The 54170-nt window shown below is 64.2% G+C and carries 59 protein-coding genes, 2 tRNA genes and 1 other RNA gene (1 of these 62 running past the window's edge); 35 read left to right on the top strand and 27 right to left on the bottom strand.

Annotation, left to right across the window (positions count from 1 at the left end; translation table 11 throughout):
• Positions 1-9: 9 nt before the first annotated feature.
• Both P1L41_RS14090 and artA read left to right on the top strand, forming a co-directional pair.
• Complete coding sequence (locus tag P1L41_RS14090) at positions 10-2721, top strand: DUF7827 domain-containing protein (protein ID WP_276296363.1); 2712 nt, start codon at positions 10-12, stop codon at positions 2719-2721.
• A gap of 150 nt (positions 2722-2871) precedes the next feature.
• On the top strand, positions 2872-3876 hold the full coding sequence (gene artA / locus P1L41_RS14085) for an archaeosortase A (protein ID WP_276296362.1): 1005 nt from the start codon (positions 2872-2874) through the stop codon (positions 3874-3876).
• On the opposite strand, the gene dph5 is transcribed toward artA, so the two are convergent.
• Entirely contained in the window at positions 3873-4646 is a 774-nt protein-coding gene (gene dph5 / locus P1L41_RS14080) for a diphthine synthase (RefSeq protein WP_276296361.1), read from the bottom strand. The two genes, artA and dph5, sit on opposite strands and share 4 nt — an antisense overlap.
• Before the next feature lie 75 nt (positions 4647-4721).
• Between dph5 and P1L41_RS14075 the strand changes: the two genes are divergently transcribed.
• Positions 4722-5702, top strand: coding sequence for a class I SAM-dependent methyltransferase (locus tag P1L41_RS14075; protein ID WP_276296360.1), 981 nt, complete (start codon positions 4722-4724; stop codon positions 5700-5702).
• Between the two features lie 124 nt (positions 5703-5826).
• Positions 5827-5901 (top strand) — tRNA-Thr (locus tag P1L41_RS14070).
• A 100-nt stretch (positions 5902-6001) separates the two neighbouring features.
• Here the strand turns inward: P1L41_RS14070 and P1L41_RS14065 are convergent.
• From P1L41_RS14065 to P1L41_RS14055, 3 genes are all read right to left on the bottom strand, one after another.
• A complete protein-coding gene (locus tag P1L41_RS14065) occupies positions 6002-6334 on the bottom strand; it encodes a DUF7344 domain-containing protein (protein ID WP_276296359.1) in 333 nt (110 codons plus the stop codon).
• Positions 6335-6447: 113 nt separating this feature from the next.
• A complete protein-coding gene (locus P1L41_RS14060; RefSeq protein ID WP_276296358.1) occupies positions 6448-6690 on the bottom strand; it encodes a DUF7385 family protein in 243 nt (80 codons plus the stop codon).
• 30 nt (positions 6691-6720) lie between these two features.
• Complete coding sequence (locus P1L41_RS14055) at positions 6721-7584, bottom strand: cytochrome c oxidase subunit 3 (protein ID WP_276296357.1); 864 nt, start codon at positions 7582-7584, stop codon at positions 6721-6723.
• Positions 7585-7676: 92 nt separating this feature from the next.
• Here P1L41_RS14055 and P1L41_RS14050 point away from each other — a divergent pair, with 92 nt between their 5' ends.
• Together P1L41_RS14050 and P1L41_RS14045 are read left to right on the top strand one after the other, a co-directional pair.
• A complete protein-coding gene (locus P1L41_RS14050; RefSeq protein WP_276296356.1) occupies positions 7677-9056 on the top strand; it encodes a hypothetical protein in 1380 nt (459 codons plus the stop codon).
• A complete protein-coding gene (locus P1L41_RS14045) occupies positions 9053-9352 on the top strand; it encodes a C2H2-type zinc finger protein (protein ID WP_276296355.1) in 300 nt (99 codons plus the stop codon). The genes P1L41_RS14050 and P1L41_RS14045 overlap by 4 nt, the downstream gene beginning before the upstream one ends.
• An 18-nt stretch (positions 9353-9370) precedes the next feature.
• Here the strand turns inward: P1L41_RS14045 and P1L41_RS14040 are convergent, their stop codons facing one another.
• Positions 9371-10753 (bottom strand): PKD domain-containing protein, encoded by a 1383-nt coding sequence (locus P1L41_RS14040; protein ID WP_276296354.1) that lies wholly within the window; start codon positions 10751-10753, stop codon positions 9371-9373.
• Positions 10754-10883: 130 nt separating this feature from the next.
• Between P1L41_RS14040 and P1L41_RS14035 the strand changes: the two genes are divergently transcribed.
• Positions 10884-11168, top strand: coding sequence for a DNA-directed RNA polymerase subunit L (locus P1L41_RS14035; RefSeq protein ID WP_276296353.1), 285 nt, complete (start codon positions 10884-10886; stop codon positions 11166-11168).
• A 24-nt stretch (positions 11169-11192) separates the two neighbouring features.
• On the opposite strand, the gene P1L41_RS14030 is transcribed toward P1L41_RS14035, so the two are convergent.
• On the bottom strand, positions 11193-12041 hold the full coding sequence (locus P1L41_RS14030; protein ID WP_276296352.1) for a hypothetical protein: 849 nt from the start codon (positions 12039-12041) through the stop codon (positions 11193-11195).
• 129 nt (positions 12042-12170) lie between these two features.
• Here P1L41_RS14030 and P1L41_RS14025 point away from each other — a divergent pair, with 129 nt between their 5' ends.
• Positions 12171-12494 (top strand): DUF7344 domain-containing protein, encoded by a 324-nt coding sequence (locus P1L41_RS14025; protein ID WP_276296351.1) that lies wholly within the window; start codon positions 12171-12173, stop codon positions 12492-12494.
• Between the two features lie 52 nt (positions 12495-12546).
• Here the strand turns inward: P1L41_RS14025 and hisF are convergent, their stop codons facing one another.
• Positions 12547-13362 (bottom strand): imidazole glycerol phosphate synthase subunit HisF, encoded by an 816-nt coding sequence (hisF, locus tag P1L41_RS14020; RefSeq protein WP_276296350.1) that lies wholly within the window; start codon positions 13360-13362, stop codon positions 12547-12549.
• Between the two features lie 398 nt (positions 13363-13760).
• On the opposite strand from hisF, the gene P1L41_RS14015 reads away from it, so the two are divergent.
• Positions 13761-14366 (top strand): DUF7344 domain-containing protein, encoded by a 606-nt coding sequence (locus P1L41_RS14015; protein WP_276296349.1) that lies wholly within the window; start codon positions 13761-13763, stop codon positions 14364-14366.
• 73 nt (positions 14367-14439) lie between these two features.
• Positions 14440-14640 (top strand): DUF7550 family protein, encoded by a 201-nt coding sequence (locus P1L41_RS14010; protein WP_276296348.1) that lies wholly within the window; start codon positions 14440-14442, stop codon positions 14638-14640.
• A gap of 124 nt (positions 14641-14764) precedes the next feature.
• Here P1L41_RS14010 and purL read toward each other — a convergent pair whose 3' ends face one another.
• Positions 14765-16927 carry a phosphoribosylformylglycinamidine synthase subunit PurL gene (gene purL, locus P1L41_RS14005; RefSeq protein WP_276296347.1) on the bottom strand — a complete coding sequence of 721 codons (2163 nt, stop codon included), beginning with the start codon at positions 16925-16927 and terminating at the stop codon, positions 14765-14767.
• 181 nt (positions 16928-17108) lie between these two features.
• Here purL and P1L41_RS14000 point away from each other — a divergent pair, with 181 nt between their 5' ends.
• Positions 17109-17741: a DUF7344 domain-containing protein gene (locus P1L41_RS14000; protein WP_276296346.1), complete on the top strand. Its 633-nt coding sequence runs from the start codon at positions 17109-17111 to the stop codon at positions 17739-17741.
• On the opposite strand, the gene P1L41_RS13995 is transcribed toward P1L41_RS14000, so the two are convergent.
• From P1L41_RS13995 to P1L41_RS13975, 5 genes are all read right to left on the bottom strand, one after another.
• Positions 17725-17979, bottom strand: a complete 255-nt coding sequence (locus tag P1L41_RS13995) for a HalOD1 output domain-containing protein (RefSeq protein ID WP_276296345.1) — start codon at positions 17977-17979, stop codon at positions 17725-17727. The two genes, P1L41_RS14000 and P1L41_RS13995, sit on opposite strands and share 17 nt — an antisense overlap.
• 205 nt (positions 17980-18184) lie before the next feature.
• Positions 18185-18466 (bottom strand): glutamyl-tRNA reductase, encoded by a 282-nt coding sequence (locus P1L41_RS13990; protein WP_276296344.1) that lies wholly within the window; start codon positions 18464-18466, stop codon positions 18185-18187.
• 97 nt (positions 18467-18563) lie between these two features.
• Positions 18564-18857 carry a DUF7521 family protein gene (locus tag P1L41_RS13985; RefSeq protein WP_276296343.1) on the bottom strand — a complete coding sequence of 98 codons (294 nt, stop codon included), beginning with the start codon at positions 18855-18857 and terminating at the stop codon, positions 18564-18566.
• Positions 18858-18928: 71 nt separating this feature from the next.
• A complete protein-coding gene (locus tag P1L41_RS13980; RefSeq protein WP_276296342.1) occupies positions 18929-19231 on the bottom strand; it encodes a DUF7521 family protein in 303 nt (100 codons plus the stop codon).
• Positions 19228-19605 (bottom strand): helix-turn-helix domain-containing protein, encoded by a 378-nt coding sequence (locus P1L41_RS13975; protein ID WP_276296341.1) that lies wholly within the window; start codon positions 19603-19605, stop codon positions 19228-19230. The genes P1L41_RS13980 and P1L41_RS13975 overlap by 4 nt, the downstream gene beginning before the upstream one ends.
• Before the next feature lie 166 nt (positions 19606-19771).
• Between P1L41_RS13975 and P1L41_RS13970 the strand changes: the two genes are divergently transcribed.
• From P1L41_RS13970 to P1L41_RS13945, 6 genes are all read left to right on the top strand, one after another.
• Positions 19772-20341, top strand: a complete 570-nt coding sequence (locus P1L41_RS13970) for a hypothetical protein (RefSeq protein ID WP_276296340.1) — start codon at positions 19772-19774, stop codon at positions 20339-20341.
• Between the two features lie 64 nt (positions 20342-20405).
• Entirely contained in the window at positions 20406-20720 is a 315-nt protein-coding gene (locus tag P1L41_RS13965) for an Htur_1727 family rSAM-partnered candidate RiPP (protein WP_276296339.1), read from the top strand.
• Positions 20717-21940 carry a TIGR04347 family pseudo-SAM/SPASM protein gene (locus P1L41_RS13960; RefSeq protein ID WP_276296338.1) on the top strand — a complete coding sequence of 408 codons (1224 nt, stop codon included), beginning with the start codon at positions 20717-20719 and terminating at the stop codon, positions 21938-21940. Before P1L41_RS13965 ends, P1L41_RS13960 begins: the two co-directional genes overlap by 4 nt.
• A gap of 101 nt (positions 21941-22041) precedes the next feature.
• Positions 22042-23955, top strand: coding sequence for a PAS domain-containing sensor histidine kinase (locus tag P1L41_RS13955; protein ID WP_276296337.1), 1914 nt, complete (start codon positions 22042-22044; stop codon positions 23953-23955).
• A gap of 75 nt (positions 23956-24030) precedes the next feature.
• Positions 24031-24717, top strand: coding sequence for a PHP domain-containing protein (locus tag P1L41_RS13950; RefSeq protein WP_276296336.1), 687 nt, complete (start codon positions 24031-24033; stop codon positions 24715-24717).
• The gene (locus P1L41_RS13945) at positions 24717-25844 is read left to right on the top strand and encodes an asparagine synthase C-terminal domain-containing protein (RefSeq protein ID WP_276296335.1); all 1128 of its coding nucleotides are present in this window, start codon (positions 24717-24719) and stop codon (positions 25842-25844) included. Before P1L41_RS13950 ends, P1L41_RS13945 begins: the two co-directional genes overlap by 1 nt.
• Position 25845: 1 nt before the next feature.
• Here the strand turns inward: P1L41_RS13945 and P1L41_RS13940 are convergent, their stop codons facing one another.
• Both P1L41_RS13940 and P1L41_RS13935 read right to left on the bottom strand, forming a co-directional pair.
• Positions 25846-26322, bottom strand: coding sequence for an NUDIX hydrolase (locus tag P1L41_RS13940; RefSeq protein ID WP_276296334.1), 477 nt, complete (start codon positions 26320-26322; stop codon positions 25846-25848).
• 42 nt (positions 26323-26364) lie between these two features.
• The gene (locus tag P1L41_RS13935) at positions 26365-27336 is read right to left on the bottom strand and encodes a transcription initiation factor IIB (protein WP_276296333.1); all 972 of its coding nucleotides are present in this window, start codon (positions 27334-27336) and stop codon (positions 26365-26367) included.
• A gap of 224 nt (positions 27337-27560) precedes the next feature.
• Between P1L41_RS13935 and gatC the strand changes: the two genes are divergently transcribed.
• From gatC to P1L41_RS13920, 3 genes are read left to right on the top strand one after another with little or no spacing between them, the layout of a single operon-like run.
• Positions 27561-27839, top strand: coding sequence for an Asp-tRNA(Asn)/Glu-tRNA(Gln) amidotransferase subunit GatC (gene gatC / locus P1L41_RS13930; protein WP_276296332.1), 279 nt, complete (start codon positions 27561-27563; stop codon positions 27837-27839).
• A 1-nt stretch (position 27840) separates the two neighbouring features.
• Entirely contained in the window at positions 27841-29118 is a 1278-nt protein-coding gene (gene gatA, locus P1L41_RS13925) for an Asp-tRNA(Asn)/Glu-tRNA(Gln) amidotransferase subunit GatA (RefSeq protein WP_276296331.1), read from the top strand.
• A 47-nt stretch (positions 29119-29165) separates the two neighbouring features.
• Positions 29166-29357, top strand: coding sequence for a hypothetical protein (locus tag P1L41_RS13920; RefSeq protein ID WP_276296330.1), 192 nt, complete (start codon positions 29166-29168; stop codon positions 29355-29357).
• Between the two features lie 9 nt (positions 29358-29366).
• Here P1L41_RS13920 and P1L41_RS13915 read toward each other — a convergent pair whose 3' ends face one another.
• Positions 29367-33170, bottom strand: a complete 3804-nt coding sequence (locus P1L41_RS13915) for a PAS domain S-box protein (RefSeq protein WP_276296329.1) — start codon at positions 33168-33170, stop codon at positions 29367-29369.
• A 227-nt stretch (positions 33171-33397) separates the two neighbouring features.
• Between P1L41_RS13915 and P1L41_RS13910 the strand changes: the two genes are divergently transcribed.
• Complete coding sequence (locus P1L41_RS13910) at positions 33398-33721, top strand: DUF7344 domain-containing protein (protein ID WP_276296328.1); 324 nt, start codon at positions 33398-33400, stop codon at positions 33719-33721.
• Between the two features lie 62 nt (positions 33722-33783).
• On the opposite strand, the gene P1L41_RS13905 is transcribed toward P1L41_RS13910, so the two are convergent.
• Entirely contained in the window at positions 33784-34902 is a 1119-nt protein-coding gene (locus P1L41_RS13905) for a glycosyltransferase family 4 protein (protein ID WP_276296327.1), read from the bottom strand.
• A gap of 102 nt (positions 34903-35004) precedes the next feature.
• On the opposite strand from P1L41_RS13905, the gene P1L41_RS13900 reads away from it, so the two are divergent.
• Positions 35005-36327 (top strand): MFS transporter, encoded by a 1323-nt coding sequence (locus P1L41_RS13900; protein WP_276296326.1) that lies wholly within the window; start codon positions 35005-35007, stop codon positions 36325-36327.
• 167 nt (positions 36328-36494) lie between these two features.
• Here the strand turns inward: P1L41_RS13900 and P1L41_RS13895 are convergent, their stop codons facing one another.
• The gene (locus P1L41_RS13895) at positions 36495-37544 is read right to left on the bottom strand and encodes a glycosyltransferase family 4 protein (RefSeq protein WP_276298466.1); all 1050 of its coding nucleotides are present in this window, start codon (positions 37542-37544) and stop codon (positions 36495-36497) included.
• An 85-nt stretch (positions 37545-37629) separates the two neighbouring features.
• Here P1L41_RS13895 and P1L41_RS13890 point away from each other — a divergent pair, with 85 nt between their 5' ends.
• Genes P1L41_RS13890 through P1L41_RS13880 form a run of 3 tightly spaced genes read left to right on the top strand, consistent with a single transcriptional unit; the run spans position 37630 to position 39096 of the window.
• Positions 37630-37917 (top strand): ribonuclease P protein component 4, encoded by a 288-nt coding sequence (locus tag P1L41_RS13890; protein WP_276296325.1) that lies wholly within the window; start codon positions 37630-37632, stop codon positions 37915-37917.
• A gap of 52 nt (positions 37918-37969) precedes the next feature.
• A complete protein-coding gene (locus P1L41_RS13885) occupies positions 37970-38218 on the top strand; it encodes a YhbY family RNA-binding protein (protein ID WP_276296324.1) in 249 nt (82 codons plus the stop codon).
• Positions 38218-39096: a mechanosensitive ion channel family protein gene (locus tag P1L41_RS13880; protein ID WP_276298465.1), complete on the top strand. Its 879-nt coding sequence runs from the start codon at positions 38218-38220 to the stop codon at positions 39094-39096. Before P1L41_RS13885 ends, P1L41_RS13880 begins: the two co-directional genes overlap by 1 nt.
• Positions 39097-39448: 352 nt before the next feature.
• Here P1L41_RS13880 and ffs read toward each other — a convergent pair.
• Both ffs and P1L41_RS13870 read right to left on the bottom strand, forming a co-directional pair.
• Positions 39449-39761: signal recognition particle sRNA (gene ffs / locus P1L41_RS13875), an RNA gene on the bottom strand.
• Between the two features lie 63 nt (positions 39762-39824).
• Positions 39825-40238 (bottom strand): DUF7548 family protein, encoded by a 414-nt coding sequence (locus P1L41_RS13870; protein WP_276296323.1) that lies wholly within the window; start codon positions 40236-40238, stop codon positions 39825-39827.
• A gap of 79 nt (positions 40239-40317) precedes the next feature.
• Between P1L41_RS13870 and P1L41_RS13865 the strand changes: the two genes are divergently transcribed.
• Positions 40318-40602: a DUF5798 family protein gene (locus tag P1L41_RS13865; RefSeq protein ID WP_276296322.1), complete on the top strand. Its 285-nt coding sequence runs from the start codon at positions 40318-40320 to the stop codon at positions 40600-40602.
• An 89-nt stretch (positions 40603-40691) separates the two neighbouring features.
• Positions 40692-40766, top strand: a tRNA-Arg gene (locus P1L41_RS13860).
• Between the two features lie 343 nt (positions 40767-41109).
• On the opposite strand, the gene P1L41_RS13855 is transcribed toward P1L41_RS13860, so the two are convergent.
• Complete coding sequence (locus tag P1L41_RS13855; protein WP_276296321.1) at positions 41110-41475, bottom strand: hypothetical protein; 366 nt, start codon at positions 41473-41475, stop codon at positions 41110-41112.
• 123 nt (positions 41476-41598) lie between these two features.
• On the opposite strand from P1L41_RS13855, the gene P1L41_RS13850 reads away from it, so the two are divergent.
• Entirely contained in the window at positions 41599-42057 is a 459-nt protein-coding gene (locus P1L41_RS13850) for a DUF5518 domain-containing protein (RefSeq protein ID WP_276296320.1), read from the top strand.
• 121 nt (positions 42058-42178) lie between these two features.
• On the opposite strand, the gene P1L41_RS13845 is transcribed toward P1L41_RS13850, so the two are convergent.
• The 5 genes from P1L41_RS13845 to P1L41_RS13825 form a co-directional block, all read right to left on the bottom strand.
• The gene (locus P1L41_RS13845; RefSeq protein ID WP_276296319.1) at positions 42179-43789 is read right to left on the bottom strand and encodes a hypothetical protein; all 1611 of its coding nucleotides are present in this window, start codon (positions 43787-43789) and stop codon (positions 42179-42181) included.
• Complete coding sequence (locus tag P1L41_RS13840) at positions 43786-44562, bottom strand: ABC transporter ATP-binding protein (RefSeq protein ID WP_276296318.1); 777 nt, start codon at positions 44560-44562, stop codon at positions 43786-43788. The genes P1L41_RS13845 and P1L41_RS13840 overlap by 4 nt, the downstream gene beginning before the upstream one ends.
• A gap of 92 nt (positions 44563-44654) precedes the next feature.
• Complete coding sequence (locus P1L41_RS13835) at positions 44655-45083, bottom strand: DUF8108 domain-containing protein (protein ID WP_276296317.1); 429 nt, start codon at positions 45081-45083, stop codon at positions 44655-44657.
• 26 nt (positions 45084-45109) lie between these two features.
• Complete coding sequence (locus P1L41_RS13830; protein ID WP_276296316.1) at positions 45110-46036, bottom strand: prohibitin family protein; 927 nt, start codon at positions 46034-46036, stop codon at positions 45110-45112.
• A gap of 218 nt (positions 46037-46254) precedes the next feature.
• Entirely contained in the window at positions 46255-46758 is a 504-nt protein-coding gene (locus P1L41_RS13825) for a DUF3592 domain-containing protein (RefSeq protein ID WP_276296315.1), read from the bottom strand.
• 366 nt (positions 46759-47124) lie between these two features.
• Between P1L41_RS13825 and P1L41_RS13820 the strand changes: the two genes are divergently transcribed.
• Entirely contained in the window at positions 47125-47631 is a 507-nt protein-coding gene (locus P1L41_RS13820; protein WP_276296314.1) for a hypothetical protein, read from the top strand.
• Between the two features lie 1147 nt (positions 47632-48778).
• Here P1L41_RS13820 and P1L41_RS13815 read toward each other — a convergent pair.
• Entirely contained in the window at positions 48779-49006 is a 228-nt protein-coding gene (locus tag P1L41_RS13815) for a hypothetical protein (protein WP_276296313.1), read from the bottom strand.
• A 429-nt stretch (positions 49007-49435) separates the two neighbouring features.
• Between P1L41_RS13815 and P1L41_RS18740 the strand changes: the two genes are divergently transcribed.
• The 6 genes from P1L41_RS18740 to P1L41_RS13790 form a co-directional block, all read left to right on the top strand.
• The gene (locus P1L41_RS18740) at positions 49436-49735 is read left to right on the top strand and encodes a DUF8011 family protein (protein ID WP_465260857.1); all 300 of its coding nucleotides are present in this window, start codon (positions 49436-49438) and stop codon (positions 49733-49735) included.
• Positions 49736-50109: 374 nt separating this feature from the next.
• The gene (locus P1L41_RS13810) at positions 50110-50772 is read left to right on the top strand and encodes an SdpI family protein (protein WP_276296312.1); all 663 of its coding nucleotides are present in this window, start codon (positions 50110-50112) and stop codon (positions 50770-50772) included.
• A 171-nt stretch (positions 50773-50943) separates the two neighbouring features.
• Complete coding sequence (locus P1L41_RS13805) at positions 50944-51351, top strand: hypothetical protein (RefSeq protein ID WP_276296311.1); 408 nt, start codon at positions 50944-50946, stop codon at positions 51349-51351.
• Between the two features lie 53 nt (positions 51352-51404).
• Complete coding sequence (locus P1L41_RS13800) at positions 51405-52508, top strand: CPBP family intramembrane glutamic endopeptidase (protein ID WP_276296310.1); 1104 nt, start codon at positions 51405-51407, stop codon at positions 52506-52508.
• 155 nt (positions 52509-52663) lie between these two features.
• Positions 52664-53407, top strand: coding sequence for a hypothetical protein (locus tag P1L41_RS13795; protein WP_276296309.1), 744 nt, complete (start codon positions 52664-52666; stop codon positions 53405-53407).
• A gap of 127 nt (positions 53408-53534) precedes the next feature.
• A protein-coding gene (locus P1L41_RS13790; protein ID WP_276296308.1) for a DUF7847 domain-containing protein crosses the window boundary here: on the top strand, positions 53535-54170 show its 5' portion. Its footprint extends 162 nt past the window's final position; 636 of the gene's 798 nt are visible here — the first part of the coding sequence; it begins with the start codon at positions 53535-53537; its stop codon lies off the right edge, out of view.

The raw sequence follows: 54170 nt of genomic DNA, 5'->3' as shown, positions 1-54170 counted from the left end.
CAACAAACTATGACAGATACAAACGAAAAACTTCGCAGCCTGTTCCTGGCCGCGCTCATGGTGTTCTCGGTGTTCGCCATGACGACCGGCTTCGCGGGCAGTGCTGCGGCTGTTTCAAACCTGGACGCTGGGACGTTCTACAGCGGCCAGGACGTGCAGTTCGACGTGTCGAATGATGGAAATAACTACCAAGTCCGTACCGTTGACGACAGCGGCGACACCGACCAGGTCGGGTCGCTCCGACGGACGATTGACCCCAACGATGGTGATATCGACGGCACCCTCGAGTTCACGCTTGATGGCCGCCTCACTGAAGGTGACTTCGTCATCGTGAATGCGCAGTCTGGTGCTGTTGTCGACCTAACCAACGGAGACGAGAGAGTCCTTGACTCCGATGAGGGTCTCGTCGCATCTGAAACGTTCGAGGTCATTCCGCAAGACCTGACCGCCGAGTTCGACGACCCCGATGTCGGAACCTCGGGTGACTCGGCCACCGTTGACTACGAGATTGCGTCCGACGTCCGGAACGGCTACGCGGTCAACATCTCGGCTGAGGGCCTCGACCGTGAGGAGCTTCTCGACATCCTGAATGACGATGAGCGTAATGCCGAGCTCCCGGAAAACGCGGAAATCGTCTCGTCCGACAACCCTGAAGACATCGTTGACGCCAACGGTGACAACTTCTTCGACGACACCGAGAAGGTCCAGATCAAGCAAGCAGAAGGTGACTACGTGCTGGACTTCGAGGACATCACCGAGGGTAACTACACCTTCGACGTCGAAGTGACCGACACTGACGCGAACGCGTCGGACACGATTGAGGTCGTCGACACTGGTGACGCAAGTGCCTCCTTCCAGGAAGGCGTCGTCACAGAGAACCGCGGTGACGTGGCGAACATCACCGTCGAGCTCGCCAACACCGACGAAGCCACTATTCAGATCGGTGACTACGAGGACGACAACTACTACATCACCGCCGAAGTGGAAGACGACGACGACGACGGTGAAGTCTCTGTTCTGTTCAACAGCTACAAGGCTGGAACCACGTCTGCGTCAGAGGTCCTGAGTGTTGCTGGTGACGACAAAATCAACAGCTACGAGCAGGGTGGTTCATTCACCGCTGAAGGAGACGATACTGGCTCTGACATCCTCGAAGCGACTGACTACGACATGCTCGTTGTCGAGGGAACCGGCGTCACGCTCCCCGATGATGATGATCTCATCACCGAAGAGAACGAACTTGACACCGACTCACAGATCATCACCGATGAAGACGACGTCGGCACGCTCTCGCTCGAAGAGGCGTCGCTAGAGGGCGTCCAACTCTGGACTGCTCCGCAGGAGAAGTTCAGTGACATCGAGGATCTCGACGACGACGAGGCCGCACCCGTCTACGAACTGGTCAAGGATGGGAACGTCACCCAGACCGACGAAGTTGCAATCAACGACGTCAACGACGTCGTGATCGTCCAGGTCCAGGCATCGGGTCTCGAAGGTCTGCTCACCACTAACGGTGACATCAGTACGGCTGCCTACGGTCTTGCATCCGAACAGGTTGACGACGACGATAACAGCGGTGTGTTCTCGCTCACGTTCGAGAACGCTGACCCCGGCGCCAACCAGGATTCCCCTCAGCAGGACATTGACCAGCTCACCAACTACAAGGTCATCTACGACGAGGCCAACGATACGCACTTCGTCGCGGTTGACAGCAGTGACTTCGAAAGTGAGCTTGGTGCAGAGGATGAAGACGAGTACATCGCGAACTTCACCGTCTACAACAATGGCTACGGCGACGGCTACTCCGGCGACGCTGCCGACGCTGGCCTTACCGGTCCCAGTGACCTCTATGACGAAGACGACGGCAGTGTGAACGCCACTGACAGCGTCCAGTTCCTCGACGCCGACGCGACGCTGAACGACGACGAGGATATCACTGTCCGCGCCGCTGCTGGCCAGACCATCTCCGGTACGACCAACGTCGCGCCCGGGAGCGAAGTGACTGTCCGGCTCCGCAGCAGCGAGAGCAGCAGTCCGTTCCTGCTCCAGCCGAGCGCGATCGTCGGTCCGAACGGGACGTTCACCGCGACGGCTGACCTCAGCGAACGCAGCCCCGGTGCTAACTTCACGGCGCAGACCCGTGTCGGTAGCGCCGAAATCGGTGACGAATACGACGGTCAGATCCTCGGTGCCGCGACGGCATCCGTCAGCATCTCCGACCAGGACTCCGACGGCACGACGGTCGTCGTCGACAGCGCGCAGCTGTCCGACGGCGGCTTCATCGCCATCCACGAGGGCTCGGCCACCGGTGACGTCATCGGTGCCTCCGACTACCTCGAGGCTGGCAGCCACTCGGACATCGAAGTCACGCTCGACACCCCGCAGGACGGGGACTTCACCGCAGTCGCCATGCCGCACATGGACACTGACGGTGACGAGACCTACGACTTCCCGGACAACGATGGTCCGTACACGGACAACGGTACCGCTGTGACGGACAGCGCGTCCGTGACCGTCGCCCAGGAAGAGACGGAGACTGAGACGGAGACCGAGGCTCCTGAGACGGAGACCGAGACGGAGACCGAGACGGCAACCGAAATGCCCGACACTCCGACCGAGGAAGAGACCACCACTGGTGACAGCGGGCCTGGCTTCACGGCCGTTCTCGCTCTCATCGCACTGGTCGCCGCGGCACTCCTCGCAGTCCGCCGTAACAACTAACCGGAGCAGTTCCGGTCCCTGAACTTCCGCTTTTCTTTCGCGCTACGTCCGATAGCGACAGCGCCGACTCTCGCCGTCGGCTGTGCGGTTTCGATACACACGCAGGCGTAACGACAAAGCATATACGACGGATTTCCCAATCTCACAGTCATGACAGCGACAGTCCTGCAGTCGACGGTCGAACTGGGCGGACTGTCGTTCGACCCGCTGGTCCTCTCCGAACCGCTGATGTGGCTGGTGCTGGCGGCGTTCATCGGTAGCAGCGTCCTCGCGTACTCGAACGAAACGTGGGCGCGGCGCGTCGCCGTCGCCGGCTGGGGCCTGTTCGCGCTGTTCTGGCTCGTCCTGATTCCACACTTCGTGTTCACACAGAAGAGCCTCGTCGAGGGGCTCGGCAGCGTCGCCGCGGTACCGCTGTCGGCGTACACGGCCTACCTGCTGTGGAACGGCCGGGACTCGCTGTTCGTCCTCACTCGGGCCGTCGGGTTGATGGGCATCATCTACGTGCCGGCGGTGACCGTCGACCCTATCAGACAGTGGCTGGTCGAACTCGTCACCGACCAGACGGCGTTCCTGCTGGGCCTGGTCGGCGTCGACCCGCTGGTCGTCGACGGCCTGACCCACGACGGCATCCGTATCGCGACGAAGAAGTACCCTTACGAGAGCACCTTCTGGTTCGAGCACGAGGAGGGGCCAATCACGTACAACATCCTGCTCGCGTGTACGGGGCTGGGGAGCATCGCCATCTTCGCCGGCGGCATCCTCGCAGTCAAGGCGCCCTGGGGGCGGAAACTCAAAGCGCTCGTCGTTACCTCGGCGGTCATCTACGTCCTCAACCTGGTCCGGAACGTCTTCATCGCCGTCTCCTTCGGTCTCCAGCAGATGCAGTGGTTCGTCGACCCGATGATGACGCTGTTCGGCCTCACTGACCCGCGGATGGTGTCGTACTACATCGCCGACCGCATCCTCGCACAGGTCGGGTCGGTGGTCGTCCTCGTCGGTATCACCTGGCTCTTGGTCCGTGAGTTGCCCGAGATTACCGTCCTCGTCGAGGACCTGCTCTTCCTCGTGACCGGCACGGAGTACGACCTGGCGGGTGCGTTCGACAGGGCGGGAGACGCGGGCGAGCAGGCGGCGGCTGCGAGCGACGACTAAGGTTTGCCGGCGAGTGCGGTCAGCGCGTCGTCTTCGATGGGGTGGAGTGAGCCCGGAATCACGAGCATGTGAAGCGGGTCACCGAAGGACTGTTCGGCCAGTTCCTCTAACTTATCGGCGGCGACAGTGGGGTCCGGGCTTCCGGCCTGAGCGACGACGACGCCCAGCGTCTCGGGGAACTCGACTGCGAGCAGGCCGGCCGCGTGGTCGGCGGTCATGTACGTCTCGTCGCCGTCGTCCCAGTGGGGGTCGTCGACCTTGATGTCGAGGTAGACCAGCGTGTGGAGGTCGCGAGCGCGGTTGTCCTCGATGGTGGCGACGACGCTGTCGGGGACGCCGTCGCCGCCGTGAGCGTCATTGAATGGAAGCGTCGTCGCCTTCCCGAAGCGGTAGTTCTGCAGGCCCGTCAGCGACCCGGCGGCGGTCTGCGCGGTCGTCCCGTGGACGACTCTGGTCTCGATGCCACGCTCTTCGGCCCGGAGCCGGAGGTCGGTGTGGGTCGTCGAGACCATCGTATCGCCGGCGGTCAGGAAGACGACGGCCGAGTCTTCGGCGGCCGACAGCACGGGCTCGGGGTCCTGTTCGACGCCGGCGCGGTCCCGGACCTCGACGGTCGTGTCGTGGAACGCTTCGAGCGTCTCCAAGTCGGTGCCGACCAGCCGGCTGGTGTAGAACTCCGCGAAGACCCGGTCGGCGCCGCGGATAGCGTCGCGGCCGGCGAGCGTGACCGAGCGTTCGTCGTACAGGCCGAGGCCGACGAATGTGAGCATATCCGCCGTCGGAGCGCGGCGGGGATAAGTGGCGCGAAGCGTCAGGCTTACCGCCGACGGTGGGGGAGGGGTGGTATGGGCGTTCCCTGCGTTCGTGTCCGGCGAGAGGACGGCGAGGCGACCCGGAAACGACTCGCCGAGGCGGATCTCGTCGACGACGGGTACGACATCACGGTCGAGGAGGGCTGGCTCTACGTCCCCGTCACCGACCCCACGCACGTTCCGGACGAGTACGCCGTCGTGGAGTTCGACGCGCCGGTTCGGGAGGGGCAGACCATGCCCGCGGACATCCTCGGGTTCGAGCCGAGCTACGAACGCATCGGTGCCCTCGTCATAATCGACGAGGATGACCCTCAGCGTGCCCGAGAGGTCGCCGAAGCCATCGTGACCTCGGACCTCCCGGTCGAGGGCGTCCTCAACCGTGCCTCGAAGATCAAAGGCGAACAGCGCGTTCGCGACTGGGTGGTCCTCGCGGGCGACACCACCGAAGTCGTCCACCGTGAGTACGGCTGTGCGTTCGCACTCGACCTCGCCGAGGTCTACTTCTCGCCCCGACTCGCGACAGAGCGCCACCGCGTCGTCGAGCAGGTGGACGCCGGCGAGCAGGCGTTCGACATGTTCGCCGGTGTCGGCCCGTTCGTCGTCCCGTTCGCGAAGCGCGGCGCGACGTGCGTGGGGACCGACATCAACGAGACGGCTATCGAGTATCTCCGGGCCAACGCCGAGCGAAACGGCGTCGCGGACCGGGTGACGGGCATCTGTGGCGACGTGCGCGAGGTGGCGGCCGACTACGAAGGCTGGGCCGATCGCATCGTGATGAATCTCCCGCACAGCGCCGACGAGTTCCTCGAGACGGCCGTTCTGCTCGCCGGCGAGGACTGTGTGCTCCACTACTACGACATCCAGTCCGACGACGCCCTGTTCGGGCCGGGCGAGCGAGCGATCCGCGCGGCGGCCGAACCCGACTACGAGGTGTCCGTCGAGGCGCGCCGGGCCGTCCGTTCGTACGCGCCCGGCGAACAGAACGTGGTCCTCGACGTTCGCCTCCGGCGCTGAATCGGCGTCGAAGGACGGTCTAACTGTCCTTGGACGGCGTGGGAACGCATCGCTCACGGCCCCTGATTCGCAATCCTTATTGCGGTTATGGCACACTGTTCGAGTGCTGAGAGACACGCCGCGTGCCGGTGTAGCTCAGACTGGCTAGAGCGAATCCTTCGTAAGGATTAGGCCGAGGGTTCAAATCCCTCCACCGGCTTCCTTCCCCCGTACGTATCCTCGCGAGTGACGGCTACGTCGTAGCGGCATTCGAAGCACGGAACGAGCGGCCCGATTCTGCTTGCCGCCGTCATGGAGGGTCACGAAAGCAACGACTCGACCGGGGTGAGCAGCTGTCGCTCGACTTCCCGGCCGAGGTCGGTCACCGCGACGCGGTCCTGGTCCTGGCTGTAGGTGATGAGGTCCGCGCCCTCCAGCCGGGGAACGTGCTGGTGGTACAGCTCGAGATACAGTTCGCGAACGGTCTCCGGGGGGATGTCGGTGAGGGACCTCCGGTGCTCTCGCTCGGCGATCTCATCGGCCAGGTCCGGGAGCGTCAGTTCCTGGTGGTCGGACAGCAAGGAGAGCGCAACTCGCCGCCGTTCGCAGGCGAGGGCAACGAAGATTTGGTCACGCCGCTGCGCATCTCGCATGTGTATCCGTATTACCGAACGGCTTCAAATATCGTTTCATTCTCTGTCGATAGTCGCCACTCGTCTGGGCCTCGAACCACGGCGAACGTGTCTCCGGGGACTTGACCGTGCGGTCAGTGTGTCAAGAGTAACAGTTCCGCGTCGGTCCGGACCAGACAGAACGGGGCGCCGGGGTCGCCGAAGGTGTTCGTCCGTTTCTCGCTGACGAAGAGGCGCTCGAACGCCTCGCCACAGGCGGGACAGGTGAACCCCTGGCGGTTCTCGAGGATCATCGTCCCACGGTCCTGTTTGCGTAGCTTCAGCCCGTGACGGTACTCGTGGACGTCGAACCCGTCGCTGACGTCTAACTGTTCCATGACTGTGGAATCGGAGGCGGCGACGTCCCTTCAGACCAGGTTCGCGCCCATGTAGAGGACGACGACCAGGAACACCCAGACGACGTCGACGAAGTGCCAGTACATCGAGGCCGTCGAGATGGACGTGTGGCGTTCAGGGGAGTACTGGCCGTAGTACGCCCGTGCAAAGACGATGCCGAGCAGGACGGCGCCCATCGTCACGTGGAGACCGTGGAGCCCGGTCAGGCCGTAGAACGCCGAACCGTAGATGCCCTCCGTGAGGGTGAACCCTTCGTGGACGATGAACTCGTAGTACTCGTACACCTGCCCGCCGATGAAGATGATACCCAGCAGGAGCGTCACGCCGAGCAGCTTGATGAAGCGGTCACGGTTCCCGTTCAGGAGCGCGTGGTGGCTGTAGTGCAGCGTCACCGAGCTGATGAGCAGGATGACGGTGTTGACGATGACGAGGCTGCCCCACACTTCGGGAACGGCGGCGTCGAGCCAGACGTCGGTGCCACGGACCATGAAGTAGTAGATGAACCCGGCGCCGAACGTCGCCACCTCCGTCCCGAGGAACAGGAGCATCGCGAACTTCAGCGTGCGCCCGGAGTGTTCGTTGGTCCCGCGCTCCCAGAAGTCGGAGACGAACGCGTGGTAGAGCCAGCCGTAGAGGCCGACGAGGAACAGCCCGACGCTCCCGACGACCGTGGCGGCACTGATAGTCGACCCGATGAGCGGTTCCTCGGCCAGCGAGAGGACGAACATCGCCGCGCCGACGTAGATACCCGATGCGCCGATGGCGGTGACGAAGGGCCACCAGCTCGCCTCGCCGAACCCCCGGGGCCAGTCTTCCGTCGCCGGAAGGTGGTGGTCCCCGTGGCCACCGTCCGTGCGTTCTTCTGTCGTGCTCATACCCGCTCCTTACGAGTCGATTACTAAAAGCCCATCCAATTCGCTCGCCGGATGTCGGAACATACAGGACCGCGAGGTCCCAACCCCCTCCGATGACAGTGCGCCGACGGTCGCTCGTCGCCACAGCCCTGTGTACGTTCGTCTGGCTGGCCGCCGCAGGGACCGCGAGCGCCCACGGTGGCAGCCTCGCCGGCGGCGGTCGCGAGACGCTGACGATTCCGACGTGGCTGTTCCTCTCGACGGGCGGGGCGGCCGTCGGGGCCTCGTTCCTGCTCGCGTCGTTCGTCACGGACCGTCAGTTCATCGAGCGCGTCCACGGGTGGGGAGTCCCGCTCGCCGCCGGCGGCGAACGCCCCGTCGTCTCGCTGGGTCGCGCTCTCGGTGTCGCCGGACTCGTCGCTGTCCTCGTGACGGGCTTTCTCGGCCCGACGAACGCCCGGACCAACCTCGCGATACTGCTGGTGTGGGTCGGGTGGTGGGCCGGGCTGGCGATGACGACCTACCTGCTTGGCAACAGCTGGGCCGTCCTCAATCCCTGGAAGACGCTCGCGGGGCTGTTGCCGTCGCTGGACCGGTCGTATCCCGACCGACTGGGTGCCTGGCCCGGCGTCGCCGGCCTGCTGGCGCTCGTCTGGCTGGAGGTTGTCAGTCCGCTGGCTGACGACCCTCGCTTGCTCGCGACGGTCGTCGTCGGTTACTCGGTCGTCACGCTCTCGGGCGCCGTCGTCTTCGGTCCCGGGACGTGGTTCGGACAGGTCGACCCGGTCGAGCGGGTGTTCCGATACTACGGGCGGTTCGCGCCCATCGGCCGGGACGACGACGGTTTCCGCCTGCGACTGCCGGGGATGGACCTCTCGACGCCCCGTCTCGTCGACGGCGCGGACGAGGTGGCGTTCGTCGTCGCCCTCCTGTGGGTCACCACGTACGACGGGCTGGTGACGACGCCGGCCTGGCGCGACCTGACGACGCCGCTCGTGGAAGCGGGGCTGCCGCCACACCTCCTGTATCCACTCGCGCTCCTTGCTGGGTTCGCGCTCTTCCTTGGCGTCTATCGCCTCGCGGTCCGGGCGAGCCGGCGGACCGCCGAGACGTACCTCGCGCCGTCGGTCCTGGCCCAGCGGTTCGCCCCGCCCCTGCTGGCCATCGCCGCCGGCTATCACTTCGCGCACTATCTGGGCTACTTCCTCGTCCTGGTCCCGTCGCTGGCCGTCGCGGTGGCGGACCCCCTCGGCTCGCCCGCGCTCGTCCCCGTGCTGGACCTACCGGGGTGGTTCGGCGGGGTGGCCCTGGCGGCGGTGGTCGTCGGGCACCTCGTCGCTATCTGGGTCGCCCACGCGGCGGCCTACGACCTCTTCCCCGCCCGGTTGCAGGCCGTCCGGTCGCAGTATCCCTTCATCGCCGTCATGGTGTTCTACACGATGACGAGTCTCTGGGTCGTCTCCCGTCCGGAGGTGCCACTGCCACACTTATGAGCGACCGCGAATCAGACGGCATCGACGCCGTCACGGCGGTCGAGGAGGCCTACGCCGTCCCCGAAGACGCACCGACCTACGAGTGTCCCTACTGCGGGCGACCGTTCGCCCGCGAGTCCTGGCTCGCGCTCCACCGCGGCCTGGATCACCCCGGCGACCTCGACGACGCGGAGGTCAAGGCGTTCCGCGAGGCCCACGCCGACGAGGAGGCGTCGCTGGGGACCTTCCGGCTGAAGGCGCTGGGCTCGCTCATCCTGCTGTACTTCGGGCTCTTGATGGTGTACGCGCTGGTCTAACTCTCGGCCGGGTAGCCGTCACCCGTCGAGTTTGTGGACGTACGCGGCCCCGGCCCCGTCCCCGTTCGGGTCCTCGTCACCGGTCGCACCGACCAGCGCTGTCGCTCCCTCGAGGGTGACCGCGACGCCGAATAGGTCATCTGCGTCCCCGTCCGGGGCGGTGAGCGTCGATTCGAGTTCCCAGCCGTCGGTGTGTCGCTCGAACCGAGCCACGTAGCCGGCCCCGTCGCCGGGCATCTCCCGGCCCTCGTGCTCGGCGTCGAAGTCCGGGCCGGCACCCCCACCGACGAGCACCGTGTCGCCGGCCACGGCGACCGCCTGGCCGAACTGGTCGCCCTCGATGCCGTCCGGGTACGTGAGTTTCGCGTCGAGTCCCCAGGTACCGTCAGCCCCGTCGAAAACGTACGCGGACCCGGCGTCCTCGCCGTTCGGGTCCTCGTCGAACGGCGCGCCCACGACCACACGCCGCCCGTCGAGGTCGAGGCTCCGACCGAACTTGTCCTGCGTGTCGCCGTCGTCGGGGACGAGCGTGGCCTGCTCGCTCCAGGTATCGTCGTCCGACACCTCGAAGACGTACACCGACCCACCCAGTCGCCCGTTGGGGTCATCGTCGAACGGCGCGCCGACGGCGACGACGGACCCGGACTGGGCCACCTCGGTGCCGAAGAGGTCGCCCTCGTCGCCGTCCGCCGGAGCGAGCGTGGCCCGCTGGGTCCAGGCGTCGTCCGCTCGTTCGAAGACGTAGGCTGCCCCTGCCTCCTCGCCGTTCTCGCTCGACGCCGCGGCCGCGCCGACGACAGCACGCGCATCGTCGAGCGCGACGGCACTGCCGAAGTTGGCTCGCCGCTGGTGGTCGTCGGGGACGAGCGTGGCCTGCTGGGTCCACTCACCGTCGCTCGTACGCTCGAAGACGTAGGCTGCACCCGCCCGCTTTCCGCCGTGGTCGCTGTCGTGAAAGGCACCGACAAGGCCGTAGTCACCGGCGATAGCGACGTCGTTTCCGAACCTGTCGTATTCGTCGCCATCCGAGAGGGTGAGCTTCGTCCCGACCGACCACTGCCCTCCCTCCCGTGCGCAGACGTAAGTGGCGCCTGACCAGCTGCCAGCGGCGGCTTCGTCGCGAATCGCACCCACGAGCGCGCTGTCTCCCGAGCAGGCGACGGCGTTTCCGAAGTTGTCGTTCTCGTCGCCGTCAGTGGGGACGAGTTTCCCGGGCGGCAGGTCGCCGGCGGCCGCCGTCGTCTCCGTGGCGGGTCTGTCCGTCGACGGAACCACCGTCTGCTTGGTGTTGCTCGGTCCGCCTGGGGCCGGGGACTCGCTCTCACACCCGGCGACGGACCCCGCGATACCCACGCCGAGGAGGTGGAGGACGTATCGGCGCGACCGTTCGGGGCTGTCCATACAGGCTTCGGTGCCGGTCCGGGCATCTGTCTTGGGATGGCTCACACCGCTGTTTGAGCGTCCGGGCCGGTTCGTCCGTGACGCGCTCGAAGCGACACGTTGATGGGTTCGAGGGCACGAATCCACCGGTATGGACCTTCGCGTCATCGATAAATCCGACACGGAACTCTCGCTCGAGATCGCCGGCGAGGACCACACGTTCATGAACGTCATCAAGGGCGCGCTCCTGGAGACAGACGGCGTGACGGCGGCGACCTACGACGTGAACCCCGAACAGTCCGGGGGGCAGACCGACCCAGTCCTGACCATCAAGACCGAGACGGACGTCGACGCGCTCGACGCCCTCGAGGACGGCACGGACCGCGTCATCTCGAAGGCCGACGCGTTCACTGACGCCTTCGAGTCGGCGGCCTGACCCCGGTTCTCCTTCTCTCCCCGCTCAGCAGAGCACGTGCGTGACGAACACGCGTCCGTCAGGGCCGACGTGGATATCGACGCCGACGTCGCCGGTTTCGGCGCCTCGATAGGGCGCGCCGCGCTCGACGTAGCTCTCGACCAGCGCCGTCGCGAGTGCCGACTCGTCGTCGAAGTCACCGACCGACTGCCCCGTTCGGTCGTAGGCCACCTCGTAGGCGACGACGCTCGGGCGTGAACAGGCCAGGCCGAATCCGTTCAGTGCCTCGCGGTCCGGCCCCTCACCGTCGCCGTAGCGAGCGTCGACGCGGGCCTTGTTGTAGTAGGCTGCGGCCTCGTCGACCGTCGCGTTCCGGGCGAGCGGGCTCCCGCCGGCGGCCCCCCGCAGCTCGTTCAACACGTCGACGTACGCGTCCTCTGTGGCGGCGAGGTCGAGGCCGCCGGCCGTGTCCGCGCTGCCGGGCGCGTCAGGAACCGCCGGCGGCGCTGTCGCGGCGTCGCCCCCGATACCCGGCAGCGAGACGAAGCCGAAGGTCGTGAGGACGATGAGCGCCAGCAGCGCCGCGACGGCGAGGTAGCCGACGACGTACTTCGCCTCGATGACGTCGCTCCACGACGTCCCTATCTCGTCGAGGGGGTCCGTCTCCGGCGGGCCGACCCGCCGCTCGAAATCCGACCCGCCACACCGCTTGCACGGCGGCCGGTTGCGCATGTGCTCGCGGCCGCAGTCCTGACAGACCCACACCGAACCGCCCGGGGCCACCTCGTCGTTCACCTGTTTGACCGCCCGCTCGTAGGTCCCGTGGCCGCAGTTGTCGCAGGGCGGGTCGTTCTCCTCGTGGGGTTTTCCGCACCACTCACACCGCCATTCCATCGAGTAACCCTTGGTGACCGAGCTACAAAGCCCTCGCGGAACCCGAAGCACCCGTGGCGTCTACAGAGTATATCCGAATGTGTGACTCTCACCAAAACTGATAAAAACGAAACTGTAGTTTATTACGATATGAGTAAGCGGACTGAGTGGCAACCGCTCTTACGCTGTCTCGAAGACCCGTTGCGACGACGCCTCCTGGTCGAATTGCTCGTAGAGGGCCAACAGACCGACGATATCGATATCCCGGAGGACATCGAGCTGGGAGGGCAGGACCGGGAGACGGCCCGGATCGAACTCGAACACGTTCACCTTCCGCTCCTGGACAAGCGGGGCTACATCGAGTGGGACCGCGACGCCGACCTCGTTACGGAGGGGCCGGCCTTCGACGAGATTCGACCACTGCTCGACCTCATCGAGTCCAACCGCGAAACCCTCCCGGACGGATGGCGGTAACGCGAACGGGACCGACCGCCTCTCTCGGCTGCTGGCGGCTCGCTACTGGCCCCTACAACCGGACAGGGATGCCCTTGCTGTCGAGGTACGCCTTCGTCTCGGCGATGGAGTACTCGCCGAAGTGGAAGATAGAGGCGGCGAGCCCAGCGTCTGCACCGGCCTCGACGAACACTTCCTCCATATCAGCCGGGCTCCCACATCCCGACGACGCGATTACGGGCGTCGAGACGGCGTCACAGACCGCCGTCATCAGCGGGATGTCGTAACCGTCCTTGGTGCCGTCGGCATCGATGGAGTTGACGAATATCTCGCCTGCCCCACGCTCTTCGGCCTCGATGGCCCAGGCAACGGCGTCGATGCCGGTGCCCTCGCGGCCCCCCTTCACTGTACACTCGAACCAGCACTGGTCCCCGTCGACCTCGACGTAGTGGTCGCCCTCGTCGTCGAAGCGGCGGCGGGCGTCGAGCGAGATGACGATGCATTGGCTCCCGAAGGCCGCCGCGCCCTCCTCGATGAGTTCCGGCCTGGCGATGGCCCCGGAGTTGATAGAGACCTTGTCCGCGCCGGCTCGGAGCGTCTCCTTGATGTCGTCCTTGGTCCGGATGCCGCCGCCGACGGTCAGCGGGATGAACACCTCGTCGGCGACCGCCGAGACCGTCTCGAGCATCGTCTCGCGCCCCTCCGCTGAGGCGGTGATGTCGAGGAAGACGAACTCGTCGGCCCCCGACTCGTTGTAGGCCTTGGCCATCTCGACCGGGTCGCCGGTGTACTCCAGGTCCTCGAAGTTGACCCCGGTGTACACCGCCGCCTCCCCGTTCTCGTCGACGTCGACGTCGATACAGGGGATGATTCTCTTGGTCAGCGTCATTGGATACCCGTGGGTTCGCCACAGGGCCGTTTGACGGTTTCGACTGGTGCAAAGGTCCGTCTGTACCGACACAGGCCGTTCCGACGACTCGAACAGGGGTTCGTGCCGATTCAGCCGCGTGAGCGTTGTGTGGCCCCGAACCCGGTTCCAGTAACCCCTACTTTCCGAACTATGCCCGCGACGTTTCACGCGCCCGGGCGAGACGTGGTGCCGTCTATGACCATTCATTCCGTTTATATATATGCTAAAACATGTGTTGCCGGGACGGACCACCCGGTCGCAGTCCATCGAATACGCCTGAATAAGCCGAGCGATACGCCCGACGGCCGGCGTGAACGGGAGCGGACTATTCTCCCTGTTGAAGTACCGGTGTGACCTATCGTTTGCCGTGACCCTCCATGGGAAGTAATGACACGCTCAGCAAACCACGTAGCCTGCAGGAGTCTCCCGTCGTCGAGACGGACGCGCGGCCGACCGCAGTGTTCGACGTCGGCGCGTCAGAACTCCCGACCGATGCCGTCTTCACACTCCTGAAAAACGAGCGACGACGGCGGGTCCTCGAACATCTCGACCAGGTCGGCGGTCCAGTCGCCCTCGGGACGCTCGCCGAGGAGATCGCCGCCCAGGAGAACGGGTCGACGGCGACCTCGGTCGGGTCTACAGAGCGAAAACGGGTCTACGTCGCGCTCTACCAGTGTCACCTGCCGAAGCTGGCCGATGCCGGCGTCGTCGAGTACGACCGCCGCGGCGGTCGGGTCGAGTTGACCGACGCCGCGCAGGACGTCCTCGTGATGGCTCGACGCCGGCCGAATCCGGCCCGCCCCTGGCACAGGTACTACGGCGGCGTCGGGAGCGGGGCGGCGTTCCTGTTCGTCGCGAACTACCTCGATCTCCTGCCGGTCCAGCTGGCGGCAAACGTCTTCAGCGCGGCCGTCGTCGCCGCCCTGCTCGTCCTCTCGACGGTCCACGGAATCGCCTCGCGGCGCCGGTCGACTGACGAGTGACCGCCCGCCACGATGCCTCCTTCCGACACGCGAATCCGACAGTTACTCGTACCCAGTAGTGAAATCCCTGGATATGGCCGACGACCACGACGACCATCACGAGGAGTCACGCCCGGACTACGACCCCGAGAACGTCGACCTGCCCGAGCGGGCGCCGCCGCTGCGCTCTACGGCGCCACAGAGCGACTTCACGATGTCGCAGGTGTTCACCGGCGCCGGCGTCGCGCTCCTCGGCCTGGTCATCACCTTCGGCATCGCGTTCGCGGTGGTCTGACGGGACGATACGCCCGTCTCATCGGTAGTCGAGCAACGTCCGATTCCCTTCTGACCGCCGCGTCCAGTTCGCCCGGTGTATAGCTCTCAGCAGCCAGCCGTGCCTGTGTGTCGACAGCGGGCGTTCAGGCCAGCTCGTCGTCGATGGTGGCACGGAGGTCGGCGATCTCGCCGGCGTGGTACTGCATGGTCTCGTCGTTGACGGTGATCTCGAGGTGGTTCGAACCGTCGGCCTCGCCCAGGACCGTCACGGGCGCGACCCCGTCGAACGCCTCCTCGATCGCCGACGGGTCCGCCGTCTCGAAGACGACGCGACCGGGCTGTTCGCCGAAGAGGAGACGCTTCCGGGTCCCCCGCTCGACCGTCTCGATTTCAATCGCTGCGCCGGCGTCCTCGTGAACCATCTCCGCAAGGGTGACCGCCAGGCCCCCGTGGCTCACGTCGTGCGAGGCGAGCACGTGGTCGGCGTCGGCCACTTCGGCGACGGTGTTGACGAACCCCTTCGGGTCGGCGTGCAGGTCGGGATACGCGTCTGTACCGCCGAAGAGGGCGCAGTACTCCGACCCGCCCAGTTTCGGGTCGGCGTCGCCGTCGAGCGCGTGGTCGCCGACCACGACGAGCGTGCCCTCGCCGGACAGCGACATCGGTGGGGCCTCGTACCCCTCCTTGACGCCGACCATCGCGAGCGTCGGCGTCGGCGGAATCGGGCCGGCCTGCGAGTCGTTGTACAGCGAGACGTTGCCGCCGACGACGGGGACGTCTAGGTCGGCACACATGTCCGCCAGGCCGTCGACGATGCCCTTGAATCCGCCGTAGACGTCCGGTTTCTCGGGGTTGCCGCCGTTCAGACAGTCGACGGCGGCGTGGGGCGTCGCGCCTTTCGCGGCGACGTTGGTGGCGTTCTCCAGGGCGACGGCGCGAGCGCCGTCGTAGGGTGCCGCTTCGGTCCAGTTGGGGTCGGCGCCCGCGGAGAAGGCCAGGCCCGTGCCGGCCTCACGGATGGCCAGCAGGGCGGCGTCGTCGCCCGGCAGAACGCTCGTGCGGACCTGGACCTCGTGGTCGTACTGGCGGTAGACCCACCGTTTCGAGGCCGTGTTCGGGCTGGCGACGATGCGCTCGAAGGCCTCGGTGAGGTTCACGGTCGGGAGGTCCCGCTCCTGTGTCGGGGGTTCCTCGGCGGGCAGGTCGTTCATCGGGGCGCCGTCGCCCAGGAACGCCGCCTCGACGTCGACGACCGTCTCGTCCTGGAAGGTGCAGACGTAGTTCGTCCCCGGTTCGGTGAGTTCGCCGATGACCGAACAGCCCAGGTCGTAGCGCTCGGCGAGTTCCGCGACGCGGTCGACGTTTCTAGGTTCGACCTCGTACACCATCCGCTCCTGGCTCTCGGCCAGCAGAATCTCCATCGCGTTCATGTTCGGTTCGCGCTGGTGGACGCGGTCGAGTTCGATCTTCGCGCCGAGACCGCCCTTCGCGACCAGTTCCGAGGATGCGCCACCGAGCCCCGCGGCCCCGAGGTCCCGAGCCGACTCCACGAGGGATTCGTCCAGCAGGGCCTCGTTGCACTCGATGAGCAGTTTCTCGCTGTAGGGGTCGCCGACCTGGACCGCGGGCCGGTCCTCGGTCTCGGCGTCCTCGGCGAGGTCCTCGCTGGCGAATGACGCCCCGCCGAGGCCGTCCCGTCCCGTCGAGTTCCCGACGAGCACGAGCTTGTTGCCCGGTTCCTGAGCCTCGGCGGTGAGCGTCCGCTCGGGTTCCAGCAGGCCGATGCAGGAGACGTTCACGAGCGGGTTGCCCTCGTAGCCGTCGTGGAAGGCCACGGAGCCGGCGACCGTCGGGACGCCGATGCAGTTCCCGTAGTGGGAGATGCCCTCGACGACGCCCTCGAAGAGATAGCGGGAGTGTTCGCGCTCGAAGTCACCGAAGTACAGGCTGTCCGCGAGCGCGATGGGGTAGGCACCCATCGAGAGCGTGTCGCGGACGATGCCGCCGACGCCGGTCGCGGCCCCGTCGAACGGGTCGACGTACGAGGGGTGGTTGTGCGACTCGATGCCCATCGTGATGTACATCTCCTCGCCGTCGTGGGCCGGCAGGGAGACGACGGCGGCGTCGTCGCCGGGGCCGATGACGACCTGGTCGCCCTCGGAGTCGAACGCCGAGAGGAGCGGCCGCGAGGAGCGATACGCGCAGTGTTCACTCCAGAGGTTCTCGAAGAGGGCCGCCTCGGCCCGGGTGGGCTCCCGGTCGAGTTCGTCGACCACGATGTCGTGGTCCGCGTCGGACAGGCTCATTACCGGCCAGTCGCTCCCGCCCGGCTAAATTGCTTTCCATGCGCCGGCGTACCGGTGCGTCGGGTGAGTGGCACCAGCAACGCGCCCGCTCCGGCAGCGAGTACCACCGCCGTCGACGCGCGCCCCGATACCTCATATTTCCGGCAGCGTACCCAAGAGGATATACTTGCGATAGGTCCTCATGGGTAGCACAGGCAAGGGTAGTCGGGTCGACTCCCGTCTCGTCGCAGGCGTCCTCGCTGACGCCCAACAGCGGCGAATCCTCTCCCTCGTCGCGGACGGCGCCGCCCCGCTCACGGAACGAGACCTTGCGGTGGCGCTCGCCGCCCGCGAGGAGCGAAAGCCGACGGCGCAGGTGACCAGCGAGGAACGTCGCGCTCGCCGGCTGCGCCTCCATCACCAGAAACTGCCGAAACTGGAGTCCGTCGGCCTCATCGTCCGGTCGTCCGACGGCGTCAGACTCGTCCCGTCGTTCCCCGTCGACCTGTCCGAGTTCGGTGTCCCGCTCCCGTCGCCGGAGCAGACGGACGACCCTCGCTGGGACCTCGTGGCCGCGCTGGTCGCTCGGCCCTACCGGCAGTACATCGTCTCGTCGCTCGCCGAGGCGCCCGGCTCGCTGACGCTGGGCCAGGTCACCGAACGGCTGCTCGACGCCGACGAGACTGACCTGACCCGCGCCGAGGTCGGCGCGAAAGCACTACAGACACGACTCCACCACGTTGACCTGCCGAAACTGGCGGCCCTCGACGTGCTGTCCTACGACGCCGCGGACAAGACGGTGCGCGCGGAACGCGCGCTCACTGCTGTTCGGTGAGGTAGATCCGGTCGGGTTCGACCGAGACGTCGAACCCCTCGTAGGAGAACTCGAGTGCCTCGACGCCCGGCGCCTCGAACAGCTGGTCAAGGGCATGCACGTCGATGGTGTCCTGTAGCGGCGCGAGGTCGAGGACCTCGCATCCTTTCTCGGCCGCGACGCACCTGAGTACGGCGTCGCCAGGACTCTCCCCGGCACCAACGCGGAACCCTTCGCTTCCCCCACTTGAGGTGGTCATCGTTTCGTATCGGAACCACAAGTCCGGCTCACTTTAATCACTCGAATTCGTTGAAACCACGGGCTAGCGGGTCTGTGACGAGGTAGTATACATATAGTGATACCGCCAGCTCACCCCACCGATTCCTCGGCTTCGACTGACTCGCGCTCGTCCGGCATCCCGCCGAGGACGGCTGCTGGGGCGCACCTCGACACAGTCCCGAACGCTACCCGAACAGCTCGATCGCCGTCTCGACGGTATCGGCGTCGTCGGTCCGGCCGGCGTCTCGCAGACTCGAACGGGGGACTGCGAGCAGGCGCTCGACGAGGCGCTCGCTCAACTGCTCGACGACCTGCCGCTGGGCGTCGGTCAGCTCGCCGTCGGCGCACAGTTGGTCCAGCGCCTGCTCTAACTGGACGGCCCTGACTGTGGCCCCGCGGTCGTTCATCTGCTCGACGGCCTGTTCCACGTCCGGCGTCGGCTCCGTCGTCTCGTCTGTTCCTGTCATCGGTTCCGGATTTCTGTCGACGTCTCATCGGTCGTCGTACGGTCAGCGGCTGTGGGTCAGGCGGGCAGCGGGTCTCGCGCGGGTAGTACGATACTGTTCATCCCCGGGTCGGTTGCTCGGTGTACAGCGAGTAGGTGAGGACGACGAACCCGGCCGCGGTGAAGACGCTCTCGACGGCCACGCTCGTCGCGACCGGGACGTCCAGCACCTGGTGGAGGCTCCCCGCGAACACCGCGCCGGCGGTCACGAAACTGATACCGACCCACAGGGCTCGCATCGCCGGCGACGCGGTCCGTCGGTACGCCTGGAAGGTCAGGTACGTGAGGACCGCCCCGCAGAGCAGCGTCACCGTCTTGGCAGCGACCAGCAGGACTGTGCTCGTGTCGACCATCGTAGCGGGACGATGGATATGGGCCACTATATAAACAGCCCAGTATTTTTAGGCTGTGGGAATCCCCCCGCTCACCGAACGTACAGCGAGTAGAGGATGATACCGAGGCCGATCGCCGTCATCGAACTGGAGACGAACACGCTCGTGCTGATGAGCTCGGTGTTCAGGAACTCCCCGACGACGATGTCGAGCACGCCCCCGAGAATCGCCCCCAACGTGACCACCCCGAACCCGTACGTGAGCCACTTGTGCTCGGGTGACCCCGTACGCTGGTAGGCCTGATAGGAGTAGTACGTTATCAGCCCGCCGATGATGAGGATGAGCGTCTTCGAGACGACGATGCCGACCTGTGAACTGATGATGTGTGGACTCATGTCTCCTTGCGCACCTCCGACCAGAGGTTCTCGAGTCGCTGGTCTGGCGACCTGGCCCGGTGAGAGATATCGACGGCGAACGCCCGTTCCTCGTCGAGCGCGATGACGACCTCCTCGAAGTCGATGGCGTACCGGCTCGCGTGTTGCCCGTCCGAGCGGACTTCGACGCCCTCGTAGAGGAGCGAGGACTCGGTCAACAGCTCGAGCTTGCGGTACGTCGTCGAGAGCGGCACCCCGCTCTCCTCGGAGATCTTGCTCGCCGTCATCGGTTCGTCGAGGACGCTGACGATGGACCGACAGTCCTCGTCGTCCAGCGCGTCGAGGACCGTCTCGAGCTCCGGTGTGTCGTCCTCGGCGAACGGGTCCCGAACCATCCTTGCACCAATCTGACTCCGCGACCCTTTTAACCTAACCGACTCGCCGGTTGCGCGCCGGCGCAGTCGTGGGGTCTCTCCCAGCATGACCGTCATATTGTGGATGTTCGAGGCGAGCGAGCCGTGGGAACTGCTTTGATACTGTTGGGGTGCGTACAGGTCTCGTATGGTTCCAGCGCTCCCGACTCCCGTCGCACGCCTCGGCGCGGCTCTCGGGCTGTTCCAGACGTACGGCCTTCCGTTTCACTGGAACCGCGGGCCCTCGGCCGCCTGGTGGGAGCCCATCCGGCGGACTGCCTCGCGGGGTCTCGGCCGGCTGGTCGACGAGCGCTTGGGTCCGCGTCCCATCACTGCGGGCGAGTACGCTGGCTCGCTGCCGGTGTCGCTCCCTGTCGCCGAGGCCCGTCTCTGGGACGCCGGGTTCGTCCGGAACCCGTTCGCCCGGCTCAAGACACGCGATGGGGTTCCGGAGCGGGCCTCGTGGGTGCACCGCGACCGGCCGCTCGCGCGCCGGCAGCTGCACCTCATGCTCTTTCCGAACGCCGACGGGGGGACCGACGTCTACGCGCATGCCGAGCCCTCGAGCGTCAATCCGCTGCTCGCGGGGGCCCATCTGGACGGCGTGGGACAGAACGTCCGCGAGGGCGTCGAGCGCGCACGCGAGTGCCTGTCGCTCCGAACAGACGACGCCACGACGGCGGCGCCCGACGGTCCGTGGCACACGGGGCTGGAGTGACGCCGTTCTCAGGCGATGGGAACTCGGCTGACCCGTTTTTTATGGGGCTTTCTAGAAGGCTCGTATGGAACGCCTGGACAACGAGGTGGACGCCCCCCGCGGTGCGACGAGTCGGGAGTGGGAACTGTTCGTCAGCGAGGACTCGGCGGAACCGCTCACGCACGCCGGGAGCGTGAGCGCGCCGTCGGCGGACATCGCTCGCGAACAGGCGACTGCCCTGTTCGGTCACAGCGTCGAACGGCTGTGGCTCTGTCCGGCCGACGAGACGCGACGGTTCCAGACGGCCGACCAGTCGCTCGTGGCGACAGACGCGGGCGGGGAGACGACGATGGACCGCGAGGAGATGGCCGCCGAGACGCTCCGGGGTGAGGACGGATGATCTCGGTCTCGAAACTCCTCTGTGACTTAGACGCCGAGGGCGACGGGCTGCGCTACGACGCCGCCGACGAGTCAACCAAGTCCCAGATTCGCGACGAGAAACAGCGCCGTCCGGTCGTGGTCTGGAACGTCACCAAGCAGTGCAACCTCTACTGCGACCACTGTTACGCGGCCGCCGACACCGACATCGCCGACGGTGAACTCTCGACGGCCGAAGGGAAGGCGCTGCTGGAGGACCTCGCCGACTACGGCGCGCCGGTGGTCCTCTTCTCCGGCGGCGAACCGCTCGTCAGACAGGACCTGGAGGAACTGGTCGCCTACGCGAACGAGGTGGGCGTCCGTCCGGTCCTCTCGACCAACGGGACCCTCATCACCGAAGAGCGCGCCGCCTCGCTGAAGGACGCCGGGCTGAAGTACGCCGGCGTCTCCGTCGACGGCCTCCCCGAACGGAACGACGACTTCCGGGGGCTCGACGGCGCCTTCGAGGGCGCGATCCGTGGAATCGAGAACTGTCTGGACGCCGGCCTCAAGACCGGCCTCCGCTACACCATCACCGAGCGTAACGCTCCCGACCTGGAGGGCGTCGTCGACCTGCTGACCGACGTGGGCGTCGACCGCTTCTGTTTCTACCACCTGGACTACGGCGGCCGCGGGACCGAAATCGTCGACGCCGACCTCACGCCCGAGGACCGCCGGGCTGCGGTGAAACGCGTCTGTGACATGACCCGCGGGTACCACGACCGGGGCGAGGAGATCGAGACGCTGCTCGTGGGCAACTACGCCGACGCAGCCTACCTCGTGGAGTACGCCCGCGAGCACATGAGCGAGGTCCAGGCCCGGCGCGTCTACGACTACCTCCAGGTCAACGGCGGCGACCCGACGGGCGAGCGGGTCGCCGACGTCGACTACCAGGGGAACGTCCACCTCACGCAGTTCTGGCAGGGGTACTCGCTGGGCAACGTCCGGGACCGCTCCTTCGGCGCCATCTGGGAGGACGACTCGAACCCGCTCCTGCGCCAGCTCCGGAACCGCGAGGACCACCTGACGGGCAAGTGCGCCGACTGTCAGTACGCCGGCGTCTGTCGTGGGGCGTCGCGACTCCGTGCGCTCACTACCGAGGACGACCTGTTCGCGCCCGACCCGCAGTGTTATCTGACAGACGACGAGGTCCGACCCACGGAGCCGTTCGCCGACGTACCGACCGGGCATCCAGCCGACTGAGCACGTTCTCCTCCTCGCCCGCATCTCGGGATTCGCCGGCGGGAATCTGCCCCCACTGTTAGAACGCAAACATTAAAGTGCTACACAGATAATTCCTGGCAGTGGTTCAGGAATGGGATGGCGCTGACTGGGGGCAGTCAGAATCGAACGTTCTCGAACGGGCCATCGAGGGGGCGATGGACGGCGTCGCGATACTCGGCCCGGACGGGCGCTACGCCACGGTCAACCAAACCCACGCTGAACTCTACGGATACGAGGACCCCGAGGCGATGGTCGGCGAATCCTGGCAGACCTGCTACGAAGAGCCTGAACTGGAACGCTTCCAGGAGGAGGTGCTGCCGGAGACGTACGACGAGGGCGCCTGGCGCGGCGAGGCCGTCGGCGTGCGTACCGACGGAACCGAGTTCGAACAGGAGCTGTCACTGACGACGTTCGACGACGACGGTCTGATATGTGTCGTCCGCGACATCTCCGACCGCGTCGAGCGAAAAGGGGAACTCAAGTCGACGACGTCGCTGCTGTCGAAGCTCGTCGAGAACATCCCCGTCGGTATCCTCGCCGAGAACGCCGACCGCGAGGTCCTGTTCGCCAACGAGCGGTTCTGTACCCTCCTGGATATCGACGCCGACCCGCAGGAACTCGTCGGCACGGACTGTGCCAACGCGGCCCGCCGGTACAAGCACCTGTTCACCGACCCCGACCGGTTCGTCGAACAGACCGACGAGTCGGTCGAAAACTCGGTCCCCGTCGAGCAGGAGTCGTTCGACCTCGTGGACGGCCGGACGCTCGAACGGAGCGCGATACCGGTCGACCTGGACGGCGACACCCCTGGTCACCTCTGGGTCTACCGCGACGTTACCAGGCGAACACGGTACGAGCGGCGGCTCAACGACCTCCACGAGACGACGCGGGAACTGATGATGCTGTCCTCCCCGCCGGAGATCGCGTCGCTCGCCAGCGAGGCGGTGACCGACCTGCTGGACCTCCCACTGAACGGATTCCATCTCTACGACGAGCGCACCGGCGAGCTCGTGCCGGTCGCCTGGTCGGAGACCGCCGAAGCCGTCGTCGGCGTTCCACCGACGTTCTCTAAGGGCGAGGGACTGGTGTGGGAGACGTTCGAGGCCGGCGAGCCGAGGGTGTTCGACGACCTCCAGGCCGTCGACGGCGTCTACAACCCCGAGACGGAGATCCGAAGCGAGATCCAGCTCCCGCTTGGCTCGCACGGAATCTTCGTCGTCGGCGCACGTGAGCCCGGCGCGTTCGACGAGACCGACGTCTCGCTGGCGAAGCTGTTCGCGACGAACATCGAGACCGCGCTCGACCGGGCAGCCGACGAACGGGCGCTCAAACAGCGGGAACGGGAGCTCCAGCAGCGCAACGACCAGCTCAACCAGTTCGCGAACGTGCTGTCACACGACCTCAGAAACCCGCTGAACGTGGCCAGTGGCCGGGTCGAACTGCTTGATGTCGACTCGGACGACGACAACCTCGAGGCGATTCGTCGGGCCCACTCGCGGATGGAGGCGCTCATCGACGACACCCTGACGCTGGCCCGGCATGGGGACCCCATCGGCAAGACCACCGCCGTTCCCGTCGCGGACACCGCGCGGGCGGCGTGGTCACAGGTCGAGACGCCCGACGCACGGCTCGAGGTCGACCTGGATATCGAGCTCGACGCCGACCAGAGCCGCCTTCAACAGCTGTTCGAGAACCTCTTCCGAAACGCGGCCGAACACGGTGGGGCGGGTGTGACCGTCCGGGTTGGCGAGCTCGACGACGGCGCTGGTTTCTACGTCGAGGACGACGGCGTCGGTATCCCCCCGGACGACCGTGCGTCGGTTTTCGACCACGGGTTCTCGACGACCGCCGACGGGACCGGGTTCGGCCTCGCTATCGTGCAACAGATTGTGCACGCCCACGACTGGGAGATTGCCGTCGCTGCGTCGGAGTCGGGGGGTGCCCGGTTCGAAATCCGCGGCGGGGACCGTCGCGGCGAGCACTGGACGGACTGAGCGCCCCGAGGCCCACGAGTTTTCCACCGCGAGCGTATCGGGGCGCTTTTGCCGGGCCATTGCGTAGGAACTCCCGTGCTGTCGGTCGAGCTCCACACGCATTCGTCGCTGTCCTACGACGGTCGTGACTCCGTCGAACTCCTTTTAGAGCAGGCCAGCGCCGTCGGGCTGGACGCGCTGGCGGTCACCGACCACGACGAGATAGACGCGAGCCTCCGGGCGGCCGAACTGGCTCCCGAGTACGACCTCGTCGGGATTCCGGGCATGGAGGTCACCTGCGCGGCCGGCCACGTCCTCGCGCTGGGCATCCGTGAGGCGATTCCACAGGGCCTGCCCTTCGGCGAGACGCTCGACCGCATCCGCGACCAGGGCGGCCTCGCGGTCGTCCCCCACCCGTTCCAGGAGTCGCGCCACGGTGTCCTCGAACACATCACGAAGGACGAACTCGCGACGGCCGACGCGATAGAGGTGTACAACTCGCGGCTGCTGACCGGCCGGTCGAACCGCCAGGCCGAACGCTTCGCCCGCCGCCGCGGCCTGCCGATGACCGCCGGGAGCGACGCTCACATCGCCGAGATGGTCGGGCAGGCGGTCACGAACGTCGACGCGGACGACCGCTCCGTCGCGGCCATCCTCGCGGCTATCGAGGACGGCCGAACCACCGTCGAGGGGGAGCGAACCCCGTGGCGCATCAGCTTCCGGCAGGCCGCCGGGGGTGCGAAGCGCCGCGTCGTCAACCGCCTCTCGACCTACCTGGACTGATGCAGGGCGCCGACGCCGACGTCGTCCGGGCCGCACTCGACTCCGGCGAGCCACTGCCAGGGACCGGCGGGTTCGCCGGTGACCTCGGTGATACGCTCGTCCGCGACGTGCTCGGTCGATACCCGCTGTTCGTCGAAGGCGACGCCCCGTCGCCGGGGCCACTCGCTGAGGCCGACTGGAGTCACGACCCGACCGACCTCGAGGCGCCGGAACGATTCTCCGCGGGGCACGTCCGAGACGCCGATGGGACCCGGTCGGTGTGGTCGCTACCCGACCTGTCACCGTACGAGAACCGCGAGACGGCCGTCGCGGCAGTCCGCGAGGCCGTCGAGGGGCGCATCGACGACGTCGACAGCGAAGGGCTGGCCATCGCCTTCTCCGGTGGCGTCGACTCGGCCCTGCTCGCCGCCCGCCTCGACGCGCCGCTGTACGTCGCCGGCTTCCCCGAGAGCCACGACGTCGAGGCGGCCCGGGCCGCGGCCGACGCGCTCGACCGCGACCTCACCGTCGTGGAACTGACACACGACGCGCTCGAACGGGCGGTCCCCGAACTCGTCGCGGCGACGGGGCGCACGAACGCGATGGCGATTCAGATCGCCCTCCCGCTGTATCTCACCGCCGAGCGGGTCGCAGCGGACGGGTTCGACCGTCTCGCCGTCGGCCAGGGGGCCGACGAGCTGTTCGGCGGCTACGCGAAAGTGGCCAAGGCACCTGACGACCCTCGTGTCCAGGCCGACACGATCCGCGGGGCGCAGCGCGAGGTGGTCGCCACGCTCCCCGACCAGCTCGAACGGGACGTCCTCGCGCTGCGGGCGGCGGGCGTCGAACCGGTCGCCCCGTTGTTGCACGACGACGTGGTCCGGTCGGCCCTCAGACTCGACGACGCGATGCTGGTCGACGGCGAGACGCGCAAGTGGGCACTCCGCCAGGCGGCACTCGGGTCGCTCCCCGAAACCATCGCGATGCGTGACAAGAAAGCCGCACAGTACGGGTCACTCGCCGCACGTGAGCTCGACCGGCTGGCCCGCCAGGCCGGCTACAAGCGCCGGATGGACGACCACGTCACCCAGTACGTCGAGTCGCTGGCGCCGGAGCCGCCGTCGTTCCGACGCCGCGACGCTCGGTGACTCACCGCCCGTCGACCGCCGCGATGGCCCGCTGGCCCACCTCGATGACGTCGGCTGGGAAGCGGTCCCCGTTCGCTTGCAGTGCCTCGGGCGTGAACCAGCCCCAGTCCTCGGCCGGTTGTTCGCCCGGTCCGGGGTCGATGTCGCGGCTCTCGACCGCGCCGTAGAAGATGAAGTCGATGTGCTGGTGGCCCACCGCACCGCTCGCGTCGACGTTGATGTCCTCGAGCAGGAAGTGCTGTGGCTGTGGTATCGAACGGACCGTCTCGCTCTCGATTCCCTCTTTCGGAGCGACCAGTTCGACGTCGAGGCCCAGCTCCTCTCGCGTCTCCCGGAGCGCGGCCTCGTGTGGGAGTTCGTCGCGGTCGATGTGTCCCCCGGCCGGAAGCCACATCTCGAGCTTGTCGTGTTCGTGCAGTGCGACGGCGCCGTCGCTGACGACGTAGACGGTCGCGACGAAGTGACGGGTGGTCTCCATACAGGCCGGAGGGGCCTGGGAGAAGTTTAGGTTACGGTCCGGTCAGGGACGGACGCTGTCCTCTGCTTCCAGCAGTTCGTGGTACCGGTTGCGGATGGTGACCTCGGAGATGTTGGCCACCTCGCTGACCTCGCTCTGGGTGACCTTCTCGTTGGTCAGCAGGGAGGCGGCGTAGACGGCCGCGGCGGCGAGGCCGACCGGCGACTTGCCGGAGTGGACGCCCTGTTCCTTCGCGTTCTGGAGCAGCTGGCGGGCTCGGCGTTCGACCTCTTCGGAGAGCTCCAGGTCGGAGGCGAAGCGGGGGACGTAGCTCTCGGGGTCGGCGGGCTGGATTTCGAGGCTCAGTTCCCGGACCACGTAGCGGTAGGTCCGGGCGATTTCGTCCTTCTCGACGCGGGAGACGCCAGTAATCTCGTCGAGCGAGCGGGGAGTCCCCGCCTGGCGGGCGGCCGCGTACAGCGAGGCCGTCGAGACGCCCTCGATGGAGCGCCCCGGCAGGAGGTTCTCGTCGAGCGCGCGGCGGTAGATGACGCTCGCGGTCTCCCGGACGTTCTCCGGGAGGCCGAGCGCCGAGGCCATGCGGTCGATCTCGCCCAGGGCCTGCTTGAGGTTGCGCTCCTTGGAGTCACGCGTGCGGAACCGCTCGTTCCAGGTGCGCAGGCGCTGCATCTTCTCGCGCTGACGCGAGGACAGCGAGTTGCCGTAGGCGTCCTTGTTCTGCCAGCCGATGTTCGTCGACAGCCCCTTGTCGTGCATCATGTTCGTCGTCGGAGCGCCGACGCGGGACTTCTGGTCCTTCTCTGAGGAGTCGAACGCACGCCATTCGGGGCCAGGGTCGATCTCGTCCTCCTCGACGACGAGGCCACAGTCCTGACAGACGGTCTCACCACGCTCGCTGTCGGAGACCAGCGAGCCACCGCACTCCGGACAGACGACTGCCGCTTCGGATTCGTCTACCTGCTCGTCTTCGGTTTCGCGCTCACTCGTGTATCGGCGGATGGTCGTATCGGTCATTGGTTACGGACAGACGGGTCTGAGACCCGGAAAACGTCTTCTGTACTTTTCTGTTGTGGCTCGGGCGACTTAAAACCTTTGCTCTGATTCGGAGGGAATTTTTTCGATTCCATAACTTCTCTTACTACATCTGTTCGTGAGCCTCCACCTTCACTAACTACCCAACCTGGTTAGGGGGTCGCCGTTTCGAAACGCTTACCGCCGGGCCAGTCCACCGCGGAGACATGAGCGACAACGCCGTCGACCCCGACGAGGTCCGTCACGTCGCGGAGCTCGCCCGCGTCGACCTCGAGGACGACGAGGTCGAGCGGTTCACCGAGCAGTTCGGCGATATCCTCGAAGCGTTCGAGGCACTCGACGAGGTGCCCGAGACCGAGCGCGAGGCGGCCCTCGCGAACGTCATGCGACCGGACGAGGTCCGCGAGTGCCTGAGTCAGGACGAAGCGCTCCAGAACGCCCCGGAATCGGAGGAAGGGCAGTTCAAAGGCCCGAAGGTGTCGTGAGATGACCGACTACAACGGCTACGTCACGACCGAACGTATCGAGGGGGCTGACGACGGCCCGCTCGCGGGTCGGACCGTCGCGGTCAAGGACAACATCTCCACCGAGGGCGTCCGCACCACCTGCGGGTCGGCGATGCTCGAAGACTACGTCCCGCCCTACGACGCGACGGTCGTCGAACGGCTGAAAGCCGCCGGCGCGACCATCCCCGGGAAGACCAACATGGACGAGTTCGGGATGGGGACGACGACCGAGACGTCGGCGTTCGGTCCCGTCGAGAATCCCGTTGCCGAGGGGCGTGTCCCCGGGGGCTCCTCCGGCGGTTCCGCTGCAGTGGTCGCCGCGGGTGACGCCGATATGGCGCTGGGCTCTGATACGGGTGGCTCCATCCGCTGTCCCGCCGCCTTCTGCGGCGTCGTCGGTATCAAGCCCACCTACGGCCTGGTCTCCCGATACGGCCTGGTCGCCTACGCCAACAGTCTCGAACAGATCGGTCCTATCGCCCCGACCACCGAAGCGGCCGCCGAACTGCTGGAGGTCATCGCCGGCCCCGACGAGCACGACGCCACCACGCGCGAAGCACCGGACGGCCAGCAGTCCTACGCCGACGCGGCCGACGGCGACGTCGAGGGGCTCTCCATCGGCGTACCCACCGAACTCTTAGACGGTGCTGACGAGGCCGTCGTCGAGACGTTCTGGGACGCGATGGCCGAGCTGGAAACACAGGGCGCGACGTACCACGAGGTCGACCTCCCGTCGGTCGAACACGCCGTCGAGGCCTACTACGTCATCGCCATGTCCGAGGCCTCCTCGAACCTCGCCCGGTTCGACGGCGTCCGCTACGGCGAGTCGGGTGGCTACGACGGCAACTGGAACGAGTCGTTCGCGAAAGCCCGCGAGGAGGGCTTCGGTGAGGAGGTCAAACGCCGCATCCTGCTGGGCACCTACGCCCTCTCGGCCGGCTACCACGACAAGTACTACAAGAAGGCCCAGGACGCCCGCGCCTGGGTCAAGCAGGACTTCGACGAGGCGCTCGAGGACGCCGACGTGCTCGCCTCGCCGACGATGCCGGTGCCGCCGATGAAGCGCGGCGAGAGCCTCGACGACCCGCTGACGATGTATCTGGCCGACGCGAACACCACGCCGGTCAATCTGGCGAACCTCCCGGCCATCTCGGTCCCGGCCGGGGAGACCGACGCGGGCCTCCCCGTGGGGCTCCAGCTGGTCGGCCCGGCGTTCGGCGAACGGACGATAATCCGCGCCGGCAGCGCGCTGGCCTGACCGATCGCGACTGAAGCCTTATCAGCCGACCACCCCTCACCGAACGTATGACAGACGAGTCCGAGGCTGGGGGCCGGTTCGACTGGGTGCACTGGCCGACGATGCTGAAAGGAATCGCGCTCGGACTCGGCGTCGGACTCGTGCTTGCGGTCGTGCTCGGTGACCTCTACTTCGGCGTGTTGCTCGGGCTTGTAAACGGAGTGGCCTTCGGGGTCGGACGTAGCCGCTCCCGTGCCTGAGCCGGCTGTTCAGGAGAACAGCGCCGCGAAGACCTTCCGCTGAGCCTTCCGGAGGTGCTGGTGGACGGTCGGCGGGGATACGTCCAGCGAGGCAGCGAGGTCCTCGCCGGTGACGTCGCGGGGCCACTCGAAGAATCCGGCGTGGAACGCCGCGGTCAGCACCGTCCGCTGGCGGTCGGTGAGCTCCTCTTCGAGCGTCTGCTGGACCGCGACTGCGCCCCCTTCCGTGCGGGTCAGCTGGCGCCGCCGGAGGAGCGACGCCGACGGGTACGCTGCCAGGACGGCGTCGGTCACCCGCCTGACCTCTGTGTTCGGCGAGAGGTGGACGGTCAGGTGGTAGGTTCCGTCCTCCAGGGTCGCGGATTCGACGAGTCCGCCCGCCTCCGCCAGCGTCGAGAGTATCGGGGGGTCCGACATCTTGAGTTCGAAGTTCGACCCGTCGTCTGCCGCCCGGAGTGTTGCAGACGACCAGTTCGGCATCGCCTCGACGAGGTCCGGGAACGCCGCCGCGGCCTCGTCCGACGCGGTGCCGTAGATGATGTAGTTCCCGTCGTCGACCGGAACCACCTGGTCGATGTGGACCGTCCCCGACGGCGCCGTGACACCCGTCACGTCCTCGAAGATGTCGTGGACCGCGAACTCGAGCTCGACCACCTCGTCGCTGGTGAGCGCACGCTTTCGCTCGGTCGCGGCGATGGCGTGACCGACCACCTCGCCGAGCTGGCCGACGACGGCCAGCTCCGCGGGGTCGAAGGCCTCGGCCCGCTCCGAGTAGACGTTGAGGACCCCGTAGACGCTCCCGTCGTGGGCGATGGGAATCGCGACCGACGCCGCCACGCCCGCGGCCGCGGCCCACTCGTCCCAGGGCTCGTGGCGCTCGTTGTCAGCGAGGTTCCGGGCGACCTGCGGTTCGGTCTCGCGGAGCGCACGACCGGTCGGTCCCAGGCCGTGCGGGTCGTCCGGGTCGTCCGGGTCGGTCTTGACCGTGATGTCGTCGAGATACCCCTGTGTCCCCGCCGCGGTCCGGACGTTGACGGCATCGGAGTCGGCGTCGGCTTCGCCGACCCAGGCGAACGCGTAGGAGTCCGTCTCGGCGAGGTTCTCGCAGACGACGCGCTCGATCTCGTCCCGCGTGGGCTGTTCGATGACCGCCTTCGTCGTCTCGCGGACGACCGCGTTGATGCTGTTCAGGGCCGAGAGCTGCTCGCGCTGGTGTCGCAGCCGTGTCTCGTCGTCGCGGCGCTTGATGGCGGAGGCCAGGACGTTGGCGACCGACTGGACGAAGGTGACGTCGGTCTCCGAGAGCGAGCGCACGTCGGTTGCGTGCGCCCCGAGGACACCCCACGGCTCGCTCGCGGACCCGATGATAGTCGAGATACCGCTCCGGACGTCGTGGTCGGTCAGCAGGTCGGGACCGCTGAACCGGTCCTCGGTTGCCAGGTCCTCGACGACCACCGGACCGGTGGTCTCGAGCGTGTAGGCCGCCTGGCTCTCGTCGTCGACGGCCGATATCTCCGTGGTCCCGACCAGCCCCTCGCTCCAGCCGATTCCCTGGCGGAGCAACAGCGTCGCCTCGGACTGGTTCAACTCGAGCACTTTGCAGTAGTCCGTCCCCAGCACGTCGGCGACCTGGCGCGTGGCTTCGGCCATCAGCGTGTCGATGTCGTGGTCGGTGAGCGCTCGCTGGCCGAGTTCGGCGACGACCTCCTGCTGGGTCAGCCGCCGCTCGAGCTCTCGTTCCTGTTCGAGCCTGTCGGAGATGTCACGCACGACGCCACAGCGGCCGCGGTCCGGGGCCGACTCGAGCAGACTGAACCGGGTCTCGCAGGGGACGGTGTCGCCGTCGCTCGTGACGATGTCGACCTGGACGGACCCGACGTCGCGGTCCCCGTCGGCCATCTCCCTGGCCTGTGCCTCGGCTTCGGCGGTGATGTCGTCGTCCTGGACCTTCGAGGCGTGGGCCCCGACCAGCGCCGCACGCTCGAGCCCGGTCAACCGACAGAAGCCCTCGTTGACCATCGTGAAGTGGCCCGACTCGTCGACGGCGTAGATGCCGTCCTCGATGGTCTCGACGATGGTCTCGTAGTGTTCCAGCCGCCGCTCGCGAGCCCTGCGCTGGGTCACGTCCCGAACGACGCCGATGCGCTCCTGGGAGTCCGTTCCGGTGTCGATGAGCGCGAAGGTCGCCTCGGCGGTGACCGTCTTCCCCTCGCTCGTCGTGAGTTCGGCCTCCAGTCGCGCCGTCTCGCGCTCGCCGTCCGCCAGTTGCGCGTGGAGCCGCTCGGCCTCCTCGGCCACCTCGCCGTCGACGATGTCCGAGACGTCCATCCCGAGGACCTCGCTGGGCTCGTATCCGAGTATCTCGGCGTAACTCTCGTTGGCCATCGTCATCGTCCGGGTATCGTCGACGACGTACACCCCGTCGCTCATCGTCTCGACGATGGTCTCGTAGCGTTCGAGTTCCTCTTCGCGACGCTTGCGGTCGGTAATGTCCTGGAAGTACACCGATAGCCCGTTCTCGGACGGGTACGCACTGACCTCGAACCACGTCTCGACCGGGTCGAAGTACGCTTCGAAGGTGACAGACTCCTGGGTCTCCCGGGCCCGCTCGTACTCCCGCTGGAACCGCGACTCGGCGGCCTCGGGGAACTGGTTCCAGATGCGCTGACCCATCAGCTCGCCGGCGGACCGCTTGAGGGCGTTCTCGGCCTGTTCGTTGACGTAGGTGAACCGCCAGTCGTCGTCCACGGCGAAGAACGCCTCGTCGATGCGGTCGAACATCTCGTCGAGCTCGGCACTGAGCTCGTCGCGGCGGCGCTCAAGCTGTGCCTCCTGCCGTTTGAGGTCGGTGAACTCCTCGCCGGCGATGACGACCCGCTCGATGTCGCCGTCGTCGCCCACGACCGGGCTCGCGCTGAGGCGCACCCAGTGGTGTCGACCCTCGGGGTCGTCGTGCTGGACGACCGTCTCCGCGGGTTCACCGGTCTCGATGACCTGCGGGACCGGGTGGTCCGCCGGCGACAGCGGCTCACCGTCGGCGTCGTAGAACTCCAGGTCCGAGATGTCGAACTCGGGAATCGACTCGTCGTCCAGTCCGACTCGCTGCCTGGACAGCGAGTTGACCCGCTCGAGGGTCCCGTCGCCCCGGTAGATGCCCAACCGTACGGGGGCCGTCTCGAGCAGTTCGTGGGTGAGGTCGCGCTCCCGCCTGAGCTGGCGCTCGCGCTCACGACGGTCGGTCATGTCCTTGGTTATCTTGATGAACCCGGTGTGCTCGCCGCCGGTGGTGACCGCCTGGAGGGTGACGTTCGCCCAGAACCGCGTTCCGTCTTTCCGGCGACGCCACCCCTCGCGTTCGATGGTCCCGGCGTCCACTGCCCGCTCGAGGTTCTCTCCGGGTACCCCCTCGGCCCGGTCCTCGTCGGTGTAGAACATCGAGAAGGACTCGCCGAGCACGTCGTCGGCAGTGTATCCCTTGAGCCGCTCGGCCCCGGCGTTCCAGCTCTGCACACGACCGTCGGCGTCCAGTCTGAAGATGGCGTACTCGTCGACGGCGTCGACGAACGAGTCGAACTGCTCCGGGCCGGAACCCACAGCGGTGTCATCGGGTGGCCGCCACCAGACCCGGGCACTGGCGCCGACCTTCTTGCTCCGGAGACGGTCGGCCTCGGTCAGTCGGTCGAGTCGCTCGTACGTGCTCCGCCGGCCGAGGTCGAGCCGGTCCGCGACCTCGCTCGTCGTCAGCGGCGTCCCGGCTTCGTCGAACCCGTCCAGCGTCTCCTGCAGGGCGGCAGTCAGCGTCGGCGTACTCATTACCTCACCCACACCTGCCTCGTTAAAGAACCCTCCGCCGGCGGAGGCAGCCGGTCGGTCGAAGCGAGGTAAATCGGTACGTAACTGCTAGGTTCACGTGGCGTCCCTCCCTGACCAGACCAGTGAAGGTATGGCGACTTCTGCCACGAATTGAACCTAATCATTTAGCCATTTCCTTTAGGCACGAGGACACCGTTGTTTCCAACGCCGCCCGAGGCACGTCGCAAATGAGCATCAAACACCGAGCCACGAACCTGGAGCTGTCACTCGCGAGCGGGGTCGAGCTGAGCGAATCCGAACGACATCGCTTGCTCGCCTCAGAGCGACGCTGCGTCACCCTGGTTGTGCTGGCCGAACGGGCCCCACCGGTCGGACTTTCGGACCTCGCCGAAGCGATCGCCGCGAACGACGAGCGTGTCGGGGGTGTCGACCCGGACCTGGTGAAGTCGATCTCCATCGAGCTCCACCACAGGCACCTCCCGAAGCTGGACCACCTCAACCTCGTCGACTACGTCCCTGAGACCCACCGGGTCGAAGCCACGCGCTTCTGAGCACCCGCTGACACCCCCTCAAGCGGTCGCCCGTTCGTCCACACTCCTTTTCCGTGTCACCATCACTGACGGGGTGCGTCGAGCACATCCGCGTAGACTGCCTGGAGTCTGCCGACCGCATGCTCGACGCTGACGCTATCTCGGCGCGCGAGACACCGTTCGCTCAGCGTCTCCTGCTCGTCGAGGACGCGCTCGATGGCCCGTCTGAACTCCTCGAGGTCTCCCTCGGGGTACGAGTAGCCCGTCTCGCCCTCGTGGACGGTGTCACTGAGCGCACCCGCGTCGACGCCGGCCACGGGCGTCCCACAGCAGTTGGCTTCCAGGGCGACCAGGCCCTGGGTCTCGACGGGACTCGGGAACGCGAAGACGTCGAGGGCCGCGTACAGTTCGGGTAGCTCCGCCCGGTCCAGGAACCCCAGGAACCGGACATCCAGGTCACGAGCTGCGGCGACAGCCTCTAGGTCTTCTCTCGCTGGTCCGTCACCGCCGAAGACCACGGTCACGTCGAGGCCCTCGCAGGCGTCGAGGATATCTTCGAGACACTTCTCGTAGCCGTGTCGACCGGTGTACCCGACGAGCGGACCGTCCGGCAGGTCGTGGCGTTCCCGGAAGGCCGCGGTGTCGACCGGTCGGAAGAAGTCGGTGTCGACGCCGTTCGAGATGACTTCGAGACGCGTGTCGGTGCCCACCGTCTCTCGGATGTGGTCGGCCGTCCGCTCGCTCGGTGCGACCACCACCGCCGCGCGGTCCAAGAACCAGCGCTCGTAGCTCTCGGCCCCCGCCTGCACCACCGACTCGACGGTGCCGTTGAACGCCACGTACTCGGCGTACTCGCCGCTCGGCGTGTGGTAGGACGCGACCAGCGGCACCTCGAGTTTCCGTGCGAGGCGCTGGCCGGCCATCCCGAGGCTGAACGGCGTATGCGCGTGGACCAGGTCGGCGTCCTTCACGGGGTTGGGGATCTGTGGCATCCCGAGCCGGAACCCCTCGTAGAACGGGAACGGGAGGCTCCGGACGGGGTACTCGCCGGCCCCCGGTTCGTGGTCGCTCTTGGGGTAGACGACGTCCATCCGGCCGCCGCGTGCCTGCCAGCGGTCGCGCCACGTCTCGACAGTGTAGGTCACGCCGTTGACCGTCGGCAGGTACGTGTCAGTGAACGCGGCGACGTGCGGCAGTGCCATCCTCGCCGGGTAAACAGACCAGCGGGTAAACCCTTGCTATTGGCTCCGAAACGCATTCCCGATGTCGCCGCGCTTTTCCACGCCGGGGCTGTCCATCTGCGCATGGCGTCCGACCGCTGGCTGTACGCGTGGGGGCTGGGGTCCGTCGCTCTGGGGGCCGCCTCGCTGCTCGTTCCGCTCTATTTCGTCACTATCGGTGGGAACACGCTGCTACTGGGGGTACTCGCAGGCGTCGCGGCAGCGGCGGGTGCACCAGGCGCGCTCGCCTTCGGCCGACTTGCCGACCGGACCGGCAGACGCCGCTCGCTCGTCCTCGTCGCCCTCGGACTGGCAGCGGCCGCGCTCGTCCTCGTCTCCGTGACGGAGAACGTGGTGGTCGTCATCCTCGGCAACGGCGTCCTGTGGTTCGCCGCTGGTGCAGTCGCTCCGGTGCTCACTCTCCTGGTTACCGTGGACGCCGTCGAACGGGACTGGCCGGGCCGGTTCGCGACGCTCAACCGCTACCAGGGCTGGGGCTGGGCCGGGGGACTCGTCCTCGGACTGGCGTGGACGACGGCGCTCTCGGGCCCGCTGGGACCGAAAGACGCACAGCAGACCTTGCTGTGGGTCTGCGCTGTCGTCGCCGCCGTCGCGGCTGTCCTCGTCGCGCGGTGGCTCCCGCCGGATGCCAAGGCGGTCGACGGGTCCCGGGCAAGTCGTCTCGCTCGCGCACTCGCCCGGACGCGCCGGCTGCCAGTTCGCAGCGCGACGTTCCCGATGGGGCCGGGGCGCATCTACTGGCTCACGCGCTCCTTCAAGCCCCGGACGGTGTTCGGTCGTCTCACTCCGTCGCTCTCGCTGTACTTCGTCGCCATCGTCGCCGTCTTCGCCGGGTTCGGCGTCTTCTGGGGCCCACTCCCGTCGTACCTGTCGGGTACGCTTCGCTACGATTCGGCCACGATATTCGCGCTGTACCTCGTCTCCAGCCTCGGGTCGGCGCTGTTCTACGGCGGCGCCGGACGCCTCACCGAGCGGTACGACGCGACCGGCGTGCAGGCCGCCGGACTCCTTTCGCGGGCGATACTCCATCCCGCGGTGGCTCTCGTCGGCGGCCTCGTCCCGGTGGCATCTCTGGCGCTGCCGACTAACGGTCTCTTGTTCGCTGGGATGGGTGTGGCATGGGCGCTCGTCGCCGTCACGGCGGTGAGTATCGTCACCCGTCTCGCGCCCCCAGCCATCCGCGGTGAGGCGCTCGGACTGTACACGGCGCTGTCCGGCCTCGCCAGCGGTGCCGGGTCGATACTCGGCGGCGTACTCGGTGACTACGGGTTCACGCTGACGTTCGGTGTCGCCGGGGGGTTCGTCTTTCTCGGGACGGTCATCGTCGCCTTCCTCTGGTGGCAGACACCGACTACCACCCTGGAGAGCACTTTGAGCGTCGACTGACGGGTGATTCTCGGTAGTCCGGGTCTCGGCACGCTCTTTTGCACGACGGCCGTCTTTCAGTCCACTTCGTCGTCGTTGATGCGCTCCCCAGGGTTGTCGGCCACATCGTGAGACCCCTCCACGCAGACCGCTCGGAGCGCTCGACGAGCGAGGGGCGAGGGCTGTACTCAGACGAGTTCCTCGTAGGTCTCGACCAGGCGGTCGGCGACCCTGTCGAGGCCGTGCTCGCGGGCCGTCGCTCTCGCGTTCTCGCCGAGGCGCTCGCGCAGGTCGGGGTCGTCGGCGAGTCGCTCCAGCGCCGCGCGGAACTCCGCCTTGTCCGAACAGATGAGACAGTCGTGCCCGTCATCGTAGTACTCCCGGAAGACCGGGATATCCGAGAGGACGACGGCCTTCCCGCAGGCCATCGCCTCCAGGACGGCGATACCCTGGTTCTCGTTCTTGGTCGGAAAGAGGTAGACGTCGCCCGCGCCGTACGCCCCGCGGATGTCGTCTATCCAGCCGGTGAACGTGACGTTCTCCGGCGGCTCCGAGGTCCACTTCCGGACCGTCTTCGAGGCCTGTGGCCCGTCGTCGTAGGGGCCGAACCAGGCGAAGTCGTAGTCGGTCTCCTCTGCGAGTTCACAGAACGTGGTCAGTCCCTTGCGCTCGAAGACGTTGCCGACGGCGAAGACGACCATCCCGTCGAGGTCGTACCGGTCGCGGTAGGTCTCGCGGGTGGACTCGAACCCGGTGAGCGAGTCGATGTCGACGCCGTTGGTGACAGGGCAAATGGGCGCGTCGACCGGGTAGTCTTCGAGGACGCCCTTCGTGTACTCGGAGGGACACAGCACCAGGTCGGCCTGCGAGTAGAACCACTGGAGGTACTCGCCCAGTACCGGCGCGACGAGGTTCGACCCTCGGAAACTGTCCCGGAAGTCCTCACGGGTGACGTGGGCGTGGAGGACGAGCGGCACGTCGTTGCGCTCCGCGTGCCTGGCGACGGCCACCGAGCCGGGGCCGATCATGTTGCAGTGGGCGACGTCGTACTCCCGGAACAGGGGGTCGTCGAAGGCCAGTCTACCACCCAGGGCCCAGGCAGGGTGCCCGTCGCGCCAGGGCGATGTGACCACGTCGACGTCTGTCTCGGTCAGCGCCGCCCGCTGGTGGTCCACCGAGGTCCCGATGCCCGAGCGGTCCAGGCGGGATTCGAGTTCGAGGTAGTTCAGGACACGCACACGCCACTGCTCGCCGGCCTCGCCGAAAATCCTACCGACTTCGCGCTTCGGAAGGCATTTTTCGTCCTCGCTCCGAGTGGGGACGATGACCGACGAGGCCACCATCGCCCGCGAACGCATCGAGCGCCTCCAGGCGCTGGCTCGGGAGGCGGTGCTCTCGGACCACGAGGAGCGCGCTCGGGAGTACGTCCAGCGGGCGCGCCGCGTCGCCGAGCGCCAGCGGCTCAGACTCCCGCGGTCCTTCGCGCGCTCGACGTGTTCTTCCTGTGACACTTACCTCGTTCCTGGGCGAAACGCCCGGGTCCGAACTCAGGACGGACACGTCGTCGTAACCTGTGATTGTGGCGCACAGTCACGGTATCCGTACTCCTGAGCGGGCGTGTTGGGCATGCTTTTAAAACCTTGGCGTAAATGTTTATTATAGAATGGTTGCTGACAACGAAGAACAAAAACTCCACGACCTCGACGCAACGTTGCGGGTCGGCAAGCACGGTATCGAGTCCGTGGCCGACGAGCTCGACACGCAACTCGAGAACGAACAGTACGTGAAAGTGAAGTTCCTCCGGTCGTCCCGCGGCGGGACGACGACCGAGGCACTGGCTGACGGTCTCGCCGACCTCGTCGGTGCCGAGGTGGTCCGCGTTCGCGGTCACACGGCGGTGTTCGAGCGATGATGCAGGTCGGTGCCATCGCCGACTTCATCGACGGGTTCGGGATTCCGGCGGCTACCGCTATCGCGAGCGCCGTCGTCTTCCTCGTCGCATTCGTCGCAATCTACGTCATCGGCAAGGCCATCGTCATTCCACTCGTCGACCGTTCGCTGGAATCACGCGACCTCGACGCCCACGCGCGAAAGCCGCTGAAGAAGTTGACGAGTATCGTCATCGTCTTTGTCGCCATCTCGGTCGCGTTCGGGTTGGCCGAGTTCGGCAACTTCCTCCAGTCGCTTGCGACGATCGCGGCGGCCGCCACGCTCGCGATCGGCTTTGCGATGCAGGACGTCCTCAAGAACTTCGTCGCCGGCATCTTCATCTACACGGACAAGCCCTTCCGCATCGGCGACTGGATCGAGTGGGACGGCAACTCCGGCGTCGTCGAGGACATCAGCCTGCGTGTCTCGCGAGTCCGGACCTTCGACAACGAACTGCTGACGGTCCCGAACTCGAACCTGACCGACGGCGTGATCAAGAACCCCGTCGCCAAGGAGCAACTCCGATTGAAGTTCGTCTTCGGCATCGGGTACGACGACGACATCGACAAAGCGACCGAGATCATCCTCGAGGAGGCCGAGGCGAACGAGGGCATCATGGCGGACCCCGCCCCCTCGGTTCGGCTCATCGAACTCGGTGACTCCTCGGTCGGCCTGCAGTCTCGTATCTGGATCGATAACCCGAGCCGCGCCGACTTCGTGAAGACCCGTGGCGAGTACGTCCAGGCGGTCAAGGAACGGTTCGACGAGGAGGACATCAACATCCCCTACCCGAACCGTACCATCGGTGGTGGCCTGGAGCTGTCGAACGTCGCGGGACTGGCCGAACCCGCGGACGACTAGCAACCACTTTTTACTGCGGGAGGTTCGCGGAGCGAACCCCGCTTGCAAAACCTGGGGAAAAACGGCCGGAACCGCCGCGAGCGGCGATTCCGGTGAACCGCCTCGCTCCGCTCGGCGGATGTTGCACCGCAGCGACCGCTCCCCACAATCTTGTCTGGCTCATCTGGCTGTCCATCATGGCCGGGAGTGGCCTCTGTGCCACGACCCGGGGACAGGCAGGTCGTCAACAAGCATACCGCGCCGGCGGCGCGGTTTCATCGGACTCGAGACCGGAGGTCGAGAGTCCGGCCGTTTTTCCCAGGTTTTTGTGAGAGGGGTATCCTCGACGTAAAAAGTGGTGGTGTATGAATGGAAGTGGACCCCGGGAATTGCCCGACGTTCGGACGAGGGTAATCCCGTTTGCCTCCTCCACCCCGCGACCCCACGAGCGACGGGTGTTCGATGGTCCGCTGCTCACTTCCGTGCCTGGCGGGCTGCCATCGATTAACTACGAGGGCACATCCCTGCAGATGCGACCGCGTAGACCGCCGTCCCCGCGGGACGAGGCTTCCACGTTGGCTCACGGGGTCCACGCCCGTCAGACCGGACGCCCCCGGGTTTCGGTCCCCGCTGATGACCATAGTGCGGGTATCGAGGGGGGCCAAACCCCCCGACCTAGTCCACGTCGTGATTCCGCCGCCGCCCCATAAGGGCCTTTCGAATATCCCGCAAACTGACAGACGACGCGCTCACAGCAGGCCCAGCGCGCGGGCGAACCACGCCGACCCGACCGGGATGGGGAGCCCGGCGGCCACGACGGCCCACCGGTGGTGCTCGATCAGCGTCGACTCGGTGAGCCCCAGGACGAGACTCGTCGGGACCGTGAGCGCCCACGCGAGGCTCAGGCCGACGACGAAGAGCCCGACGACCAGTCCCGCGCCGGCGGCGACGCTCGGGTCGGTGCGCCCCTCTCGACCTGCCGCGAGGACGATGATGGCGACCAGCGAGAACACACCGAGCACGAGCGGCGAGAGGACCCCAGCGCTGTAGTACGCACTGACGGCGCTCGGTTCCCCCACGATGACGTACGGGGCCGAAAGCGAGAGCAGATACAGCACGCAGCCGACGATGCCGACGGTCGGAGCGACCCGCAAGCCGTTCATATCGGCGCTCGGTCCGGCGTGGCCTTAACGGCGACGTTCGAGGGAAACGGGGAAATGGCCCCGCGGCCTATCGTGGCCCATGGGACTGGGTTCGACGGCCAAGAAGATACAGAAAGTAGCGGACGTCGCAGACGAAGTCTACACGAAGGTCAACGAGCTGAAGACACAGCTCCAGGACCTCCGACAGACTGTCGAAGCGACCAACAACCGCGTCGACGAGTTCGACCACGAGCTCACCGAGCAACGCGCACTGGTCGAAGCACTGGCCGAGCAGCAGGGCCTCGACCCCGAGTCGGTCATCGAAGCGGCCGACATCGGAACCGAAGAGACAGACGACGCTGAGGCCCCCGAACAAAGCGATTAAGCGCCGTCCGGCGGCCGTGTGAATCCGTCACCCTCGGCCGTCCTGAACCGGTTGGTTTAAACCACAACGTGGGCATAGCAATGCACGTAGGGCGCTTAGCTCAGCCTGGACAGAGTGCTTGGCTTCGGACCAAACCGTCGGGGGTTCAAATCCCTCAGCGCCCGTACATTTGAACAGTGAAAATCGCCAGACAGCGTGGCGATTTTCGGTCGAACGGGCATTATTTTGCTTTCGTTCGATAGACGAGCAGACGAGTGGTTTCCATCGGGATTCGCGTACAGCCAAATTGGTGCATGCAGAGAAAATCAATCACCGATTGACCTATCCTCATCGCTCGCCTGAACGTGCCTGCCTTGACCCAGAGCTTTCTCAGCGTCTGTAATTCGGTTTGTGCTGAATACAGAAAAATAATCAGCAAACCTCCGTTCCTTGTCTCCACTAAATGAATTGGACTGACCGATTGGGAGAGCGTGTGTATCGCGGCAGTAGTAAGTGAATCCGTGCAGACTAGGCAGGACTCGCGCTACGCAAGCGTGTCCCGATGAGGTAGAACATACTGACTGTATAGCTCAATACACCGAGCGTTGCGAGCACTGCCCCGACGAGAATCGCTGAGTCGCCCATTCCAAGAATCCCACCCATACTTGCGGCAGCAAGGGCAAATCCAACAGCCGCCACCCCCGCAGTGAGGGCTGGTGTATGTACATCAATCATCACAGCACCGAGAGCAGTCGCCCCTGCGATAGCTGCGAAGATGAGTGGCGCATCGAGCCCGAACGGGACGATACCCATGAGGACTAACCAGTACGCTCCAGCCGAGAGAACGAACAGTCCGAGCGGCAATAATATCGCTCTGAGTTTCGCCTTTTGCATATTCCTGTTGATGAGATGAGGGGACAAATTTCTTCGGTGGCTATCGTTTATATAGGTGGGCTCTGGTGTGGATCGGTATAATAACCAATCACACTTTTTCTGTAGCGGAAAGTAGCAGTCGGCGTGCTCCCGATTGGTACCCCTCCTCTGTCTCTCCCGGTGAGTGAGCCGTGGAAGTATGCATTGTTCGGTGGTGTTGCCTCAATTCCAGTCACCGTCTGGCTGTACCTGCAGTCGAGCCCGGAGAACGAGTTCTCACTCAGTGCGGTGTTTCTCGGCGGTCTCTTGGCCGGCTATCTTGTCAGCACAACGGCGACGGAGACTGACGTGATCGACGTCGGCTTTCGCGCAGGTGTCATCGGCGCTCTGCCGGTGCTGTGGATTCTGGTCGATTTCCTCGAAGCAGCGACCGTGCTGGGCGGGCCGCTCTGGTTTCAGGTCATCGCCGTCTCGATGGTCGTCCTCCTCGTCACGTCGGTGATACTCGGGGTCGCCGGTTTCATCGGGCTCCTTGGCGCGAAGGTCGGCGGCTGGCTGGCGAAGATGACCGGCACACATCAAACCCCATCAGTCGAGAATTGATGCCCCTCGTAACAGATGGATACTGACTGTTGACCCTCCAAAATCTGAAAAACCACGCTACTGGAATCGTGACGGTGGTATCTTCGAGTCACTCCGCCGGCCCACATCTCGTCAGGACGAGCTACGTCACAGTGTATCTTCGATAGCGTCGAACCGCATATCTGTACGAACCGTACGACACCCCGACGGTCAGCAGCAGGTACAGACCGAAGCCAACGCTGAACACGGGCGTCGGGCTCAGGTTCCCAGTGACTCCGAACCAGGTTACGGCCAGCCCGAGAGCCGTTCCACCACCGACGACGAACAGATACGCCACCATCACGAGCGTCGAGGGCACGACCGATTCGGTCCCCCAGAATTCTCGCTCCTCGTAAATGGGATACGCCGAACCGATTCCGACAGCGAACATCGATGCGGCGAGGCACATTCCGGTCCCCACTACCCCGAACGCGAGGGCGTACAGCGGTGGTGTACGGAGTCCTATCGAAGCCAGCGGTACGAGTACGGCGACCGGAACGCCGATGGCGACGCCAGCAATCAACCGACCTCTCGTAACGGTTCGAGGACTCGTCTCGGTGAGTAACAACAAGGGCAGTTGGGGTCGGTCATCACCGAGCGGATTCAATCCGAAGGCCGCGCCGGCGAGGTACGTCCCGAAACCGACGCCAGTCCCCGCGACCAGCGGCCCGATGGCGTCACCCGATGACTGCACGACAGTCGTTCCGATTGGTCCGATGAAAAAGAGGGCCATCACGAGATGGCTGAGCTTCTGTGGGTGACGGCGGGCGCGGACGAGAATCCCCCACGCGATGCGGCCGGCTCTGCTCCACGCGAACGGTCGGGGGGCGGTGAATCCACCAGTCGATGTCTGTACCTGCCGTGAACCGCTCCGGGTTGGCGTCTCAGCGAACCAGAATGCCGATGCCTGCTTCGTTGCGACGGCCAGTCCGACTGGCGTGAGCGTGAGTAGCGTGACGACCACCGCTATCGAACGAATCGACGTCGGCTGTGCGAGCGGCGTTCCCGCGAAAGCAAGCGCGACATACTCGACGAGGGGACCAATCGTGATCGCCGAGGCGAACCCTTGTACGCCTTCCCCTCCCTCGACCAGCTGCCGACCGACGAACTGCGAAACGACGACGAAGCCGAGTATCACAAGTATCCCGATTCCTCGCAGGACGCGACGGACGCCGGGTAGACGTCGTAACACCCGCAATACGCTGATTCCACAGGCGTACCCCCAGACCGCGCTCGATACGATGATAGGGAGCACGACGACGCCACTCGTGACGAGCACCATTGGTGTACCGAGTCCGAGTGCAAACACGGTGACGAACGCTCCCACTGGAATCCCGAACCACAACAGTAGCCGTCCGACCTCTGCAGTGATCAGGCCGACGACCACTGCTCGCGGATGGACCGTTGTCAGGACCAATTCTTCGGATTCGATGCGCCCAATGCGTTCGAGCGTTCTGACCGTTGCCAAGAGAAGGAATACCATTGGGAGCGCAGTCGTGGCGGGGCCGAAAAACGGAATCGCGGTTACAGAGCGAGCCGTTCGACCGAGTACGTACGCCGCGGGGAGCGCAAAGAGGAGGCTCCCACCGAAGAACAACACGACGAACGCGAGTCCGACGAGGCGGCGTGTGTCGCCGAGATAGCCTCGCAGGCTCCGAACGAACTCGGCGCGACCGATTCTGAGTCCGTGACGGAGGTCACGGCGGAGGTTCATGCTTCCTCGCTGCCCGCGCCCGCCTCGGTCTCACTGGTGACCGCAAGGAAGGCATCTTCAAGCGAGCCGTCTTCGCCGGTCTCTGCGCGGGACTGCAGCTCCGACGGCGTCCCTTCGGCGACCAGTCGGCCGTCGAACAACACGCCGACCTCGTCGGCGACTGCCTCGACGACAGGAAGGATGTGTGTCGAGAGGAAGACAGTCGTTCCCGCGTCGGCGAAGTCGGTAATCGACTCGCGGATGGTCCGTGCTGCACGGGGATCAAGGCCCGACGTCGGTTCGTCGAGGAACAGGACATCCGGGTCGTGCAGGACACTCTGGATGAATGCGGTCTTCTGTCGCATCCCCTTCGAGTACGCGTCGATGCGTTTGTCGGCGTCGTCGGTCAGGTCGAACGCATCCAGATAGTCGTCGATTCGTTCCCGGGCGGTGGCCCGCGGAATGTCTCGGAGATCGGCGACGTACTCAAGCTGTTCACGCGCACTAAACTCGTCGTAGAGGGGCGGTTCCTCGGGGAGATACCCGACGTGAGGCGCGAGTGCGCGTCGGTCGGCCACGTCCACACCGCAGACGCGAACGGAGCCACTAGTGGGCCGTGTCAGTCCCGTCAGGAGCCGCATCGTGGTCGTCTTCCCAGCGCCGTTCGGACCGAGAAATCCGTAGACGGTTCCGGTCGGAATCGAGAGCGATACACTGTCGAGCGCGACCTCGGAGCCGTACGTCTTCCGGAGGTCTGTCGTCTGAATGGCGAGATCGATGTCGGTGGAGGGCATCGAGGATACGACCCACTTGTACGGACGGCCCTCTATTCGTTTCGGAGGACGTGTCCTGAGACAGACACCCGATGTGTCTGTCATCCAGAGCCTCATCGGTCGCGTTCGAGCTCGCGGTCAATAGCGTCTAGCTTCTCATCCTCAAGAGCTGCAACTGGGTCGGCACACAGGTCACAGAGAATCACCTGTGTCGTCGATAGGCGAGCGAGCGGGACGCCTAGGAACACGAGCTCCCGATACGTGATGCGGCGCTGTCCAGGGCCTTCCTGATCGGTACAGGATTCACAGGCCTCTGTCTCGGAGAGTTGGATCGGTTCGGACTCCGTTCGCTCGAACACGCCCGACGCGATCCGTGGATAGGGTGACGGCGACCCAGCAAGAATCTGGGAGCCCACGTATCCAAGTCCGAGAATCAGTACGAGTGCCAGCGGAAGCAAGAGGAAGCCGGAGACGCGCGCCATCGCCACTACCAACCCGAAGGTGAGGGCGACGGCCGCAGCGGTCTTGACGTAGTGTCGCATCTCGAAACTCCCGTTTCAGTCTCCGATCAGGTTGAGTTCTCGTTTCCGGACGGAGTCTCGGTCGAGGGATTCCTGTCGTCTGACACGTCGCGTGTGAGGGTGACACCGCCCTCTGCCGGGACGTAGATGGTATTCTCGTTCTCTCGGAGCGCCTCGATGTAGCGCAGGTCGAGTACCTCGGGATTCTGGCGGAGTGCATTGCCTTTGATGCGGATTTGTTCGGCCTCGGCCTCGGCTTCGATGACCTGGCGCTGTTTGTTCTTCTCGGCGACCTGGATCTCGTACTCCGCTTCCTCGATCTTCTGTTGTTTGACCTTCTTTTGCTCGATGGAATTCGCGTACTCTGTCGGGAGCCGGACGTTGCGAATCTGGACGCTCTCGATGACGATGCCGCTCCCGTCCGTCTCGTTCTTGAGCGCCCCTTCGACTGCGAGTTTGAGACGAGTCTGTCCTTCTCCGGTGTAGATGTCTGTCACGTCGATGTTGCCGCCTTCAGTCCGCAATACTGACCGAACCGTCGGGCGGATGAGGCGCGTCTCCGCGGTCGGAAGGTCGCGGTACTCTTCGTGGAACCGCGGCGCGTCGCGGGGCGTGACGCGGTAGCGGACGGTCACATCGACGTCAACGTGTAGACCATCCTGCGTGAGAACGCGGACCGAATCGTCCTGGTTTGCGTTGTCTCCTTCACCGCTTTGGTGACTCATCGTGTAGGTCTGGGGCCGCGTCGGGATACTGACAGTCCCTTCAACGATGGGCGTGATGAAGTGCCAGCCGGGTTCGAGGACCGTGCCCGTCACTGCACCCTGGTTCTTGACGACTTTCACCGCTCCTTCGTTGACGCCTTCGAACGCCATCACCCCGCCGATCAGCGCGACGAAAAGGAGTAGTACGAGACCAATTACTGTGGCGGACATGGTGAGACCGCCGATGTCGAGTGGAGGGTCACTGCTCATTGCTTTTTGAGGTGCGAATCTCCGACATATAATTCTGATTACTTACTCAAACTAACTGAAATGTCCCTGTAACTCCCGTCCGCGGAACGAGCGGCAGTTAGCGCTCTGTTCGTCCACCGACCTGGGTTTTATTGACCACGGCTAGTCGCATTGACCGGGCTTCCAATCTACGTGACAGACTCTCCGCGCCGAGGGAGTGCCCGTGTCCGGTTCGTCAGTCAGCCACTACGGTACTGTTTCAGCGTCGCCGCACTGCCAAGCAGCGTCAAGACCACCCCGATTCCCACCGCTATCAGCGGGGCAGTAGACGTCTCATCTTTCAGAAACGCGTTCCCCGGCTCCTCAGGGTCTACGTATGCTGTGACCTCCTGGCCAGTCTCGTACTCCTGTATGGCTGCTTGGGCTGCCGACCGAGTATCGTAATTCGGAGGGATGTCTGCGGGGAAGAGATTCGTTCCCGTGTATGATTCCCCTCGATATTCGTACGCGAATCTGACACGCGGTTCGTAATTGACCGATGTACTCGAAGAACTACCAGAGACCGACTCGACACCCACTTCGGTGACCGTCGCCTCAACCTCGACCGAGTCCCGTATCGAGTCAAATTGCTGCACGTAGTCGAACGCCCCGTAGCCCGTGATACAGAGGGCAACGAGGAGGAAGGCTACCGAACCGCGAAGCGTCTTTGGACCGTTGACACTGAGGCCAGAACTGTCCGACATATTACCGTCCACCCGTACTCGGTTGTGTGGTGAGCGAACGAGACTGTTGGAGGGCACTCGTCATTCGGGGGATAGTTCTCATCGGGGAAGAAATATGCTGTGAACAATCGACAGAACGGGAACAGAGCTCACGCTGAAACTCGACAACGGTATGGCTAACCTCAGGCCATACGACAATCCATTTCAGCAGACATAATTACCAGGCAGGAGGGGATTCGCAAGATGCCCTCCACACAAGAGATCGACCGGCCACAGGAGGCAGTCGATGTCGCAAAGCGATACCTCAGACGCGAACGGCCACTCAGTGCACTCGTCGTCGTGGTCGTCGTGTCTATGTTCCTCGGGACATTCCTTGCGACGTCGCTGTTGTCAGCGCTCGTCGTCGGGGCAATCTTGGTCGTCATCGCCCGCGCGCCACTCATTCAGTCCAACGGGACAACTCGCCTTCGAACTGATGACGATTCGGACGTGGTCGTCAATGCGTTCACTGGGCCGACACCGCCGGTGCTTGCGTTTCAGTGGGGGATCGCTGATGAAATCACCGCAGGCGAGAATACCGTAACGTACCGTATCTCCTATTTATTCGGCCTGCGCTCCGTCGAGTCGATAGTCCGCTCACAAACAGAGACCACACCAAGCGGCGCTCGTCGAGTCGAGTTGGACGTCACGGTAAACGGGCAGCCCTGGGCGACGTATACAGTAACGGTCAGTACGGACAACGACCGGACCAGTATCGATATCGAGTACACCTCGAACCGGCGTTTCGGACTGCGACGCATTCCGCAGCAAATCGTCGCAGAACGCTACCGGAATGAGGCGCTCACAGCTCAGGGCTACACCGTCGTTGAACGCGACACCAACTTTGGACTTTGAGAGACCTGGCTCTGTTGCCCCCCTCAGAAGGGACAATACTGGAGTGTAAGATACAGATGGCTCACTTACCGGTTTGAGGATGAATTTAAACCGCCTGTGTATACTCTACCAGCGCGAATATAATAGCAATAGCTCCAATTACTATGCTAATCGTGCCTAACAGCTCATTTCGCGGAACGCTCGTCGTCTGAGAGACGGTCAGCAGTGCCAGCAAAATCACGTGGAGCGCAAGCAGTCGGTCTGTACGACTAGACATAATTAGGATTCCATAACGGTTCGGGAAGAAACAACCGATTACTAAACAGACTTACTGAGTAGTGGATACACCAGTGAGTAGACGGAAGACACGAAGCTGTCTGTCTGACTGAATCCTCTCTATTTCGCAGGCCATTTCAATCACCATTAGAGGAGTTGAACGCAGACGGACAATTGTCAACCGAGATGGTGACGCCAGCGCACGAGTGCTGTAGTACCCTTAGAATTACCACTCGTGGGCTCACAGTATGTCTTGTGCCCTCCAGACGTGAACTGATTACGGGTGTAGCTGGCATCTTGAGCGTGACCGCTGGCTGTCTCGGTACCGAGGAGTACATCGCTCGGTGTTCCAGTCGAGGAGTAGGGCGCGGGTCACAACACCTCCGTGAGATTGCCCCAATACAAGGTGACGAACAGATTGCTCTCGGGATACTGGTTTCTGAGCAGGCTGTTTCCGATGAACTGTATCACACAGTACGGGTACGAGATAGTGACGACACGCTCGTTGCTTCGGTGCCGCTCATGAATGATCGTGGGATGAGCAGGCTTGGCCCCGAAGACTACTCCGTATTCGGATCCAGCAGTGGCGAGCTATACGCGGTACCGTTGGGTCCGCCACCGGTTCATGGTGAGTACACGGCTTCATTGATGAGTTCGGAAGGCGAGCAAATCGCAAATGCGAGCCTCAGGTTCAATTGCTACGCGGAGGACGGAACGCTCCCGTAACTGAGACTCATCGGTTGCAACGAGATGGCTCCGTGCTGCATTCACACCCTGCATCGGTCACACCAGTACTGATAGAACCGAGTGATATTTGAAACCGGTACTGTATGGAGACCGCGATACGGCCGTGCATATTTTACGACACAATGCGTCCGATAGGTCTGGATCGTCATGTTCTGTATCGCTGGATTATCATCCATCCGAGTGCCGCAATACCGACCAACAGGAATGCGCTGCCGAAGAATACCGACTGGTTTCCGAGAAGTTCTGAAAGGCCGAAAAAATCGGTTCGATTGAGATATCCAAGGCCGAAAAATATCCCGATGACGACTATCCCGGCACCAATTCGTAGGCTCAGGTCACGCAGAAATCCTTCGAGGGTTGGTTCCGGAACCATACAGGTCGTTCTCTGCTTGCGCTCCCTTATGATGCTTTTCACGAATGCCGGATGTGCACCGTCCGAGAGAACAACGTCAAACCGGCAGCCTCGCATCGCAAATCGCTGAGTATCCTGCGGGAATTCTTTTACAGACTCAATCCGCTGAATGTTCGACGTCGATTCTGATAGACATTGTGAAGGTTTCTCTGGTGGTGCTGAACTAAGTGCGCGAGTCGGTTATGTGATGAGGTAGGGCTTCGTCGCCCGAGTCCGATTCTGGTTCCGTAAGTTCCGAGGAATTACTCTGATATAGGTCAAGGATACTACAACCGTGCAGTATATAGTGTATCTCACCGTACTATAGGGATTCTACACAACCATTTAGAACCGAACTGTCGAGATATTTTCGAGGGTGCCTTTTTCGCATCTGGTGAAGTATTGCACTTGATGCCCTCCTTCATCAACCAGATTGTGTTAAGTGAGCCCTCTGGTCGGCCCAATTCAATAGTCCAGTTTATAGCTTCATTCGTCTTCTTAGGGATTTACCTATACGCTTGGAGTGGAGGTAACGGCGACTCCAGCAGTTGGGTACTTGTAATGATGGTTGGATCACTCTTGTCTGCAATTGCTGAATCGCTGCCGAAAGATCAACGCCTTACGGCTGGTGTACTTCGGGCAACAGCGGTTACCGTATTACTGTGTCTTCTCACCGCTACGGTCTTCGCTCCACAATTTGTCATTGGCTAATCACAAAACATACTACGCTACCCCATGTCTGTGCAATCGTCCCGTTAGGGACCTATCCGAGCCACCTCACCTGGTTGCTTGGTATAGTGCCGGGCTTGCACCCCGATACCACTGCTTTCATCCGATATTGCCTGCTCACTACTTGAACCCAGAGTACAGGCTCTGTTGAATCTCTAAGAAAGAGACAGAGATGCCTTGCTGAAGACAGCCGAAGAATCGAGAACTCGGGTCGCTCAAACCACAGAGTTTGAATCCGTTATCTATCTCCTTAGTTTATTTTCGGAGATCGATGCTTGCGCTAATTGTAGGTTCCAGTCGGAACGAACACTCCTCTCACCCGCTTGTTCATCAGCGCACAGGTCGTACATCCAAGTATGGAGACGATTCACCGGTTTATAGTGGCTGCGGGCTTCGTCGCATTGTCTGGTATCGTGAGTTTGCTTGCCGCTCCATCGCTCCCCGCTGACCTCGTTACGAACTGGGGTGCCGCTGGTGAGCCCAGCGGAACTATGCCCAAACTGCTCGCTCTCTGGCTCTTCCCCGCCCTGACAGCCGGACTTCTTGTTATGTTCGCAGTCATTCCACGGATTGACCCGCTCCGGGAGAATATCGCTGATTTCCGGCCCTACTACGACTGGTTCGTCGTCATCTTCACAGTCTATATGTTCGTCGTCCACGCCGGCATCTTGGCGTTCAATCTCGGATATGAGTTTGATTTCACGTACCTGATTCTCGTCGCCGTGGCTGGGCTATTTTATTATAGTGGTGTCGTGCTCATACATGCCGAGCAGAACTGGTTCGTCGGCATCCGGACGCCGTGGACGCTCAGTAGCGAAGAGGTCTGGGCGCGAACCCACGCCCTCGGCGGCCGACTGTTCAAACTCACCGCCGTCTTCGCGCTTCTCGGCTTGTTGTTCGGTGAGTACGCGTTCTACTTACTTCTCATCCCTGCACTCCTAACAGCCGGCGTTACCGTCGTGTACTCATACTATCTCTATGAACGGATTGAACGAAGCTCGGATACTGCCCCAGAGTGAACCTGTACGTCGCTGACTCCACATTATTGCTGCAGCTCCTGGCCGTGGTTTCTGACTTGAGCACAAGTGATGAGGAGAGACTACCACGTATAATGCATTGAGAAGTTCCGATTTTCTCGGAAACAGGGAACGCAGTGAGGGGATTAATTTGTTGGGTGATAAACATTAAGTATGGAAACGACGCTGGAACAGTATGGCACGGGAGGCGGCATCGCAATCGGTGCGGGAATCGGCGCAACGGCAGCGTCACTCGCTGGCCTTACCTCCGAGTTCGCAGTTATCATCGGTTTCGGTATTATGGGCGGACTTGTGGTCGGCGGATTCGCAGGGCGATTTACTGATGTGAACCGAGACCATGACAACTGGCAGTACCGGGTCGTCGCATACACGCTATTTGTCAGTCTCCTCACTGGCTCACTACTCGGGTTACTCACAGCCTGGATGGTTGACGCGTCACTGGTCAACGGGACATTCGGTGGTAGTGCGACAGGTGGTGCATTCAGTCTCCTGATGAGTTGGATCCTCATTTCTGCCGGACGAAAAGAGATTCAGTCTCAAGCGACAGCACAACCCGAATAATACTAGAATTGTCACCTCAATAATCTCTAGAACACTATTTGCTCGATCAAACTATGGGTTCTCATATCAACCGGCGGTCAGATCTCGTCCGTCGAACAGGTGCCGGGATTGTAGCAGGGATTCTTAGCATCGTGTGTACGATTCTAGTCGCTGCAAGCACGGTAAATGTCCTCTCTGACGCTCTCGAAGACATCGGCACTCTCGTCGCTGTGGCTATCGTTGCACTTCTCATCGGTCTGGGGATCGGTATTCGATATCGTGGACAGTGGCTAACTCCGACGTCCATAGCCGGTGGCCTGACCGGTATCTTTCTGTTTCTCCGAGGGCAACTATTCCTTACTGAAGGAATCCCGATTTCGTATCCGCTTCTCTTTGGACTTCCCGGGACAGCCGCTGCGGTTATTTTCATACTTGGTGGCGGTTGGCTCGGGAATCAATCCACGGTTACATCCCGCCTCTCTCCGTCAGAATTGTCTCCCCGCACCCGTGCAGGACTGATCATCGCCAGCGGGTGGACAGTGATTGAATTCCTGTTCGGACTGGGGATGGGTTCGTCAGTCGGGATTCTCCTCGACAACACGTTCGTGGGCATCCTCGTGGCGACACTCGTTGGCTTTCCTGTCGCCGCGTTGTTCGCGGTTCGATACGGCCACCGTGTCGATATTGACCACTCAGACTGGGAGTATGTGACGGACAGCCGGGCGGTTTCACTCGGATTCCTCGCTGGAGCCTTCACGGTACTCACCGTGTACGGCATCGGGTTCGTGAACGCGATGCTTGGCGGGACAGAGACTGCGGTTGCTGCCTTCGGATTTCTCCTCTCCGATCTCGAAGCCGGTCTCTGGGTCGTTGTCCTCTTCGCGCTTGCGCACGGTCTCATCGCACCGGTAACCGAGGAACTAGCCTGGCGTGGCATCGTTCAAACCGCTCTCGTCCGTGGGGAGGGAGTCACAACCGGTATCATCATCACTGCTGTCATTTTCACGGCGAAGCACGCCCTCTTGGACGTCTCTCTGGTACGCGTTCCGACAATACTCGTCTTGGCGCTCGTTCTTGGAATCGTGCGTCACCGCTGGGGGACGACCGCAAGTACCGTCGTGCACATGGTCGTCAACCTCACGAGTGTCGGTCTACTCGCAATCTACGTGTTGGGATAATCGGACAGGAGGGCAGTCTTTTCCAGGTCGGGGGTGTAATGTCTACTATGGCGACCCACATTCGTCGTACACTGGGTCAGTCGAGCACCGAGGGGCCGGACAGTCTGTACGTGTTAGTCGCCGGTCTGTATGTCGCAGCGTTTCTGGCTCCGGCATTGGTCCTCGGACTGTCGCGGGCCGTCACTGACGCGGCCGTTCTCTACGTCGGCTTCCTTGTCGCCGTGACAGGTGTCACTGTCGTCGCCAGTGGGATCGTCTCTCGGACGCCTGGCCTCGCGGTCAGTCTCGGCCGCTACGATGCTGTTTGGCTCCTCGCTGTGCTTCCGTTCTGCTGGTTTGGCGGTGTGTTCGGTGCGGTGGCTGTCGGCCTCGAACCACCCAACTTCGCTGTACCATTAGCAGTGATCGGGACGGCTGGCGGGATGCTACTCGGCATAATGTTAGTGGCGATGAGTCGGACCCGGTATGCGAACGCGGCGCTAGCGGATGCCGTCGATTTTGCCGAGTGGGAGGCTCGCTGGCCGCGGCGCTGGCGGCGTGTGGCTGGCGGTATCTCTCTGGTGGCGTTCACTGTCAGTACACTCGGAATCATCTCTGCGTTCGTGTTCAATTCCGAGTGGGGATGGTGGCTGTACAATCTGTTGTTCGTCGGTGTCGTGCTCATGAACGTACTGAATCCGCGGACCTTCCGTGTGACGGATTCTGGACTCGTAATCGAGCATCCACTCCAGCGGCAATTCCGACCATGGTCTACCTACACGAGCTACGAACTTACCGACGAGGCGCTCGTCCTCCACCCGGTCGAATGGTGGCGTCCGGCGCATCGATGTGACCGAGCGGACATCGACGACGTCGATGCTGCTGTAACGGCACTGGATGATTGTCTCGCTCAGCAGTGAACCACGGTAGAATTCGACTGGGTTGGCTCTGGTGAAATCCACTGCACCTGCTATGCTGTGCTGCTGAATACAACGAGAACAGTCGCAGAGGGAACAGATTTTCACTTCATCCGATTGAAGCCCCGATATGGCTGTCCTGAATGCCCTCCGCCGGACGCCTAGTGCCCTCCGCAGAAATCCAGTCGTGCTCGTCCCGATACTCGTGATATCACTGTTCCAGGTACCACAATTAGCCCTGCAGGCAGTCAATCCACTGCTCAGCAGTGTCGTCTCGCTCGGAGTGTCGCTCGTGTTCCTCGTTGTCATGCCGTTTTTCCAGGGTGGGATGATCGGGATGGCTGACGAAGCCCTCACTGGAAGGACGGCACTGCAGACGTTCGTCGAGGACGGGAAGTCCCACTACGTCTCGATTCTCGTCGCGTATCTGGCCCTGGTGGCGGTTAACTTCGCTCTCGGGATGGTAGCGTTTTTCATCGCGCTGTTCGGCGGCATCTTCGTTATCGGAAGCGGTGGACTCGAATCAGCGAACATTGCCGTGCTCGTCGTCGTCGGAATCATCGTCGCTGCCGTCGTTCTGCTGTATCTCCTGGCGCTCTTTTTCGTCCAGTTCTACGGCCAGGCAATCGTGCTTGAGGACATGGGTGCAGTTGACGGACTCAAACACAGCGTATCGGTCGTCCGCCAGCACGTCGTTAGTGTCCTGGGTTACTCGATTCTCGTCGGGATTCTTGGTGGAGTCTTTGGTGGTGTGTTCGGTATCCTT

Origin of the sequence: Haloarcula ordinaria (genome assembly GCF_029338275.1) — an archaeon.
In the GTDB taxonomy this organism is placed as follows: domain Archaea; phylum Halobacteriota; class Halobacteria; order Halobacteriales; family Haloarculaceae; genus Haloarcula; species Haloarcula ordinaria.
This window is presented reverse-complemented; position numbering and strand designations above follow the sequence as displayed.

Excerpts from the sequence above, each read along its gene's own strand:
- P1L41_RS14090 (WP_276296363.1), top strand. The coding sequence starts at position 10 with ATGACAGATACAAACGAAAAACTTCGCAGCCTGTTCCTGGCCGCGCTC.
- artA (WP_276296362.1), top strand. The coding sequence starts at position 2,872 with ATGACAGCGACAGTCCTGCAGTCGACGGTCGAACTGGGCGGACTGTCG.
- dph5 (WP_276296361.1), bottom strand. The coding sequence starts at position 4,646 with ATGCTCACATTCGTCGGCCTCGGCCTGTACGACGAACGCTCGGTCACG.
- P1L41_RS14075 (WP_276296360.1), top strand. The coding sequence starts at position 4,722 with ATGGGCGTTCCCTGCGTTCGTGTCCGGCGAGAGGACGGCGAGGCGACC.
- P1L41_RS14065 (WP_276296359.1), bottom strand. The coding sequence starts at position 6,334 with ATGCGAGATGCGCAGCGGCGTGACCAAATCTTCGTTGCCCTCGCCTGC.
- P1L41_RS14060 (WP_276296358.1), bottom strand. The coding sequence starts at position 6,690 with ATGGAACAGTTAGACGTCAGCGACGGGTTCGACGTCCACGAGTACCGT.
- P1L41_RS14055 (WP_276296357.1), bottom strand. The coding sequence starts at position 7,584 with ATGAGCACGACAGAAGAACGCACGGACGGTGGCCACGGGGACCACCAC.
- P1L41_RS14050 (WP_276296356.1), top strand. The coding sequence starts at position 7,677 with ATGACAGTGCGCCGACGGTCGCTCGTCGCCACAGCCCTGTGTACGTTC.
- P1L41_RS14045 (WP_276296355.1), top strand. The coding sequence starts at position 9,053 with ATGAGCGACCGCGAATCAGACGGCATCGACGCCGTCACGGCGGTCGAG.
- P1L41_RS14040 (WP_276296354.1), bottom strand. The coding sequence starts at position 10,753 with ATGGACAGCCCCGAACGGTCGCGCCGATACGTCCTCCACCTCCTCGGC.
- P1L41_RS14035 (WP_276296353.1), top strand. The coding sequence starts at position 10,884 with ATGGACCTTCGCGTCATCGATAAATCCGACACGGAACTCTCGCTCGAG.
- P1L41_RS14030 (WP_276296352.1), bottom strand. The coding sequence starts at position 12,041 with ATGGAATGGCGGTGTGAGTGGTGCGGAAAACCCCACGAGGAGAACGAC.
- P1L41_RS14025 (WP_276296351.1), top strand. The coding sequence starts at position 12,171 with ATGAGTAAGCGGACTGAGTGGCAACCGCTCTTACGCTGTCTCGAAGAC.
- hisF (WP_276296350.1), bottom strand. The coding sequence starts at position 13,362 with ATGACGCTGACCAAGAGAATCATCCCCTGTATCGACGTCGACGTCGAC.
- P1L41_RS14015 (WP_276296349.1), top strand. The coding sequence starts at position 13,761 with ATGGGAAGTAATGACACGCTCAGCAAACCACGTAGCCTGCAGGAGTCT.
- P1L41_RS14010 (WP_276296348.1), top strand. The coding sequence starts at position 14,440 with ATGGCCGACGACCACGACGACCATCACGAGGAGTCACGCCCGGACTAC.
- purL (WP_276296347.1), bottom strand. The coding sequence starts at position 16,927 with ATGAGCCTGTCCGACGCGGACCACGACATCGTGGTCGACGAACTCGAC.
- P1L41_RS14000 (WP_276296346.1), top strand. The coding sequence starts at position 17,109 with ATGGGTAGCACAGGCAAGGGTAGTCGGGTCGACTCCCGTCTCGTCGCA.
- P1L41_RS13995 (WP_276296345.1), bottom strand. The coding sequence starts at position 17,979 with ATGACCACCTCAAGTGGGGGAAGCGAAGGGTTCCGCGTTGGTGCCGGG.
- P1L41_RS13990 (WP_276296344.1), bottom strand. The coding sequence starts at position 18,466 with ATGACAGGAACAGACGAGACGACGGAGCCGACGCCGGACGTGGAACAG.
- P1L41_RS13985 (WP_276296343.1), bottom strand. The coding sequence starts at position 18,857 with ATGGTCGACACGAGCACAGTCCTGCTGGTCGCTGCCAAGACGGTGACG.
- P1L41_RS13980 (WP_276296342.1), bottom strand. The coding sequence starts at position 19,231 with ATGAGTCCACACATCATCAGTTCACAGGTCGGCATCGTCGTCTCGAAG.
- P1L41_RS13975 (WP_276296341.1), bottom strand. The coding sequence starts at position 19,605 with ATGGTTCGGGACCCGTTCGCCGAGGACGACACACCGGAGCTCGAGACG.
- P1L41_RS13970 (WP_276296340.1), top strand. The coding sequence starts at position 19,772 with ATGGTTCCAGCGCTCCCGACTCCCGTCGCACGCCTCGGCGCGGCTCTC.
- P1L41_RS13965 (WP_276296339.1), top strand. The coding sequence starts at position 20,406 with ATGGAACGCCTGGACAACGAGGTGGACGCCCCCCGCGGTGCGACGAGT.
- P1L41_RS13960 (WP_276296338.1), top strand. The coding sequence starts at position 20,717 with ATGATCTCGGTCTCGAAACTCCTCTGTGACTTAGACGCCGAGGGCGAC.
- P1L41_RS13945 (WP_276296335.1), top strand. The coding sequence starts at position 24,717 with ATGCAGGGCGCCGACGCCGACGTCGTCCGGGCCGCACTCGACTCCGGC.
- P1L41_RS13940 (WP_276296334.1), bottom strand. The coding sequence starts at position 26,322 with ATGGAGACCACCCGTCACTTCGTCGCGACCGTCTACGTCGTCAGCGAC.
- P1L41_RS13935 (WP_276296333.1), bottom strand. The coding sequence starts at position 27,336 with ATGACCGATACGACCATCCGCCGATACACGAGTGAGCGCGAAACCGAA.
- gatC (WP_276296332.1), top strand. The coding sequence starts at position 27,561 with ATGAGCGACAACGCCGTCGACCCCGACGAGGTCCGTCACGTCGCGGAG.
- gatA (WP_276296331.1), top strand. The coding sequence starts at position 27,841 with ATGACCGACTACAACGGCTACGTCACGACCGAACGTATCGAGGGGGCT.
- P1L41_RS13920 (WP_276296330.1), top strand. The coding sequence starts at position 29,166 with ATGACAGACGAGTCCGAGGCTGGGGGCCGGTTCGACTGGGTGCACTGG.
- P1L41_RS13915 (WP_276296329.1), bottom strand. The coding sequence starts at position 33,170 with ATGAGTACGCCGACGCTGACTGCCGCCCTGCAGGAGACGCTGGACGGG.
- P1L41_RS13910 (WP_276296328.1), top strand. The coding sequence starts at position 33,398 with ATGAGCATCAAACACCGAGCCACGAACCTGGAGCTGTCACTCGCGAGC.
- P1L41_RS13905 (WP_276296327.1), bottom strand. The coding sequence starts at position 34,902 with ATGGCACTGCCGCACGTCGCCGCGTTCACTGACACGTACCTGCCGACG.
- P1L41_RS13900 (WP_276296326.1), top strand. The coding sequence starts at position 35,005 with ATGGCGTCCGACCGCTGGCTGTACGCGTGGGGGCTGGGGTCCGTCGCT.
- P1L41_RS13890 (WP_276296325.1), top strand. The coding sequence starts at position 37,630 with ATGACCGACGAGGCCACCATCGCCCGCGAACGCATCGAGCGCCTCCAG.
- P1L41_RS13885 (WP_276296324.1), top strand. The coding sequence starts at position 37,970 with ATGGTTGCTGACAACGAAGAACAAAAACTCCACGACCTCGACGCAACG.
- P1L41_RS13880 (WP_276298465.1), top strand. The coding sequence starts at position 38,218 with ATGCAGGTCGGTGCCATCGCCGACTTCATCGACGGGTTCGGGATTCCG.
- P1L41_RS13870 (WP_276296323.1), bottom strand. The coding sequence starts at position 40,238 with ATGAACGGCTTGCGGGTCGCTCCGACCGTCGGCATCGTCGGCTGCGTG.
- P1L41_RS13865 (WP_276296322.1), top strand. The coding sequence starts at position 40,318 with ATGGGACTGGGTTCGACGGCCAAGAAGATACAGAAAGTAGCGGACGTC.
- P1L41_RS13855 (WP_276296321.1), bottom strand. The coding sequence starts at position 41,475 with ATGCAAAAGGCGAAACTCAGAGCGATATTATTGCCGCTCGGACTGTTC.
- P1L41_RS13845 (WP_276296319.1), bottom strand. The coding sequence starts at position 43,789 with ATGAACCTCCGCCGTGACCTCCGTCACGGACTCAGAATCGGTCGCGCC.
- P1L41_RS13840 (WP_276296318.1), bottom strand. The coding sequence starts at position 44,562 with ATGCCCTCCACCGACATCGATCTCGCCATTCAGACGACAGACCTCCGG.
- P1L41_RS13835 (WP_276296317.1), bottom strand. The coding sequence starts at position 45,083 with ATGCGACACTACGTCAAGACCGCTGCGGCCGTCGCCCTCACCTTCGGG.
- P1L41_RS13830 (WP_276296316.1), bottom strand. The coding sequence starts at position 46,036 with ATGAGCAGTGACCCTCCACTCGACATCGGCGGTCTCACCATGTCCGCC.
- P1L41_RS13825 (WP_276296315.1), bottom strand. The coding sequence starts at position 46,758 with ATGTCGGACAGTTCTGGCCTCAGTGTCAACGGTCCAAAGACGCTTCGC.
- P1L41_RS13815 (WP_276296313.1), bottom strand. The coding sequence starts at position 49,006 with ATGGTTCCGGAACCAACCCTCGAAGGATTTCTGCGTGACCTGAGCCTA.
- P1L41_RS18740 (WP_465260857.1), top strand. The coding sequence starts at position 49,436 with ATGCCCTCCTTCATCAACCAGATTGTGTTAAGTGAGCCCTCTGGTCGG.
- P1L41_RS13810 (WP_276296312.1), top strand. The coding sequence starts at position 50,110 with ATGGAGACGATTCACCGGTTTATAGTGGCTGCGGGCTTCGTCGCATTG.
- P1L41_RS13805 (WP_276296311.1), top strand. The coding sequence starts at position 50,944 with ATGGAAACGACGCTGGAACAGTATGGCACGGGAGGCGGCATCGCAATC.
- P1L41_RS13800 (WP_276296310.1), top strand. The coding sequence starts at position 51,405 with ATGGGTTCTCATATCAACCGGCGGTCAGATCTCGTCCGTCGAACAGGT.